The organism is Asaia bogorensis (assembly GCF_900465345.1).
Classification (GTDB): Bacteria; Pseudomonadota; Alphaproteobacteria; order Acetobacterales; family Acetobacteraceae; genus Asaia; species Asaia bogorensis_A.
In genome coordinates this window covers 1-52,383 of sequence record NZ_UEGO01000040.1, presented here as the reverse complement: position 1 = coordinate 52,383, position 52,383 = coordinate 1, and the positions used below count along the sequence as shown (strand labels likewise).

Genomic DNA, 52,383 nt, shown 5'->3' with positions numbered 1-52,383 from the left:
GTAACCGGCCGCTCGAGGCCGCCTTCTGAGGTGTGTCGCTTGGGAGTAAGTTGACGTCATTATTGGCGTCAATACTGACGTCGCTTGTGGATGGTGACGATGCGGGCTGAGATCCTGGTAGGTGTCGAGCGGCGGCGTCGCTGGACGGATGAGCAGAAGCTACGGATCCTGGCGGAGGTCGGGATCGACGGGGCCAGTGTGGCGGACGTGGCCCGGCGGCACGCTATCGCACGGCAGCATCTTTATCAGTGGCGGGCCTGGTTCCGGCGTCGCCAGCCGGCCGTCCCGGCCCCGTCGGAAGTCTGTTTCCTGCCGGTGGAGCCCATCATGGATGCGCCCCCCTCAGGCGAGCCGCCCCGCCTCGAGATCGTGCTGGCGAACGGACGCATCGTGCGGATTGCCGGTGATGCACCGGATGCAACGATCGCCCGGCTGATCCGGGTGGCGGAGACGGCATGATCGGGCTGGCGAGTGGCGCTCGGATCTATCTGGCCTGCGGTGTCACCGACATGCGCAAGGGCATCGGGGGGCTGGCCGCCCTGGTGCAGGACACATTGCGGCAGAACCCGAGTTCGGGTGCGATCTTTGCGTTTCGCGGCCGACGCGGTGACCGGATCAAGCTGCTGACCTGGGACGGCCAGGGCTTCTGCCTGTATTACAAGGTGCTCGAGCAAGGACGTTTTCCCTGGCCGACACCGGCCGACGGGGTCGCGCGACTGACCGCGGCACAGGTCGCCATGTTATGGGAAGGGATGGACTGGAGACGGCCAGCCTGGTCGGCGCCGCCGTCGCGAGTAGCGTGATTTTTCGATCGAAACCGGATTAAAACCGCCGAATTCCGCCAGTTCTCTGCTATTCTTTCGGCATGACAATCGGCGCTGACATCCTGCCCGACGATCTGACCGCGCTTAAGGCGATCATCCTGGCCCAGCAGGAGCAGATCGCCCGACTGACGGCATCGGAGCGGACCTACGATGCGCTGGTGCAATCGCTCAAGGTCACCATCGCAAAGCTGCGGAAGCAGAAATTCGGCGTCAGTTCGGAGAAGATCGAGCGCGAGGTCGCACAACTCGAACTGCTGCTCGAGGACGTCGAGATCGCCATGGCGGCGGCGGATCTTTCTGCTGATCCGGTGGTCTTGCCGAATACGGACACGACATCGGAGGCCAGGCCCGAGCGCGGCAAGCCGCGCGTGTCCGACAGCGTCCCCCGCGAGCAGGTCGTGCTCGATCCCGGCGAAACCTGCGCCGCATGTGGCGGCCCGCTGCGCCTGGTGGGCAAGGATGTCGCCGAGATCCTCGAACTGGTGGCTGCCCGACTGAAAATCATCGAAACGGCACGGCTGAAGAAATCCTGCCGGTGCTGCGAGACGATGGTCCAACCGGCAGCTCCTCCCCGGCCGGTGCCACGCGGCATGGCGGGTCCCGGCCTGCTCGCCCATATCCTGGTCTCGAAATTTGATGATCACCTGCCGCTGTATCGGCAGAGCGAGATCCTGGCGCGGCAGGGTGTCGAGATCCCGCGCTCGACGCTGATCGACTGGTGTGGTCAGGCGATCGGAGTTCTGCGCCCGCTGGCATCCCGGATCCGGGACGTTGTCACGGCGTCCGATCACCTCCACGCCGACGATACCCCGATCCGGGTGCTCGACCCGCGCCTGCGACAGATCGGCACAAAGCGCGGCGTCAAGGAAGGGCGCATCTGGACCTATGTGCGCGATCCGCGCCCCTGGGGCGGATCCGATCCACCGGCCGTTGCCTACTGGTTCTCGCCCGACCGACGCGGGATCAACCCGCAAACCCATCTGGCAAAATTCTCGGGCATTCTGCAGGCTGACGCCTATGGCGGGTTCCGTGCGCTTTACCAGCCCGATGCCAGCGGCGTTGCCCGCGTGCGCGAAGCCGCGTGCTGGGCTCATTGGCGGCGGGATTTCCACGATGTCTGGCAAGGCAGCGGCTCGGCGCTGGCGAAAGAGGCGCTCGACCGGATCGGGGCGCTGTATGACATCGAGCGCGCCATCAACGGGAAACCGCCCGAGCAGCGCCTGGCGGTCCGGAACGCCGAGAGCCGCCCGCGTGTCCTGGCGTTCCACGCCTGGTGCGAAACGCAGCTCGCGCGGATCCCGGCCAAGGGCGAACTGGCCAAGGCCATTCGCTACGCCCTCAATCGCTGGGCTGCTTTTACGCTGTTCCTGGAAGACGGCCGCGTTGCCATCGACAACAACGCCGCCGAACGCGCCGTGCGCCCCGTCTGCATCGGCCGGAAAAACTACCTGTTCGCCGGGTCGGACGCGGGCGGCGACAATATCGCCGACGCCATGACCCTGATCGAAAGCGCCAAGCTCGCTGGCCTCAACCCGCAGGACTATCTCGCCGACACGATCGCCCGCATCAACGAGCACAGGATCAACCGCCTCGACGAGCTCCTGCCCTGGAACTGGCGGCCTCTCGCCCCAGCACAGAAACACGCCGCCTGAACACCGCGGCCTTGAGCGGACGGTTACCTCTTTCTCGAGAGGCCGAACGCGAGCGCGTAGCCATTCCGGAGGAAACAGCGCCCAATCTGCCCAAAAGGCAAACCAAAAGCCACCTCGGGTGCCGTCAGTCAGTACGACAAAAGCCCAAAATCACCAGCCAGATGCTTCAACCAACGGTTCTTCGATCCCTCCATATGCAAGCGATTTTTTATGTGTCGTCAATTATTTTCGTGATGATGTTTTTTCATTCAGTTTTTTAATTGGGTTCAGGGAATTTCATGTCAAGTCGGGAATGGTAAACGCAGACACTGGGAGGATCGAGATTCGGGACTGCTCCCACTATTTCTCATTTGAAACAGGTGCTTTGCATCAAAAAGTTCATGTTAGCTCTTTTGGCTGTGTCAGTCCTATGTGTGACAATTACTCGTGCCATTGTCAGCGTATCGAGCACGTTTTCTACTGCCTGCTCTGATGTAGAATCAAGATTACTGGTCGCTTCATCCAGAAACAGAATACGGGGCGTACGATAAAGTGCTCGTGCCAAGATCACACGCTGACGCTGCCCTCCCGACAAGGTATGCCCCATCTCGCTAATCAGCGTCTCGAACCCCATCGGCATGCGCTGGATATCCGCCAGGATCTGAGCATCTCTCGCGCACTCTACAACCCGGGCTAGGTCCATTGCCTCATCAAAACCAGCAATATTTTCCGCAATACTGCCTGACAGAAGAATATCGTCCTGAAGCACTCCCGCGATTTGAGATCGATATGCTTCGCGGTTAGACGGCCCCAGCTCTACGCCGTTCCACAGAATCTGTCCTTCTTCCGGCTGAACCAGCCCCATCAGGATCGCCAACAATGTCGACTTTCCACAGCCCGACGGCCCCGTGATTGCGAGACTTTTTCCTGCTGGAACTTGCAAATTTACATTTCTAAAAACCCAGTTATCTTCCTTGCCATACCGGTAGCCTACGTTCCGACACTCGAGGACTGCTCCGTCAGTCTCAGTTTCAGAGGCAGGAAAAGCAGCAAGCTTAGAGCCCCTGTCACCCTCCGACACCTCGGCGTCGGCCAACGCAATATCCGACAGTCGGTCACACTGTACGCGCAGATTTCTAATCTTGAATCCAGCAGTTACCAGACTGCCGAAACGGCTGGAAAACTGGTCGCGATAACTCAGGAAAGCCACCAGCATTCCGACCGACATCTCCGCTGAAAGCACCATTCGCGCCCCTAGAACCAACATAAGCACTCGGTCGATACCGAACAGCGCCTCCTGAGCACGCGCGAAAATCAAATCGTATCTCTGGATCTTCAGACCTGCATTGATGCTATCGACCAGCTTGTTCCCCCAAGCAATTTTCCGGCGGTTCTCTAACGATAGCAGTTTGATCGTGCGCATCCCGCGAAGCGTCTCGAGAAAATGTCCTTGCTGGGCTGCTCCATGAACCAGTGCCTCTTCCGATATTTCTCGATAGGGTCCAAACAGAATAAGACGGATTATCAGATCCAGCACCGACGATACCACGACGATCGCCGCGAGCCATTTGCCGTAGATCACGATCATAACGAACATGCCGACTGCCATGATCCCGTCCATGATGCTCTGAACAAGATCGGTAGTGAATGTCTGCTGGATCGTCCCAAGACTTCCGAAGCGCGACAGGATGTCGCCGGCACCGCGCTTGGAGAAGAAATCCTGCGGTAGTCCCATCAGATGAGTAAATAGGCTGACATTCCACTGCACCGAAATTCGGGTGGATAGCAACATCACCATCCAGGAGCGAAAAGACGCGATGACAACCTGCCCAGTAATGAGGATCGCCAACCCCGCAGCAACCGTCCAGAGAAGCGAGCGATCACCCGTTGTCAGCACTTCATCAATAATCACCTGTGAGAGCATGGGATTAACGAGTGCAATCACCTCCAGTCCAAGCGATAGTCCGCCGAGCGCAAGAAGCGCTCCCTTAAGCCCGGAGATATTCTGGAACATATCTCCGATTTTCAGGAACCGGCGATCGTCGCGTTTTTCAAATTTTGCTGCGGGCGTCAGCTCCAAGGCAACACCCGTGAAATGTCGAGACACTTCTTCGATCGATAGCGTCCGTGCACCTCGTGCCGGATCGTTGATCAGGGCTTCATTGTCCCTCAATGACACCAGAACAACGAAATGGTTGAAGTCCCAATGCAGGACACAAGGTAAGGAGAGTTTTCCAAGCGCTGAAAGATCAAGCTTGACCGGGCGGGCATTCAGGCCAAAGCGATCCGAAATTTTAATCAAAGTACGTAGATTGAGGCCTGATCCCGAAACGGCGGCCTGACGACGGAGAGTTGCAAGATCAATCAAATGCCCCTGATAGCACAGGATCATGGCAAGACAGGCCAGGCCGCATTCTGCTGTCTCGGTCTGGAGAATAACCGGCACCTTGCGCCGGAAGCCCGTCTGGATCACCTTGAGCATCACAATGTCCCTTTTCGAGACATTAAATCAGAAGTCGACACCGACCGTAGTGTCGCAGATACTGACAAAACAGGATCTAGTAGCCACTGATATAGTCGCCTCTTATCAATGGCGATATCTGCCTCTACAGCCATACCGGGTGTCAGACGCTCCTGTTTCCCATATGCCACGATGTAATCCTGATCGGGGCGGACCCGGATCCGGTAGATATCACCCTGTGGCGATGCCGAAGTCGTAGAAGCTGCCGTTTCGGAAGTCCGTTCGTCTTTCGGTACGTTGCCAATCCGTTCCGGGAGTGGCGCTTTCGTAACCTCAACAACGGTGCCTTCATGCAATCCGAACCGTTGATAAGGATAAGCCGCGTATTTCAGCAAAACCCGCTGCCCCGGCCTCACGAAGCCGATAGCCCGGCTATTGACATACAGCTCGGCCAGAAGCTCTCCGTTGTCCGGAAGCAGACTGGCCAGAGGCTGCCCAACCGAAACCCTTTGACCCACCGACACACGGACACCGTCCACGGTGCCGCTAACACGCGCATCGATTACCGTTTCTGCCTGTCCATGCGCTTGCGCAATTTGGCGGCCCAGATCCGCCAACCGGACATCAATATCATTGAGGTCCTCACTCGTCTTGTAAGAATGCCGGTCGATTTTGTAGTGCAGATCTGTTATCTGACCGCCAGTCTCTACCAATGTCCGCAAGGTCTGCGAATGCGTGTTCATAAACTGAACATAAGTATAAAGCTGACTTTGGAACTGGCTTTCTGTCACCAGATGCGTTCCGATCGCCGTTCGCATCTCATTCATTGCCCGCTCGATCAGCGGCAAGGAAGCATTATCCCGGCTAATCTGATCGTTCAACATGGACTGCTGCTTTTGTAACGCTATCAGTTCTTCTTTGTAGGAAGCCAATTCGAGTGGGGAATCCTGTGTCAGAAGCATCCGCCGCCTTGTCAGCAGGGTCTGCTCGGACAACAGACTTTCGAGAGATTTCTGTCCTGTCGCCCCATCCTCCGACCAGCTGGATACGTCCAAGGAAAACAGTCGATCTGAGGCCTTTATGTGAGCGCCTTCCTTTACCGCAACTTGGGAGACAACCCCATTCTGATCAGCCTCCGCGATAACAAGACCTTCTGGCGGAAGCATCAGACCATTAGCGTGGATGCGGCGCGTATAGCTGCCAAAAACAACATAAACACCAAGGACAACGACCAAAAAAACGGTACAAAGAGACGCAATCCGCCCAGAAAGCGGCTCAATGATCTGAACAGAACCAATCCAGGCTTCCTGACGCCATTTGAGCGCTTCCGCCCGAAACAGTGGGCGAGATGCTTCCTCCGACACAATTCCCTCACAGGCTCAACCGAAAAATCAGAAAACAATCTATCGATACTAGATTGATAGATTAGGAGGTTTCAGACAACAATCAAGAAATAAGACATCGTGGGATGACAGACAATTTTCAGAAAAATCCATCATCAATGCTTGATTTTATTCATAACGCTGATACTCGTTACGAACCCGGCTTATGCTGACAGGCCGGGAACCATGACACTCACCGAAGCCCTCGCGCTCGCCTATCACTCCAATCCCCAAATTCTTAGAGAACGATCTGTTCTCGAGCAAACGGATGAGGCCGTCCCAAAAGCTCTTTCTGGCTGGCGTCCTACGATCTCGGGAAACGCGGCTGCCAATTACAGCCAATCCAACTATGTGACTTATCCCTATGGCGGCTCTTTCCGCTACGATCAGCGTTTTGCCGCGCCTGGATATGGTGCCGGCGTCACTATTACCCAGCCTTTATTCATGGGCGGGAAAACGATAGCTTCCACCCGACAGGCCATGAATACAGTCCTTCAGGAACGGGCAAACCTGATACAGACGGAACAACAGGTCTTTCAGAACGTCGTTTCGGCGTATGTATCTCTGGTTCAGGCCCGCAAGGTTCTTGTCCTAACTGTAAGGAACGAAAAGACACTTGAAGGTCAGGTTCAATTGACGACACACCAGCTCGCCCTGAACCAAGCTACGCAGACCGATGTTCTTCAAGCAAAGTCACAATATGAAGCGGCCAGGGCAGCGACACGCCTAGCCGAAAGCGATGTCAACGTGGCAGAAGCAGCTTTTGAGCGCATGATCGGCAGGCCTGCCCCCGACCGCCTGCTGGTTCCATCGCCCGTTACAGTTTTGCTTCAATCGACAAACGATGCACAACAAGCGGCTCTCGAAAATGCCCCCCAAATCAATACAGCAAAATTCGCACTTGCTGCGAGCCAGAACGCAGTCAAAGTTGCGATCGCGGGTCTGCTTCCGCAGATTTCTGCACAAGCCGCTTACGCACGGCAGGTGAACCAGAACGAAGCCAAGTTCACGCAAAATGCCGCATCCGTGACCGTTCAGGCCAGTATTCCTCTTTATCAGGGCGGGGGAGAATACGCCCAGATCCGAGCAGCTCGTCGTGCGGTCGATGCAGCACGACATGAGCTGGAAAACCAGCGTAGGATTGCCATCCAAACGGTCATTAGTGCGTGGCAAAGGCTTGGATCCGATCGTGATCAGCTCATCCGTAACAAACAAGCCGTTTCCCTGGGGGAAGATGCATTACGTTCAATCCAGCAACAGGAATTGCTAGGTGTCCGGACAACCTTTGAGGTTCTTCAGCAACAGCAGCTTCTTTTTCAGCAGCAAAAGACGCAGCTTCAAAACGTTGCCAACACTGTTATCGATTCCTACGCTCTCGCTGCTGCAATCGGACGCCTCACAGCCAAGGATCTTCAGCTTGATGTCACGCCTTACGATCCTACGGCTCACCTTAAACAGGTAAAAGGGAAATTATTTGGCACTAAATGAGTAATTGTTATACTTAATTGTTTTATTATAATATGCAAGCGTTTAACATATATGTAAATATTCATTTTAATCATAGATCCAGATAATTACTTATAAATAAGCAGAAATAATACTCAGTAGCTTTCGCTCTTTTTGTAGATGAAGCTGCAGTAATGCTCACTTTCCTTCTCTTGTGTTAAAACCCGTTTGCACAGATCGATTTCGTCCCTGTGCCGGTCAACGAAGTTGTACCGGTTCAGCATGTCCTGCCAGAAGGTTGGATCAGCCCGCTCCATGATCCCTGCCCCCACATAGGTTCCTGTGCCCGGCAACGAGTACATGGCCAGATCCTGACGCACCCAGACGGGCATGCAGGCAAGCAGCGCAACAGGGGCCACAACCCCGACCAGAAGCCCCACACCGAACAGGATCCCGAGCAGCCTCTTCTGCCGCATCGCATCACGCAGCTGAGGCAGGGCAGAACGCAGAGCCTCACTCTCCTTCGACAGAGACTTCTCAACCACACCAACCCCGGATAGGGCCCCCGTCAAACGCTCACTGACAACCCGCTCGATCCCGACCCGAAACTCGGCCGGGGACATCCGCAACACCGAACACCCCTCGATCTCGCCAAGACGCTGCTCGATGACGCCGATCGCGCGCTTGACCTGCCCCAGATCCAGGCTCGTATCCGGCGGCATGGCATCGCGCCAGTCCTCGGGCAGACGCTCCACCGATTTGCGCAGGACCGAAACCTCGGCCCGCAGATCATCGAATGCCTGTGCTGCATTACCGCTCATTCTAACGCCCTCTGCTCCAGCCTGTGTCACGCTTCGGTGCGGGCTCTGCCTCGGGCCTGCGCTCATGCCCCAGACGCGGCGCACGTTTCTTCGGCACATCGAGCGCCCGGATCGACAGATCCAGCACCGAGCCCGGCGTCACCCCGAATGACGCCCCCTTGCGCCGCAAAAGTGAGCGCATCTCTGCATCCTTCCCGAGCTGCACTAGCGCCTCATCGCGCGCCTGAGCGGTCTCAAGCCCCTCCCAGACCCTCATGAAACGCTGCGCCCTTAATCCGGGGGACCGCCGTATCCTGGCTTCCTGCAGGATCGCCCGCGTCAGGACCACACCACGCTCCACCCCCTCCAGGGTCAGGAGCGCCACACGCACATCGTCTTCATGCCGCAGGGCCATGAGCAGATCATCAATGGCACCCGGACGCACACGCTCCAGAGCCTTTGTCGCTCTATCCAGCGACTGCTCCTGATGCGTCAGAACAGGGAGCCGCGCCTCATGCATCCGCCCCACAGCCAGAAAGGCCTGCGCATACCGGGCAACAGCCCGCTCAAGCATGTCCTGAGGATCGGAAGCAGCAACAGGCACCCGACGATCGGGATTGAGACGCAGCGAAGCAAAGGCATCATCCTGCCCCCTCGCGGCAACACCCAGATCCAGCCCCGCAAACGGATCCTCACCCAATTCCGGCAGCACGATCCGGCTTTCCGGCACACCAAGCCCACGCCTGCGCGCATAGGCCCGCGCTGATCTCTCTGAACTCTGTCGACCACCACCAGGCCCCTGAGGATAATCCAGCGTGGTATCCTTGAGCCGCTCGCGCGACAGACGCCGCACCAGCCCATCCCGATCCCCGACATCGTCTTGCGCCCAGTGAACCGACACGGCCTCGCGATGACGCGACAGCGCCACATAGGCGCCATGCCGGTCCATGCTGCCCGTAGCCAGCACATGCGCCCGATCCACCGTCACACCCTGCGCCTTGTGAATGGTCGCCGCATAACCATGATCCAGCGCGTCATACGCGCGCAGCGACACGGACACGACATGCCCCACATCACCCACACGCGCCCCATCCAGCCGAACCGAGACCACAACCCCGACTTCATCATCGCCGGACAGATCACAGATCGTCCCCAGCGTCCCGTTCTTCACCCCGAACCCACGATCATTGCGCAGGAAATACACCCGATCCCCTGGCGCAAACACGCGCTCACCCTGCGCCGTCATCACGGACAGCGCCCGCTCGCGATCCAACTCACCGGCTTCCAGACACAGGGACCGCGCCGCCTCATTCAGGGCCCGCACATCCACCCGTCGATGCGCCAGCATGATCTGACGGCAACCTGAAGTTGCTCCGCCTCCCGCCCGCCAGGACGCCACAACGGCCGCACGCGCCGCCTCCAGCGTCTCATGCCCCCGCACCATCCCCGCCGCCTCATAGCGATCCAGCGCAGTACCCGTGCGTCCCGTCGCCAGCTCCTTCGTGGCCTCCTGCTGCCACCCCGCGCCCTGCCGGCGCACAGTCGTGATCTCGACTGATCCCACACGCTCGGCCACAGCCCGGAACGCCGCCCCGGCCTCGATCGCCTGCAGCTGCTCGGGATCCCCCACCAGAACCAGCTTGGCCCCAGCATCCTGTACGGCAGACAAAACGCGCGCCATCTGGCGCGATCCCACCATCCCGGCCTCATCGACCACCAGCACATCACCACGCGCAAGCAGATCCACACCCGCCACCCAGCCCCGCTCCAGCGAGGCCAGGGTCCGACTCTCGATCCCCGATCCTGCCTCCAGCCCTTCCGCCGCAATGCCCGAGAGCGCCGCCCCCCGCACACGATACCCGGCTGTCTCCCACACGGAACGGGCCACACCCAGCATCGTGCTCTTGCCCGTACCAGCGTAGCCCACCACCACAGACAGATCCCGCGACCGCGTCACCTCCCCAAGGGCCAGAGCCTGCTCTTCTCCAAGATCATTCCGCCCCATGGCCGCACGACGCAGACCCACCGGCACCGCATGAGCCTGTCTCTGCCCCAGAGCCAGACTGGCCGCTTCCAGCCTCTGCTCGACCGCCACCATCTCCCGTGACGAGAACCGCTCGCGCCCATACCCGTCACGACCCAGCACAACCAGCTCGGGACACGCCTCGACCTGCGCCATCACCGCACCGAACTGCGCCTCATCCACCGTATGGCGATGGACGAACCGCGCGAGATCCTGGCGGGTGAAACTGCTCTGCTGTCGTGTCAGCGCCTCCAGCGCCAGAACAGGCGCGGCCAGCAACCGCTCGCCGTTACGCCGCGCAATCTCCAGATGCTCGGCCGCCCGTTCCGCCTCTTCGCCCCGCTCTTCGCGACGCATCCCGGCAGGGCCGATCTTGTTCTGCGGCTCCAGAGCAATCCCCTGATCGGCAAGGGACCGATGATCGATGCGCACATCGATATCCAGGGCGGCCAGACGCTCATTGGCCAGAGCCGCCCAGCGCTCCCGCCAGACCCTGAGCAAGCCCCGGTCATTCCATTCCGTTACCTTGAGACCGAAACCCGCCTCACTGACCGAACGCATGGACAGCATCACATGGGCATGGGGCTTGCAGACAATCTGCCCGTTCTCATCCTCCACCCGATCCCAATGCACATTGAGATCGGCCACCATGCCACGGGAGACGAACTGCTCGCGCACGAAATCCCGCGCCAGGGCAATACCCTGCGCCTGGCTCATCTCACGCGGAATGGCGAACTCCACCTCACGCGCCAGCTGGGCATCCTTGCGCTTCTCGCCAGCCTCGACCTCGTTCCACAACACAGACCGATCACGCAGTCGCTCCGGCGCTCCCTCGGGCATCAGGATCTCGGAATGAACGACATCCTCTTTCCTGCTGAAATCATGGGCACGATCCAGTCGCTCATCCTGCAGACAGGCCGCCGCACGGTAGGCCGCAGCGGCTACCGCACTTCGGCCCGTGGCCCGGCTGATAACTTTCACATGCAGGTGGTAGATCGCCATGGGGGCACGCTATCACCTGCAACGCGTCATGTCATCCCATGACATATAAGCGCGCACTTCCACATCGAGGCCAAAACACATCCGCTCCAGTTCCACCCAGAGTGACGCGGTTCTTCTCCCTGTGATACGGTGCACCATACAAGGTTGATGACGACAGTAACCCCATCAGAACCTGACAGCAGACACAGCGGAAGCAGGAGCCAGAGTCAAAATGCGTAAGCCACGCGATATCGATGCAGAGCTTGTCGCCCTGCAGAAACGGGCCAAAGCCCTTAAGGCACAGAGAACCATGCAGCTGGGCGAACTGGTCGAGGCATTGGGCGCGGATGCCCTCCCCGTCGAAGCCCTGGCCGGGGTTCTTCTTTCGGCTCTGGAACAGGCAGAGGACAAACCCGAAGCGATCGCGAGGTGGAGCGAGCGCGGTCAGGCCTTCTTTCAGGCCAGGCCAAAGCGCAGGGCCAGCAGAGCCTCACAGCAGGCTGCTGACGGGGCTCCGGACGCTTGAGAGGCGACTGGCACGCCAGAATGCCCTCATGGGCCGTCACAGGCTGAGAAAGGCGCGCGAGGACATGCGGGACTGGGCCAGGTCACGACGCAAGCGTACACGCCATATGATCGAACTGGGCGGGCTAGTGCAGAAGGCCGGTCTGGTGGACCTCACACAGGATGACCGCGCGACCCTGCTGGGGGCCTTCCTCGACCTCGCAGCACAGCTTCAGGGCAGTGGTACGACCTCTCCTGCCGATCTCAGGACAAGATGGCGACGAACCGGATTGCGGGCCTTCGATGCCGACAAGGAAGAGACCTGACACGCGCCCACCCATCAGCCAGACCGTCGTCGGATGCCCGACGTCAGATAACGGGCAACTGACGATCCGTATCTGTCTGCCTCATGGCAGAGAATGCGCTGAACAAGATCACATCGATGAGAGCATGGGCCACGATCGGCCCGATCAATCCCCAGTGGGACGCAGCCAGTCCCAGAGGGATCATGCCGAGGAACAGGAACGCGGTACCGATCACGCCGAGCCAGTATTGCAGGGCACCCCGGAACAGCACTTCCTCTCCCGCCCCGGCAAACACTGAAACCGCGATGATCGCAGGCCATGCCCTGACCGCCGAGGTCAGAGCGACATAGCGCCTGGTGACGCCCATCATGAACGGTTGCCTCACCAGGAGCCACGCCAGCACGCCAAAAACGCCGCCATAAAGGAACCCGGCGAGGATCGGGACAATCTGACTGCCTCCCGGCGGAGACCCCATCAGAACAGCCAGAAAATTGCGCCTCTGAAGGAGCACGATTCCGATCCAGCCAAGCCCCCCACACACCTGCGTTGAAAGGATTGCGGTGCGCAGGGAAAAGGGCCGGATCTCGCTCGGTCTTTCAGCATCCTGCGCCATGTCACCCACCCCACCTGAAGCAGAGATAAGATACTCCCCACGCATAACCGGGAGACACCCGCAAGCCAGACACCCTCTCAGACCGCTTTCACTGGCCCTGGATAGGCTTGTACGAGAGGGTCGTGGGTCAGGAGCGTCAGACCCTCCACAAGGGCCTGTGCGACCAGAATACGGTCAAATGGGTCACGGTGGATTTCGGGCAGGCCTGACACGGCCACCGCATGGCGGCTCGTAATCGGTAGTTCTTCATAATCATTTTCGATCAGACCACGTCGAAGCAGATGGGGATCGACCTTGAAATCGGCCCGTCCCAGCCCGGCCTTGATGGTGATCTCCCACAGACTGGCAGCACTGAAAACCAGAATATGATCGGGATCAGACAGAAGGGACCGGGCTTCTGCGGAAAGTCTGTCCGGGGCACCTGCGGCCCAGAGCAGGAGATGGGTGTCGAGCAGAAGCTTCATGTCGGACCATCGAAGAGCGTGGTGATGCTGTCCTGACCCATCTTGTCAAAATCATCGGGCACCTGGATCTGGCCCACCATGAACCCCAGACGTTTCTTTGCAGCGCCTTCAGGAGCAGAAATCGGACTGACCCGCGCGATCGGTTTGCCGGATTTGGCAATGATGAAGCTTTCGCCCTTCTGGGCATCTTCAATCAGCTTCGACAGATGCGTCTTAGCTTCATGAATGTTAACCGTTCGCATAATTTACTCCCAACCTGGTCTACAGGACTTAGTCTTATAAGGTTCCTCACGTAAGCTCAACTACTGAACGTTGCTACGTGTGATTTTGATCGGAGCATCTTATTTCCAAACAGTCTTAGACAGATGCAGCCATAGAATGACCATAGGATTATTCCGCTCTTCAAAATTCTGAGGCGTTAGAAGGTTAATTATAATAGTTAATAAGTTAAGCCTCTGGATAACGTTCATAACCCATTGATAGCACAATCTTATTATTCAATGTCCGTTCCTGAAGTGTCGGCAAACTGTTCCTGAAGTGTCGATCCGGCTGTTCCTGAAGTGTCGGCAAACTGTTCCTGAAGTGTCGATCCGCTCTCGCCGTTGTTGATAATACTCAGAGGAATGAACCTAGATTTGTGATGTTGTCTTAGAAAAACTTCAGATCACGCAATTCTAGACTACGTCCACACTCGTAAGCCTACGCTCTCACTGAGCACCGACACTTCGGGAACGCTTTTTGGCAGGATTGGCGGAGACATGCATTTCCTAGCGTCCTAACAAATGTCGGTTCTGGACGTCATAACGACGTACAAAGCCGATGAAGGCTTGTTGGTAGTTGGCTGGAGTTCGCGCTGGATCGGCGTCGAGCCAGTGACGAAACTCTTGGTGTAGGACTTGGAAGTCCCATCCTGGAAATTCGGTGCGCAGGATTTTCAGGGTCGCTGCCGTCACGTCCCGCTCAGCCACCGGAACCGTGGGGTGAGCGTCACTCGGCGTCAAAAGCATTTCTGCCTCACGTGCGATGTGTGCAGGCCTCCTAGAGAGACGAGCGGTTAAGTTGGAAGTTGCAGGATCAGGTCCAATCTGAATCCGCTGCATACGAAGCAGGGGTTCATGTCTATCAGCTGGTTCTTCGAGTGTAAGGCGGTAGCCTGGAAGATCATTGCGTTCGACCAATTTAGCGATCTCGAACTTGAAGCGCCGATACACACCCTCGGCACCGGATTTTTCAAACAGGGTCGGCAAGGAAATTGCGAAGCCGCCTTCTCCCGCCCCACCTGCGTGCTTGCGTGCCACCTTATAAAGCCAGCGCTCGCGACCGCCGGAAATATCGAAATACGCCCGGTCGATCGACAGGACGCCGCCAGTCATTAATACGCCTTCATAAAGCCAGTTGGACAGTTCAAGTGTCATGCCACGACTGCGTTCGGTACGCTCGTCGACCAGCTGTGACCAGCCATCTAGCCAAGAAAATGTGGCCTCACGCCGGTTCTCAGCACGGATGTTGGTCTTGACGGTGGTTGCGACCAATCGGTCCAACGATTGGCCTAGCAATTCATAGGCACGGCCGGTGGTCGGGCGACCTATGGCACGCAGTAGGTCATAGGGCATTAGATGCAACGTGCGCGGTATATCATTGATGCCACGACGTGCCATGTCCGCGAGTACGCTAACACAATAGATTAGAATATCGGCGTCCCAGATTGTTGCCATGCCGTAATCCGGATTAGCCGAGACATGAACCCATTGCTTGCCGTCAGGGCTGCGGTAGTCGATCGGCTTGATACGCTTCGTCTTAGCCAAACTGAAGAACGGTCGTTCCATTATCTCGCGTTGGTCGCGAAATGCCAGATCAGCCAAGTATGGTAGGAAAGGATCCAGATATGTCGAGGCCCCGGGGCTCGGTTTGATCATCTTAAAACACTTCCTCGGGGAAAGAATGGATTGCAAAACTGTCGAACACCGACAGTCAGAAAAAAAGTTTCCCCGGGGAAACTGTCATTACCGCCACTCGAGAAGTGGACCTAGAAAAGTTTCCCCGGGGAAAGATCATTGCCTTACCCTACGACCGGAAGCATCCAAATCAGCCAGCGCCTGACGCAACGTGGCTACTAGTTCCTCATTATCGGCACCAGAAGCGGCGTGCAGCCGCACGGTAACCCCTTGCCGGTTGATAGACTGAATCGTCAATGCAGGGCGTCCCAATTGAGAGTTGTATGTCGCCACACTTGCGGATGGGACTTCATCGGGTGCGCTCCCTGCTGCAAGCAAGCGGCGCAACACTTCAGCCGCCGGAATTGGCAATTCATCCTGCCGCCGCGCGGCGGCTTGTTCATTAGCCAATGTGCGGGCAGCCTGTGTTATCCGCTCCGCCGCATGATGTTCATCGAGTGCCCGCGCCAACGTATAGGCCGGCTTCAGCAGCACAACATCCCATGACGGAAAGGCCGCGAGCACTTCGTCAGGGATACGTGCAACCTGCAGCATTTTTGACAACCAGCCTTCGGAAACCCGCAGGCGTTCGGCCATCCGCTTCTGCTTGCCACCATAGTGCTGTATTAGCGCAGCAGCATAATTGCGGGCACGGGCAACATCTGAAACGTCTCGCCGGGCTCGGTTTTCAAGATCGGCCAACCTGAAGGCAGCTTCATCGTCAAGCGTTACCACTTGGGCGACAAATTGCATGTCAGGATAGGAATGCGTCCGCAACCAACTGATCGACCAGTGCCGACGTGTGCCAGCAATTACCTCATAATCGTAGTGGGGATCATTGCTGATCCGACGCACCACCGCTGGCACCTTTTGCCCACCTTCGGCGATAAGCGAGTCAATCAGGTCGGCGCAACTAGCTTCCGAAAGCTGGTCATATAGACGAGCATTGCCGGGCCAGACACGAACGCGTGCCGGATCCAACAAGAGTTGTGTAACCTGGCGTACTTCACCGGACTGTACGCGTGCGAGAGCCGATTCCCGGTGCAACAAAGTCGAAGCGCGTGCGCGTTCGACAACTGGGGCAGGAGAAATTGCATCATTAGTTGGATCGTCCTTGAGCAGATCCGCGAGATAAGAGTTTTGCTTACGCGACATGATCGAGCTCCATCGATCGAGGTAGAGGAAGAACGGTCTTAGCCTGCGGCATCGAACACCTCTTCTTCTCGGGCCGGGGGGACGCGCCCCCAGCTCTGCCGCACCAATTGTTCAACTTGGCCCAACGCCTCATCGAGATTAGCGCGGCACCGCTTGTGTGTCTTCGCAGTGCCGATGGGCTTTTCCAGTTCATAGATCGTCATCATGCGAAGGGAGGCGTGACTAATCTCGGCAGAGTCCAAAATTGGTACCGCCAGCAGAGCCGGTCCAAAGGTTTGCTCCATAATTGAGCGGATCATGGCGTGCGAAGGATCATTGCCGTCAAATTTCGAGCAGATCAACCGTATGAAGTTGTAGTCTAATGAAATGCCAGCGCCGACTAGTTGCTGCAGTACCTGATCCATCATGGAAAGGAATTGCACAGTTGAGCAGAAATCTGGCGTTGTTGCCGCAAGCGGCACTAAAAGCGCATTGGCGGCCTGCATTACTGCTAATGAAATGGTGCCGAGGGCAGGAGGCGGATCCAGCAGCACAATATCGTAGGCTCGGGCGAGTTCAGCGAGACCCTGTTTCAGCTTGCGGAAGCGGGCAGCCAGTACCGACTGTCCATCGCTACCAGCCGCAGCGAGCTCATATTCAACGTCAAATAACTCGAGATTAGATGGAATTAAGTCAACATTGGGCCACGGTGTCCGTTTGACTGCATAAGAGAGATCTGCTTGCGTTGGATCAATTGAAAGATACGGGTAAAGCGTTTCTTCCCGACTGATATTGAAATGGGGATTAAAACCGAATAACGTGGTTGTTGTTGCCTGGCTATCGCAATCAACTACGAGTACTCGGTAACCTTGAATTGCAAAGTAGTGAGCGAGGTGGGTGGTTACGGTTGATTTACCGACACCACCTTTAAAATTCTGCACCGCAATGATGGCGGGAGCGTCAGAAGACGCACGCCGTGGCGAGGCACCTAACACATCGCGCATGTGTAGCAATTCGGCGATACTATAGCCGAGACGACGGCCGGTTTCCGAAGCTGGAGGTGGGGGAAGGCGCCCGTCGTCCTCCGCCATACGGATGCGGTTGGTGGAGCAGTCTAGCAACTGGGCAGCATCGGCAATGCCAATGCGCACATTGAGTCCTTTGCGGCTATCAGGGAGAAAAGCCTTACGGCGTAGTCGCTCGATCATGCGCTCGCCAGCCTCAGCGAGATCACCGATCTGACTGACGATTGAATTCATTACAGCCCCTTAAGAGTGATTTGAACGATACTAAGAGAAAATATCGTCCATATCATTCAAAAAGGCAACGCCTTTGATGTTTGTTGTAATTCAGATGCTTAATTTCGGGGCCTGCTGATATTCAGAGGCATCAAATTCTGCGCGCATGCTAATCGATAGAAAATGCTATGCTGGTCTCTCTGCGCCTTCATATCCGTTCATGACATACCTGTAATGTCACATCTCCATGTGTTTCGTTTTGACATCGGATCGATGCATCTGGTAAAAGATTTCTAGTTTAAAGCCGTGTCAATGGAGGCACTGGCCTCACAAGCATCATGATCGAATTCAGGGTCAAGGGCGGCCCTGATGCCTTGAGGGCTTGGTGGATTGCGCTATCGCGCATGCTGCCATTCGGGAACTGCCTTGGACAGGTCATTCTTTAAAGCCGGCCACCTGCCGACACTCATTGCTGCTTTCCTGTATTTCGACGTTTCTTTTATGGTCTGGGTGCTACTCGGTCCTCTAGGCATTGCTATCTCTCATGACCTGCATCTTAACGCAGGTCAGAAGGGATTTCTGGTGGCGATGCCGGTGCTGGCAGGCGCCGTTTTTCGTGTCGTGCTTGGCGCCTGCGTGGATCTCTTTGGTGCGCGCCGAAGCGCGATTGCAGCACAGGTCACTGTAATTTTGGGATTGATCGTGACATGGTTTGCGTCGCCCTCCTCATATGTGGCGATGTTCCCACTTGCCCTTCTGCTAGGGATAGCAGGTGGGTCTTTTGCTGTGGCACTGCCATTGGTTTCGGGCTGGTATCCCCCCCAGTATCAGGGGACAGCTCTGGGCATAGCAGGCGCCGGGAATTCCGGCACCGCCTTTGCAGCGCTGGTTGCGCCTGTTCTTGCAGTCAGATTCGGCTGGGTGAACGTCCTTGGGCTCGCGGTCATACCACTCACGGTCGTGCTGATCGTGTTTCTAGCAATATCCCGAGAGCCACCCCAGCGTCGCTCGAGCGGGAGGCTGTGCGCTTGGGGGCCTTTGCTGCGTCGGTGTGATGCCTGGATCCTGATGGGATTTTATGCCGTAACCTTTGGCGGGTTCGTCGGTCTGGCCTCGTTCCTGACCATCTACTTCAACGACCAGTACGGCCTCAGGCCTGCGACAGCGGGGTTCTGTACCGCCACAATTGTGTTCGCAGGGTCTTTCGTGCGACCGCTGGGGGGAGCGCTGGCCGACCGGATCGGGGGAACCCGTGCCCTGTCTATCCTCTTTGCCGCCGCCTGCATCATCTATCTGTCGATCGGTATCGGGCTGCCGTCCCTTCTGCTTGCACTGGGCGCCTTTTTTGTCGGCATGATGGTTCTGGGTCTTGCAAATGGTGCCGTATTCCAGCTCGTGCCGACCCGTTTTCCGCAATCCGTGGGGATCCTGACTGGACTTGTCGGCATGAGCGGCGGGATTGGCGGGTTTTGTCTGCCGGTTCTTCTGGGGACCATCCGTCATGCGACAGGGGGATACGGGGCGGCTTTTCTGGTGTTTGCCGCTTTCTCGTTATTCGGTCTGCTCTCTGTATGGCTGGCTCATACGCGCTGGGCGCCAACCCGGAGCCTCGCTTCCGGCGGGCGGATATGAAGGGGTGGCTTTGTGCGCTGTCGGCTCTTCCGGTCTTTCTCGCACTGCCTGCAGCACAGGCCGCTGCCGGGCCGTATGGTGTCTTCAGTACGGGCGATGGCGCGGCGGCGGGTTTCGGGACGGTTGGCGGGGTCGGACAGGTCTCCTGGGCACAGGACTGGTCCACGATCACGACGATACCTGGTCAGAAGCGCCCGCGCGACTGGTTCTCCCGTCTCAAGCATGTCTCCCTGACAGACAAGGGCGATATCTGGATCAGTTTTTTCGGTGAGGAGCGGCTACGGTATATTTTCGAGAACCAGCCTCTGATGGGGACGGCAGGCAAGACAGATGCCTCCCGTCTGCTCCTGCGCAGCCAGTATGGTGCGGATCTGCATATCGGAAAGCATGTCCGGGTCTATGCCGAACTGCTTCAGGCGTTGGCTGGTGGCTCGAATTATTACGGGTATCAGACCGGTATCCAGCGCGAACGGCTGGACCTGCAACAGGGTATTCTGGAGATACATGGCACCGTTCTGGGCGCGAAGGCAGGTGTCATCGGAGGTCGGCAGGTGTTTCTCGATGCCCCGGTCTCGATGCAGTCCGCGCGTGATCTGACCAATGCGCAGCAGACATGGGACGGGGTGCGCGGCTATGCGATCTGGAAGCGGACACGGCTCGATCTGTTCGATTTCGCACAGACCAACAAGCTGCCTGTCGGGATTTTCTCAGACGGGACGAACTATGCTGCGCGGATGTTCGGTGGGTACAGCTCGACGGCTCTTCCGGGCTTCAGACTGTGGGGCAAGCCGGGACAGCTCTTCGCTGATCTGTTCTATATCGGTTATCTCTTTTCCGGTTCCCTGGCTGCCCAGCCCCTGCTGGCCCAGGGCCGTACGCAGGCCGGATCGACACGGCGTGACAATATGGGTGCGCGGCTGTGGGGCAAGGCAGGGCCGATCGCGATCAATCTGACAGGCGTGTTCCAGGGCGGGCAGTACCGTCCGGTAGACCGGACCCTGCCGAACCGGGCCGTCCGGGCTTATGCGGTGAATGCGGCTGTTCTTTACGCCGCGTCTGCCAGAGCCTGGAAACCCAGTCTCGGTGTGCAGGCCGATCTGTTTTCGGGCGGCTCCTACCGCTCGCAGGGCGAGGCGGTCGGTACCTTTGCCACGCCCTATTTTCCGCTGCCCTATTACAATGACGTAACCTTGTCGCTTACATCGCAAAATCTTGTCGGTGTTGGACCATTGCTTGATCTTGCGCCGTCATCGACCTTTCATATCAAGTTGCATCTTCCGTTTTTCTGGCGGGAGAGTACTAATGATGCCGTCTATGCTGTTGGAAAGACCTATTCCTGGCGTGACAGACTGTCAGGGGGCTATATTGGTACCATACCCCAGGCACAGGCCGCCTGGAATTTCGCGCCGCACTGGACGTGGACCCAGGATTTCGCGGGCTTTTCCGCCTCGCACGCCATGCTACGGGCCGGTGCCCGTAGCGGCGTCTTCATCATGCAGACCATGATGCTCAAGTTCTGAAAAAGGACATTCCGGACATGACTGACACGACCAATATCATCATCATCGGCAACGGCATGGTTGGCCATTACTGCGCCGAACAGCTCGTCAGTCATGGATTGCACGAGACGCACCGGATCCACGTGTTCGGAGCCGAGCGGCACGCCGCTTATGACCGGGTGCATCTGACCGAATACATGACCGGACAGGATGCTCTTTCCCTGCGTCTGCATGAGGAAGGTTTTCATGATGCGCACGGGATCACGCTTCATCTTGGTGTGGCTGTGACGGCCATCGACCGCGAGGCCCGGATGATCCGCACCGGACAGGGAGATTTTCCCTATGGGACCCTTGTGATTGCGACCGGTTCCTATCCGTTTGTGCCGTTTGTGCCGGGCAATTCTGGAACGGCCGGCCTCGTCTATCGTACGCTCGACGATCTCGATGCGATCCGCGTGGCGGCACAGGGTGCGCGGCATGGCGTGGTAATCGGCGGCGGTCTGCTGGGCCTGGAAGCGGCCAATGCGGTCAAGTCCCTCGGGCTGGATGTGGCCGTGGTCGAATTTGCACCGCGCCTGATGCCGGTCCAGCTCGACGAGGAGGGCGGGCGGGCGTTGCGTCACCGGATCGAAACCATGGGGATCGATGTGCGTACCGCGCATGCAACGCAGGCGATCGAGCCGGGGGAAACCCTGCGGCACAGACTGGTCTTTGCGGACGGATCCATGCTGGAAACCGATCTTGTCGTATTTTCGGCCGGGATCCGGCCCAATGATGCGCTTGCGCGTGGTTGCGGACTGGAGACGGGCGCACGCGGTGGGATTGCGGTGGATGACCAGTGCCGCACCAGTGACCCGCATGTCTTTGCGATTGGCGAGTGTGCGTCGTGGCAGGAGCGTGTTTTCGGTCTTGTTGCACCGGGCTACACCATGGCGCGTACAGCGGCGGCCGTCATTGCGGGGGAAGATGCGGCCTTTACCGGGGCAGACATGTCCACAAAGCTGAAACTGCTCGGGGTGGACGTCGGTTCGATCGGCGATGCACAGGGGGCCGAACCCGGATCGACCAGTTATCGCTTTATCGGGGAGGCGGACGGTTCCTATCGCCGTCTTGTGCTTTCAGCCGATGGAAAGCGCATAACCGGTGCCGTGCTGGTGGGCGATAATTCCTACTACGATACGATCCTGCAATTCGTACAAAATGCCATCAGCCCGCCAGCCGATCCGGCTGCCCTAATCCTGCCCCGCGGTGAGGGTGCGGTGCTTCTGGGTGCGGATTCACTGCCCGATACGGCGATGATCTGCTCGTGCCATAATGTCACCAAAGGGGCGATCAGCGCGGCCATTGAAGGAGGATGCACGGAGTTCGGTGCGCTGAAGACGCAGACCAAGGCTTCGACAGGCTGCGGCGGATGTGCGGGTCTGCTCAAATCCGTGTTCGAAACGGAATTGTCCGCACGCGGGATCGAGGTCGATCATTCCCTGTGCGAACATTTTTCCCATACGCGACAGGAGCTTTATGCGCTTGTCCGGGTTCACAATATACGGACTTTTGGCGAGCTGCTGGAGAAGCATGGCAATGGCGGACTGGGCTGCGATATCTGCAAGCCCACAGTCGGGTCGATCCTTGCCTCTGCCTGGAACAGGCCGATCACCGATCCGGCCTATATTCCGCTGCAGGACACGAATGACACCTTCATGGCCAATATGCAGAAAAACGGCACTTATTCCGTCATGCCGCGTATTGCGGGCGGCGAGATCACGCCGGACAAGCTGATTGTTCTGGGGCAGGTCGGAAAGAAATACGGGCTCTATACCAAGATTACGGGCGGACAGCGCATTGACCTGTTTGGCGCGCAGATCCATCAGCTTCCCGATATCTGGGCTGAACTGATCGAGGCGGGTTTCGAGACCGGTCACGCATATGGCAAGTCGACCCGTACCGTGAAATCCTGTGTGGGGAGTACCTGGTGTCGTTACGGCGTGCAGGACAGTGTTGGTCAGGCGCTCGACCTTGAAAACCGCTACAAAGGACTGCGCAGCCCGCACAAGCTGAAATTCGCGGTGTCCGGCTGTACGCGCGAATGCGCGGAGGCGCAGGGCAAGGATGTCGGGGTGATTGCCACTGAAAACGGCTGGAACCTGTATATCTGCGGCAACGGGGGCATGCGTCCGCGGCATGCTGAACTGTTCGCGACCGATCTCGATTCGGAGACTCTCGTCCGATATATTGATCGTTTCCTGATGTTCTATATCCGCACGGCCGACAAGCTTCAGCGGACCTCCGTCTGGCGGGAGACTCTCGAAGGCGGTCTCGATTACCTCAGGGATGTCATCATTAGGGACAGCCTGGGCATTGCTGACGAGCTCGAGCGCCAGATGCAGAGCGTTGTGGACAGCTATCACTGCGAATGGCGCGATGCACTTTCGGATCGGGACAAGCTCAAGCGGTTCCGGACCTTTGTCAATGACAGCCGACCCGACCCGAACGTGCAGACCGTGCCCGAGCGTGATCAGGTCAGACCTGCGGAAAATGGTTCCGGCAGTCCGGCGGGTGTCGGTCCCCGTGACTGGCAGACACTGTGCGAGGAGGGAGATCTCGTTCCCAATTCAGGTGTGGTCGCCTGGTGGGAAGGCGCACAGGTGGCCCTGTTTTATCTGCCTGCAACGACGGGGGGGCCGGCGCGCATTTTTGCCATCGACAATCATGATCCCTTTTCGAAGGCCAATGTCATCGGACGCGGAATTATAGGCGATCTGAAAGGAGAAATTGTGGTGGCCTCTCCGCTCTACAAGCAGCATTTCCGTCTGCGTGACGGGGAATGCCTAGAGGATGCAAGCGTTGCCCTGCGCGTATGGGATGCGCGGATTCATGAGGGACGGGTGGAGATCCGGACGCCGGAACCGGCCCTCGTTCCGGTCTGAGCCGATATGGCCCTGCCTGATGCCATCCGGTCGGCCTGTCCCTATTGCGGAGTAGGTTGCGGCATTGTTTTCGAGGTTGAGGCTGGCCGGATCGTGAAGCTGCGCGGCGATCCGGACCATCCGGCCAATCGCGGGCGGCTCTGCACCAAGGGCAGTTCCTGTGACAAGCCGATTACAGCACCCGGTCGGTTGACCCATGCGGCGATCCGGCCTGCGCGGGATGCGGAGCCGCAGCGTCTGGACATGGAAGATGCGATCGGGCGGACGGCGCAGCGGTTGCGTGCCATTCTCGATGCGCACGGGCCGGATGCTCTGGCGCTCTACGTATCCGGTCAGATGACGATGGAGGCGCAGTATCTCGCCAACAAGCTGGCCAAGGGGTACTGGCGCACGCAGCATATCGAATCCAATTCGCGCCTCTGTATGGCGTCTGCAGGGGCAGGATACAAAACCTCGCTGGGCGCGGATGCTCCGCCCGGCTCCTATGAGGATTTCGATCACGCCGATCTGTTTTTCGTTATCGGTGCGAACATGGCGGACTGCCATCCGATCCTGTTCCTGCGGCTGCTGGATCGCAAGCGGCAGGGCGCACGGCTGATTGTGGTCGATCCGCGCAGGACCGCGACAGCCGACAAGGCCGATCTGTTTCTTCAGATCCGGCCGGGAACCGATCTTGCCCTGCTGAACGGTATCCTGCATCTGCTTCTGGCCTGGGATGCAATCGACCGGGAGTTCATAGCCCTTCATACCCGAGGATGGGAGGCAATGGTCCCGTTTCTGGCGCAGTACGGGCCTGAGCAGGTGGCCGAAACGACGGGTATTGCCATCGACGATCTCAAGCAGGCTGCCTACTGGATTGCGGAATCGGGGGCCTGGATGAGCCTTTGGACCATGGGGCTGAACCAGAGTGTGACCGGAACCTGGAATACCAACGCGCTGTGCAACCTGCATCTGGCGACCGGGGCAATTTGCAAACCCGGCAGCGGTCCGTTTTCCCTGACAGGTCAACCCAATGCGATGGGTGGCCGGGAAATGGGCTATATGGGGCCGGGTCTGCCGGGTCAGCGCAGTGCAATGGTGGCAGAGGATCGTCTTTTTGCCGAGAAAGTCTGGGGGCTACCGCCCGATACGATCCGCGAGGCAGAGGGTTTCGGAACGATCGGCCTGTTCGAGGCGATGGCCCGGGGCGAGATCAGGGCGGTCTGGATTATCTGTACCAATCCGGTGGCAAGCGTTGCGCGACGCGATGGCGTGATTGCCGGATTGCAGAAGGCGGAATGCGTGATTGTGCAGGACGCTTTCAGGAGTGCGGAAACGACGGCCTATGCCGACATCCTTCTGCCTGGTGCCCTTTGGGCTGAAGGGGATGGCGTTCAGGTCAATTCCGAGCGGACCATGACCCTGACACGTGCCGCTGTGCCGCCGCCAGGCGAGGCTTTGCCGGACTGGGACATTATAGCCCGTGTCGCGCGCGCCATGGGATATGAAGGATTCGATTTTACCAGTGCCGCCGAGGTATTTGCCGAGGCGGCCGGGTTTGCCAACCCCCGGACGGGCTACGATATTTCAGGAATCAGTCATGCGCGGCTGATGCAGGGTCCGGTTCAGTGGCCGAGCCCCCCCGGCGATTCGAAGGCACGTCACCCGATCCGTTACCGGCCCGATCCACGGTCGGGTCCGCGGTTTGCAACCGATGACGGTCGGGCCGTGTTTCTTGCGCGGCCTTTTCTGGAAAAGGGCGAACGGACGGATGCAACGTATCCGTTTGTGCTGGATACGGGTCGTCTGCAGCATCATTGGCACACGCTGACCAAGACAGGCACGGTCGACTCCTTGTGCAAGCTGCATCCGGAGCCGTTTCTGGAGGTGCATCCAGATACTGCGCACGATCTGGCGCTCGATCCTGCCGATCGTGTGCTGATCCGGTCGCGTCGCGGGTCGGCGACCTTGCCTGTCCGGATCAGCGACCGTGTGCCGCCGGGTGTGTGTTTTGCCCCGTTTCACTGGAACGATGCGTTCGGAGCGGATCTGGCGGTTAATGTCCTGACGCCTGACGCGGTCGATCCGATCTCGCTCCAGCCCGGATTCAAGCTGTGTGCGGTCAACCTAACGCGAGTAGCAGCGCCTATAATTATGCCAGAGTTAGACATTGTTTCTCGCCTTGCAGCTCAGTTGAAGGTCGGGGAGATAGCATCGGCTCCCTTGTCAGAGATGGCACAGCACTGGCTTGCAGGCTTTCTCGAAGGCTTACGCCTATCGCCCCCTTCGGATGATTTACCGGTCGTGCCGCATCGCGCGCCGCTCTCCGAGACGGAACGCTTGCGGATCGATGGGTTGCTGGCAGGCCTGTATGCACGCAAACCGCATGACGCGCCGATGAACAACTTAGAAACGTACTCCCCGCATCCGACGGTATTCTGGGCCTCTCAGACCGGACGAGCGGAAGACGCAGCTAAAGGGCTAGCTGCTGCACTGGGTGGCCGATGCATCTGCCTTGATGTAGCCAGCGTTGATGATTTGCCCCAAGGGAATATAATCTTTGTCGTGTCGACATTCGGGGATGGGGATCCCCCCGATTGCGCTGCCTCATTCTGGGGTGCGCTTCAGGCCCGTTCCACACCGATCATCGACATGCGCCATGCCGTGCTAGCATTCGGGGACTCGAGTTACGCGAATTTCTGCGGTTTCGGTCGCGCTTTGGATGCTCGACTGGCGGAACTTGGGAGCAAGACGCTGCAGGGACGCTACGATTGCGAGCCTGATGACGACGTCGGCCGCGCCGAATGGCAAGCACGGTTATGCGCGATCCTAGGAGAAAGCAGCGCGTCGATCCCTCCTGCAACCATTACGCTCACTCCACGCAATACGCCCGTAATAGCGAAACTGTGCCAAAATGTTCTGCTGACGCCCGAAGGCGCCAGCCGGCAAACACGGTTGATCGGATTCGACATTGCGCAAACAAATCTTGCCTATGAGCCAGGCGATGCTTTGGGTGTCTGGCCGCACAATCGGGTCGAGGTCGTCGACCAAGTATTATGTGCCCTTGGATACGAAGGTGAAACACCAATCGATCTGCCATTGTCTGGTACTGTGACATTACGCGAGGCGTTGACGACTCATTTTGACCTGTCGCGAGCCAATACCGCCATGCAAGAGCATCTTGAGGTAGAATCGGGGTATTTGCCTCAGATGCTTCAGTCCGCTGGGCGCGCGATCACGCTGGACAAGATTCCGACCCTGTTCCGCAGGCTGCAGCCAAGATTGTATTCCATTGCGTCCTCACCTCTTGCCCATCCGGGCGAAGTCCATCTCACGGTGGGGGTCGTGCGCGAGCCCTATCCCGGAACATGTTCGCCTTGGCTCGCGGGACTGCAGATCGGTGCAGATGTGGCGTTGTTCGTGCAGAAATCCGGACACTTCCGTCTGCCAGACGATACCGCGACCCCAATCATCATGATCGGACCGGGCACCGGTATCGCCCCATTCCGTGGCTTCCTGCAGCATCGCGCAGCCATGAGGGCACCTGGCGAAGCATGGCTATTTTTTGGTGAACGCAATGCAGCCTCTGGTTTTTACTATCGCGACGAACTCGCGGCGTTGCAGGCACACGGGATCCTCACCCGGATCGATCTGGCCTTCTCGCGTGATCAAGAGGCTCGCATCTACGTTCAGGATCGCATGAAGGCCGCTGGCCCTGCCTTATGGGACTGGATCGCGCGTGGCGCACATGTCTTTGTCTGCGGCGATGCGAGCCACATGGCTCGCGATGTCGATCTGTGCCTGCGCGAAATCATTGAGCAGCATGGGAATATGGAACCCGCGCAAGCGGCGGGATATGTGGATGAAATGACGAGGTCCGGACGATATGCAAGGGATGTCTATTAAGGCATGCGTGTCTTGATCGCCGATTCCAGTCCTCGTCGTGCCGTCGCCCTTTCAGACATACTGAGTGTCGATGCAGCATTGACGGTCATGCGGCCCGAACCGGGCATGACCCTGCTTGATGCGGTGCGGATGGTGCAACCCGATATTGTGCTGGTCGATCTGGACCGTGCGGATCGCGATGCGCTTGACAGTGTACGCGTGCTGGCTGGGGCAGGCACGGATCGCCCAATCGCATTGTTCGTTGATCGGGATGACGAGGCGCTGATGCGCGAAGCCTTTGATGCAGGTGTGTGCTCCTATAACGTGATTGAGACCCTCCCACACGACGTCAAGCCGCTACTGAGAGCGGCAATAGCACTTTTCGGTCGCTTTCAGGCCCAGGCGCGCGCCCTGAGCGATGCACAGCGCCATCTGTCTGATCGCGCAGCAATCGATCAAGCCAAGAGACTATTCATGAAATCTGAAAATACCAGTGAGGCCGCCGCCCATCGATGGTTCCAAAAGCGCGCGATGCAGGATGGACGCCGCATGGTCGATATCTGTCATCAGTATCTCGACCGTAAGGCTCCGGGGCCGAAGTCATGAGCGTTCCGTTTCGTATCGGCCTCCTGCGGTTAGCTGACAGTCTGCCGATTCTCATGGCTCATGAGAAAAACCTGTTCGCGCAGGCCGATATTGAAGCTGACATCGTGGTGGAACCGTCATGGGCCAATATCGCGGACGGGTTGAGCTGGGGACGGCTGGACGCGGCCGTGGTCTTCCCGCCGCTTGCGATCATGACCTATCTGGGTAAGCGTGGCCGACCGACACCGTTACGGGTTGTTGCCGATCTGTCCTTCGGTGGCAACACGATCGTTCTGCGCGACCAGACTTATCTTGAGAGGTCTGCACCATGCATGGCAGTTGTTCACCCTTATTCGACGCATTTCCTGCTGTTGAGGCGGTATCTGCTCGCACAGTGCCCGCGCGCGCTCGAACATCTGATCATCATGCCGCCCGATATGATGCTGGAAGCACTGGCAAACAGGACAATTGATGGTTTCTGCGCTGGACCGCCATGGGGCACTGCCGCGGAACAGGCTGGACTTGGGCGAATCGTTAGCGGATCGGCAGCTATCAAGCCAGGTCATCTGGAAAAGCAGTGCGTCGTGACCGAGACTTGGGCGGAACGTCACCCCGTGCATGCCATGCAACTGACGCGCGTCCTAAAGACATCGATCGCCCATTGCCTCGACCCAGCGGAGCATGAAACGTCGCTCGGCATGCTGAGCCGTCCCGTCGACGCGGGTGGGCTGGCCCTCCCGACGAAAGCTGTACAGGCGATTATGCCTAGCCGCATTGCTCCACATGCGATCGAGCTTGGGCGATCACATGATCAGTCCATCGACTGGATCGCTGCCGAGATGCAGGCGCTAAGCTGGATAAATGCCGATGACGACCTCCTTCCATGGAGCAAATAATACCGTTGCAAGACCATTCGGCGATTTCTGGGATCAGATCGAGAGAGAAGAACGTGAGGGAGGTCTGGCAAGACGTAAAGCAATGGGAAGGTAGCGAGGTTCGAGTTTCATGCGCATTCGAAACAAGATTAATTCGCACAGAAGAGGGTCTAATATAGAGGGTGGTACATAAAATGGGCGCGGATATACGTTTAGCATGTTGGAAAACCTGAAGTGGTCAGTTTCCGATGCAAGGGGCATTCCAACAGCGTCTTACGAATATCAGAAGATCCGTTTCCCGAGCCATTTTCCAAGCGATCGGTCCAATGTCGAAAAATACATGTTTCCCGTCAAAGCGTTTTTTATCTCTCAACCACCTCGTCAAATCTTTTCGGAAAACATCGTAAGATCAGATTCAATATTCAGGACAAATATCGAGAGATAACGACCTTACGGATCGCGCTAAAAGGCATGCCTGGCCAAATGTCACCATTACACAATACACAGAACGTTGTTCGCGATTTCGTATATGTCTGCAAAACGCATGCAAATCCATTTATCATACCATAGTGCAGGATGCCGGCGTTGCGTTCACTCGGACCAGATACAAGCAGTCCGCACCCGTATTCCATGTCTCCATAATGCGCGTCATTGGCAGAAAACCGGTTTGCGCTGCTGAGACGGCCATCTCGCAAGCGACCAGGCGAGAGCATCAGGTCGAGATGGTAAGGATCGAGAAGGGGTCATTTGCGGTAGAGGGCGAAATCTTACGCTAAGGCTGATCAGTTCACCCATTTGGTAATTCGGCGATCAAGCGATCGAACGCGGCAAGGTCGTATCGGTCCCGACGCCTCGTCTCCATCGGCATTTCTGACGGAAATCCGAACTGCACTCGTCCCGGGACTGCTCTATCGAGGGCAGAATACCATTGCATCAAAGGTTTCTGGAGGCGCACGTGTAATTCAAACTGGCGCCGTTGGCGTGTCTTATCCATTTGGGGGCCCGGTGAGATTCTGTTCGAAAACGTACGCTAAGGATTTTGGAGGGCGGATTACAGCCGAAGCGGCCTGAAATCGTCTCGGGGCTGCCCGATCTCGCTCCAAAGGTAATCACCTGTCAGGCCGATATGCTCCCAGCCCAGGGGGGCCACGTGGGCGAGCACATCGTCGGGCACCGCGATGCCCGTTTGACGAAGATGCCGCACGGCCCGATCCAGATAGACCGTGTTCCATAATGTCACCGCTGCTGTCACCAGCGTCAGACCGGACGCTCGGTGCCGTTGGTTTTCGAACGTGCGATCTCGCAGTTCGCCCAGACGATTGAAAAACACGGCGCGGGCGAGCGCATTACGCGCCTCACCCTTGTTGAGAACGCTGCCGGTTCGCCGTCGCTGCTCGGGATCATCGAACCAGTCGAGCATGAACAGAGTGCGCTCGACACGGCCAATTTCGCGCAAGGCGCGTGCCACAGGATTTTGGCGGGGATAACCTGCCAGCTTGCGCAACATGACCGAAGCCGTGACTGTTCCCGCACGGATCGATGCGGCCAGGCGCAGGGTCTCATTCCAGTCCTCCTCGATAGCCCGGACATTGATCGGACCCGCGACCAGCGGTCGCAGGGTGGGCCACGGCACCGGCGACGCAAGGCTGTAGAGACGACGTTCGTTCAGATCCCGGATACGCGGGGCGAACCGAAAGCCCAACAGATGACACAGTCCGAAGACATGATCGATGGCACCGGCCGTATCGGTCGCGTGCTCGCGAATGGTCAGTTCGCTTTCGTGGTTGAGTAAACCGTCCAGGACATGGGCGGCCTCTCCCGCATTCGCCGCGATGACCTTGGTGTGGAACGGCGTATAGCGATCGGTAACATGCGTGTAAAACAGGACGCCGGGATCCGTGCCATAGCGGCCGTTGTAGTCAGCGCGTGCTTCACCGCGGCCGCCAGCGCGAAAGAACTGGCCGTCGGACGACGACACGTCGCCATCGCCCCAGATACGCGCCATCGGGTGAGCTGTATGACAATTCACGATTGCCGCCAGCGCAGCGAGATACGTCTCATCGCGGACATGCCATTCGGTAGTCCATCGCAATCGAGACAGGGTCAGCCCCCGCGAGCTTTCGGCCATCCGACCTAGTCCCAGATTGGTAGCATCGGCAAGGATGGACCCCATCAGGGCAGGCTGGTCGGATGTCGGCTCGCCGCTTCGGGCATGGACAAAATGATCCGTGAAGCCCGACCATGCGGCGACCTCAACGAGCAGATCGGTGATCCGGACGCGTGGCACCAGGCCATATAAGCGTGCCTTGAGAATGTCAGCCTGATCAGCGGGCGAGCGGCGGAGCGGTGAGATCGTCAGCTGGCCGCGTTCGATCGTGACATCGACCAACGTGCCAGCCGACGCTGCTTGTTCGACAGCCGCCATACGGCCCGACATGATGGCCTGTCGGGCCGCAAGCCATGCCGAGAATGACGATGGTACCGCCAGTCCTAACCGGTCCTCTGCACGCATGATTGAAAACTCAGCCTTGGGCAACTGATAGTCGTCGAGCGTGCGGTAAGCCCGACTGCCATCCACCCAAATACTGCCCGATCCCAGCCGCTCCCGCAGATGAACCAGGACAGCAATCTCATAGGCTCGCCGGTCGATCAGGCCGTCACCGACACAAACGATCTTCGCCCATTGTGGCTTGAGGAAGGATAGTGGCACCCGTTTCGGCAGCACCGAACGCCCGTCACGATACATCTTCTTCAGCGCATCGATCCCGCCCAGCAGTGGATCGTTGCTGCGTGCGGCGTGGAAGGTAAAGGCAGCAAGAAAAGCGGGGAGTAATTTCCGCACAGACGGATAGCGTTCGACAACGTCGCGCAGATCGTCCTCGCTGGAACGGGTCAGGTCTTCGGCAATTTGTGCACTATGGGTTAGCCGATCCCATCCCAGGTGAGCCTGAATCGCCTCGACCGGATCGACACTCTCCTCTTTCGCCTTGAGCAGGACGCGAACCAGTTTGACGTGAATCCTCGCCAAATCCTTGAGCAAACGGGCTTGGCCGAGCAACCGATCTGACCGTGTTCGATCCGCGCGCCGAAAGAGGGAGCCGATCATCTTCTCAACCATGATGACTGCGGCGTCCGTGAGCGTCGCTTCCATCTCGATCACAAAAGCGATTAGCGTCGCGAGTTGTCGGCGGTGATCCAGCCGCCGGACGTGCTGCGTGGTGACAATTCCCGCAGTCCGCGCGATGACCGTATAGCGTGCAGCATGGATCCGGCGTAGCCGATCGGATTCGATCCCAACGGCACGCACTTTATCCAGACGGTCGATAATGCCTTTCAGATTGCTGGCAGAAGGCGACTCAGACCAATCGCGCATCCAGCCCATCTGTGTCCGCTCCGTCTCACCGGGGGCAACAAGATCCTGAAGGGGTCGGTTCCGGCTGGGGGCGAGATGACACCCTAAGCATTTGCGTCCTTGGGCCAGAGGTATTCGCCGGTCAGAAGAATGTGCGCCCACCCGAGCGGTGAGACATGGGCAAGGAGGTGATCGGGCGTGTCGAGACCCTCCCGGCGCCGTGCTTCGACAGCATGACCAAGGTGCAGCGTGTTCCAGTAGATGATGATGGCCGTGATCAGATTGAGGCCTGCGATCCGGTAATGCTGTCCTTCGGTCGTGCGATCGCGGATTTCGCCTTGGCGCCCGATCCGCAATGCATTCTTGAGCGCGTGGTGTGCCTCCCCCTTATTGAGGCCGACCTGAGCACGGCGTTGCATGCCGGCATCAAGAAGCCATTCGATAATGAACAGGGTGCGCTCGATCCGGCCGACCTCCCGCAACGCCGCCGCCAGATCGTTCTGACGCGGATAGGCTGCGAGCTTGCGTAAAATCCGGCTCGGCGCGACCTGTCCTGCGCTCATGGTCGCAGCACACCGGAAGAGATCGGGCCAATTGGCAACAATCAGCGCCTCACGCACCTTGCCACCGACCAAAGGTCTCAGGTCCCGAGGTGTGGCGGCGGAATCGAACACATACAGTTTTTTGGACGGTAGATCGCGGATACGCAGCACCAGACGGTAACCCAGCATCGCGCTGATCCCGAACAGATGGTCGGTGAAACCGCCTGTGTCGGCATACTGCTCCTCGATCCGCCGCCCGGCCTCGTTCATCGTCAGCCCGTCGAGGAGGTAGGGGGCCTCGTTGACCGTGACGGGGATCGTGCGCGAGGCAAATGGCGCGAAACGATCGTTTACATGGGTGTAGGCCTTGATGCCCGGATCATTGCCATACCGGGCGTTGATCGTGTTCATCGCTTCGCCCTGCCGCGCGGCTAGAAAGAACTGCCCATCGGCAGATGCGGTTGTGCCCATGCCCCAGACCTGTGCCATGGGAAGCTCCCCTTGGGCAGCGACCACGGCCGCGAGCGCCTGGTTCATCGCTTCACTTTCCACATGCCAGCGTGCCAGCCGGGAAAGCTCCCAATAATCGTGCGTGTTCGACGCTTCGGCCATCTTGCGCAGCCCGAGGTTCAGCCCTTCGGCGAGCAGGACATTGAGCAGGCCGATCCGATCGTCACAGGGTACGCCGGTGCGCAGATGCGTGAAGTGTTCAGTGAAACCGAGTGCCGTATCGACCTCCAACAGGAGATCGGTGATGCGGACGGGTGGCATTCGCCGATACAGGTCGAGCATCAGGGCCTCGACGCCATCCGGAACATCCGCAGTCAGGCGGTCGATCCGGAGCACACCGTCCTCGATGACGCCTTGCGGGATCGTCCCTTTACGGGCAGCGCGGCCCAGGCGGACGAGCCCATCAGCGAGACGCGCCTTGCGCTCGGCCAGCCAGACATGCGGGTCGGGTGAGACCGCCAGCGTTGTTGCCAGCGCGACCGGCATCGGCACCAGGACCTCCCGGAGATCGCCATATCGGTGCGACCGTTCGATCCAGATATCGCCGGCACGCAAAGCATCTCGCAGGTGAAACATCACCGCCACTTCCCGTAGGCGCGCGTCATCGTCGCTTTTCACCCGCAAATGACGGCGCCACTTCGAATGAGGGCGGAGGAAGGCATCACCTGCCGAAATGGCCCCCTTGATCGCGATGGCTATAGCCGCGTCCAGCAGCGGGCGGCCAACCGGCGCGGCTTCGAGCGTCAGGCACCGCAGCATGCGCGGTGCGTAGCGGCGGAAGCGATGATAACCCTGATCGACATGGGCCAGCGGATCGTCACCCAGCGTGTCTGTCAGTTGCATGCCAGTGGCGACGAGGCGGGTCAGCTGCTCCCATCCGGCTGAATCCGCGACCGCCTCTTCCAGAGAGGCACCGTCTCCGTAGGCGGCGAGGAGCGACCTACCCAGAGTGGTGAAACTGCCCAGCGTTTCGGCCACGGACGTTCTTGCGTCTGCGATCCGCGCATCATGTAACTGTTTCGCCTCCCGCCAGGTGCGGCTGACGATCCGGTCATGAGTTTCGATAATAGCGTCGGCGGTCGCGGTGCCCCACTCAATGATGCATACAGCGAGAATGGCACGGCGCCGCTCGGCGTTGATGTCACGTAATCCATCGGCAAAATAGCGCTCCCCCTGACGGCGCAGACGAGCGACGCGATGCGGCGCAACGCCTGCCAGCAATCGCGTATCCAGATTCACTGCACGCAGAAATTCCAGGCGATCCAGCAACCGGTTTGCCGCGGCCGAATTGTTGCCCGGCTCGATCCGCCGCAACCAGATGAACCGGGTGATTCCGCCCGGCAGTATTTCGGTCGTGAGGTCGTCCAGCCGAGAACAGGCGGCGGGATCAAGCTGCTGGGCGATTTTCTTCTCCATCCGCCGCTCGGCGGCGACGAGCGCATCCGCGCACAGACGCTCAATGGTCGAGATCGCAGGCAAAATGGTCATGGTTGCGCGGCAGCGGGCGATGAAACGTCGAGCGAGATCCTCGTTCGATCGCGCCTGTTCGGCTTCGACGGACAGCCAGTCTCGGAAAGCCTGGGCGCGAGCACCCTGGCTGGGAAATGTGCCGTATCCGTAGATACGGCGTAAGGCTTCCATGTGCTGCTGACGTGTCTGACGTCGCACGGCATACCGGACAAGCGTATCTCCGGCGATACCGAGCTGGGCACCGAGAAAGGTGGAAATGACCTGCGGGATCAGTTCTCCCGGCGCCAGGCTCCGTCCAGGGTAACGCAACGCGCACAGTTGCAGGGCGAAACCAATCCGGTTCTCCGGACGGCGTCGCTGATTGACATGGATCAGATCGTCGTTTGCCAGGATGTAATGCTGGAGCAGCGCTACCTCATCGACCGGCAGATCGAGCAGGGCCGCTCGTTGCCGGTCGATGAGGATATGACGTCTAGGCATACACGATTGTCCCAGTTGAACAGATGTCTGTTTTGGACAACACTGACCCCACGTCAATCAAGGGTTTGTGGGGCATAAATCCGGAGGGGTTCAATTGGGACAACGCGCGGTCATCTACGCCCGTGTTTCGACGGCGGACCAATCCTGCGAGCGGCAGTTGCGCGATCTGACGGGTTTTGCCGAGCGCGGCGGTTACGAGGTGGTCGGAACCTTCCGCGAAACCGCATCCGGCATGAAGGCAAACCGGGCCGCGCGAACCGAAGTGATGAAACTGGCGCAAGCACGTCGGATCGATGCGATCCTCGTGACTGAGCTGAGTCGTTGGGGTCGCTCGACGCAGGACCTGCTCGATACGCTGAACCGTCTGTCGGGCTGGCGCGTGTCGGTCGTCGCAATGAGCGGCATGACTTTCGAGGTTGATACCCCGCACGGTCGGATGATGGCGACGCTACTCGCCGGTATCGCTCAGTTTGAACGCGACATGCTGAGCGAGCGAGTCCGCTCGGGCCTCGCCGCCGCCCGGGCACGTGGTCGCAAGCTGGGACGCCAACTTGGCGATCGGCCAAAGTCTGATCGGCTCGCGCCCAAGGTACTCGCCCTGGTCGAGGAGGGACGCAGTTATCGGTGGATCGCCCGCGACCTCGGGCTCAGCAAAAACACAGTAGCTGCGATCATTGGGCGATCGCGCCTGGAGTCGGTTTCTGATATCGGAATTACGGGGTGAGCGGGGCTAGACCCATGACCTTGCCAAGATGGCAATATTCACTCTTCTCTCGAGCGTCAGCGTCTAAATTTAGCAAACCAAAAAGCAAACGCACCTTACAAGGATCACTTGCCCGAAGTGACCGATGGAGGCTGATATGGCGATAACACGGAGGTTCCCATGTCAGAGCTTCTTCTAACCACTTGCGACAGCGGTCGCGGCCATCTGCTCGCGGCCGGTATCGGCGATCGCGTCATAACGTTTGTCCGCCGATTGGCCGAAGGGCCGATCCCGGCATCGGGCCCGCCAGAACGCTTCTTCACCGATCGCCGTGCCCTATATGAAGCTGAAGGATTACCCTTTGAAGACTGGTGGTTCGACGTCGAACCCAAGGGCGTACCCTCACGCGAAATCCGCGTTTGGTCCGGCCTGCCGGATCTGGCCCGTCAGTTCGACCAGGTGACGTTCTGGATCGATCCTGATCCCAACGCACAGCTGACCTTGATCCAGCTGCTCGACTGGATCGGCCACATCCCGGAGATCCTGCCCAAACTGCGCCTTAAGCAATCAGAGGAGCGTTTGGGCGCTCGCAACCCGGGAAACTGGTTCATGCCGCCCGTTCCCATCACGATCAAAGACGTAGGGCTGGCGTCCCGCGCCTGGGCGGCATTCCGCACCTCCACTCCGCAAGCCTGGGCTGCACTGCTGAACGAGGATCTTGGTCGCTTGCCAGGCCTGCGCAACGCCGTCCTCGGCATGCTCGACGAGTTGCCGGACGCATCAGGCCTCGGCGCCGGCGCGCGACGCATATTGCGCCTGACCGAGCGATACGAATGGTGGGACAAGATCGAAGCGCGCGGAGAAGCGGTCGATTACCCGTTCAAGGACAAGGATCGCCCGGCAACGGCGCTGCTTCAGAGGGTAGGACAGGTCAGCACCCGCATGGCACCCGGTTTCTGGGAGTTCGGCCAGACGATGTGCGCGCTCGGCACAGCGCACATGCCCGCGTTGGCGGGCATCACTGAGACGTCGTTTGACCTTGCCATGCATGATGACGAGACCCGACGGCGGACATTCATGGAATCGCCGGTCACTCTGACAGAATTTGGGCGCCGGGTGCGGGACGGTGCGGCAAACTGGTCGCAGCACAACCCGGTTCACCGTTGGTGGGGAGGCACGCGGCTTACCGGCAGCTCCCTATGGCGCTGGAACGGCGCCACGCAACGCTTGCTGGAACCTTGAGATTTTAAGCACAGCAGAACGCAAAATCAGACGTGCTGGCTTCCTGCCGTGCAATCGCCATTCTGCTTAGGGTGTCATTTCGCCCTCAGCCTGAACCAACCCCACATACAACGGGCACAGATATACGCTCACGAACAGACCAATGAACTTAAATGAAAATTCTTCCGGCTTCGGCAAACAGGTGTTTTCCGATAAGCCAAGCGTATATCTGTGCCCGTTGTATGTGTCACCCTCAGGCAGCCGCGGTATTTCGAAGATACGAAACCAAGAACTGTATAAAATCAAAATTTTATCTCAAGAGGAAGACGGATTATGAAAAGCGCGAGAACCTCTCTTTTCCTCGTCGGATTTATGCTTATTCCGAAGTCAGTCATTGGCAGTGATATACAGCGATGTATTCATGATACTATCATACTGCCTATGTCTAACAAAGGAGGATCTCCCCTTATTCCCGCAACATTGAACGGTATCTCATCACACCTTTTCTTTTCACCATATTCTACTAAAACAACCATATTTCAGCACAGAGGACTTTGGTTACAATCATTGTTCAACACAGAATACTATAATTTTACCGGTTTTGGTGTGGCATCTGAAGCGGATCTAAATTCTCTCAAATTGGGTCCTCTTGATATCACCAATGTGAGGGTTTTAACTTTCGATAAACGGCAGATTTCCGAAGCTAGATCCGCTGAGGCTCTCGGCATTGTGGGGTATGACATCTTATCTTTGTTTTCTGAATATATAGATAGTTCGAATCAGAACTTCTATATATTCAAGTATGGAGGAGAAAACTGTCCAAGTATAGGAAATATGTTACCCAATAGTACGTTAGTAAAACTAGTAAACACAGGAAATGTTAAACCGCAATATAACCAAGTTACCATAGTTATAGATGGTCATCCCATTGCTGCCAAAATATCATTCACGTCCAACCATAGTGCTGTCGCAATGAATACCGCTAAATCTATGGGTATTCCATTTTCTTCTTTTGCGAATGATCCCCATATGCGAGCCGCCTCTGGAAATATTTTATTGGGAGTTTATCATAAGTTTCGCGAACTTAAGATAGGTGACTTTACTGTTACTAATCCGAGATTAGCAGTTATGCGAGACGCCGAAGAAAATATCTTGGGTGAGGACATACTATATCGATTTAACATGATTCTAGATATACCGAACCAAGAGATATTTCTCTCGCCCGCCAATGTACCCTACCCTCCACCGAAAGCCACTGTTTCCTCCCCTACGGAAATGCGTGTCGCATCTACAGCGGTGGAGGAGGAACCGTAAGCGCAATGTAATATTAAGAGGTAAAGCTGCTGATTCGTCAATGAAATGGGCACCTCCATTTATCGATGATCTTGTCTGATCGTGGCTATAAGGGGGGGGACGGACAGTCTGTCCAAGGGTATTCCAAGGCTACTAACGAATGATTGAATCGTTTTGCTCAATATGTCTGGTCGTTCAGAGGGCAAGCTGTGTTCCACATCCGGGACCACTTCACGCCGCTCGCTGCAACGAAACCATCCGACCGACTATTTCTACGTCTCTCACAAATGATTGCACGTGAACATACTCACTTGCCTACAGGACTTTCTCCCATCTTGCGGAGCCAGTCGTTGAACGCCTCGGCCATCGCGTCCTGCAAACTCATGCCATGCTTGCGGGCAGTCATGTGCATGGCGAACGACATTTCCGGGCTGAAATAGCCCGTCATCGCCTTCTTGCCCTGGCGGCTCGGCGCAACCGGGCTACTACCCATCGCCGTGCCGCTGCTAGGCGCGATCAGTGTGTCCGCCTTGGTCTTCGCCGGCGACGGCGCGGAATCGCGATCCCGCAATGCAAGCAATGATCCTTTCCGGCTGCTCATACGCTAGCTCTCCACTTCTTTAATGATTGCATGTTTACATGATTGCATACCCACTTGTAAATCTGCCTCACCTCATCGGCCGCCTTACCGTTCGGCTCGATCTCCATCGCGGTCTTTCCCTCGGCCGCTGCGTGACGGAAGGCTGCGCGATCGGCCATATGGTGCGGGCAAGCCTTCAGCCCATAATCCTGCACAAGTTGCGCGGCCTCGTCATACATGCGCGGCGCAGTCGGGCTTCCCGCCGTGAAGATCACGAACGCGGGCTTGCCGCGCATCTTCACAAGACTGGCAGTCGTCTTGATCGCGGCTAAGTCGAACGCGCTCGGCCGACACGGGATCAGTACCAGGTCGGCCGCCTCGACGGCAGCGCTGGCTGCGCTGTCGGCATGAGGAGGGGTATCAATCACGATGAACGCCGCGCCCTGACCCGTCGCCTGCTTTATCTTGGGGGCGAGGCGAGGGGGGGCGCTGTCGATCACGACCGGGGGCGCATCTTGACGCCATGCCGCCCATTGGCTCGCCGTCGCCTGGGGATCGAGGTCAATCACCAGCGCGGTATGCCCGGCATCTTCGGCGGCGGTGGCCAGATGCAAGGCGAGGGTGGTCTTGCCGGCGCCGCCTTTCTGACTAATGATTGCAATTGTTGGCATGTGCATATCCTTACATGACCGCATGTTTGCATGTGGTCATAAGCGATAATCAGTCTTGCCGGCAAGAGGGGAAGCCCAAGGCAAGATTCATCACCTGCGCCTCTCAAAGAAAAATCTTGTTTCTAATCGCACGGCAATTCAGCGGCACGGACTTCGCCCCACTGGTTGGCTATGGATCAGCACCAAGCGCATCTATCCCCACATTCTCCGGGCAATAACCTGCTCCTCGACGCCTGAGGCATTGGCGTAGATGGCGGTGGTGGAGAGCTGGGCGTGACCGAGCCATTTCTGAACAAGATTGAGGGGAATGGCATTGGAGACGGCCGCCACCCCAAAAGCATGCCGTAGCCCCTTGGGCGACGCCGCCACGCCGGATAGCCCGGCTTCCTCCATGACCGCATGCACAGCCCGCCAGCCGGTCATGCGCGACCAGGGCCAGAGACGGGTCTCTTGATGACGTGCGCCCTTGCGCTGAAGCGCGCGCAACCCATGGACCAGATCGAGAGCGTCGAGCCGGGCAGGGGGGACGGGCACGGCGCGATAGATCCCCGCCTGGCGTTTTTTCAGGGTCTCGAACACCAGGACGCCAGAGGCGAGATCGACCCGATCGGCTGTCAGCGCCAGAGCCTCGGACAACCGACATCCCGACCAGGCCAGGGTCATGCACAAGGTCCGCGCCTCACGCGGTGCCAGCTCGGCCGCTTTCAGGAAACGATCGCGCTCGGCAATGGTCAGATATTTTCGCGCGCCCTTCGGATCAAAGAGCTGCATCCCTCCCACAGGCGCCGAGTTACCTGATCGAGGTGCAGGAGGCCGCGCCTCCTGCAGTCCCATTCCATCGCGTTGCCGCGATGGGACCCTGGGGGCGTGTGAGGGCAGAGCCCTCATCCCTTTCTGTTTCACATACTGTCCTTCCGTGCCCGATAGCCCCGCTTCATTTTCTGCCCCAGCAGGTCCTCAAGAGCACCCTGGGCCGCGCCTCGATCGCGATAGAGGGCCGCACGTAATTGGCCGCCTGTGCCGATCCGTCCCCAGTGACGGATGAGGGCGGTGCCGCCGAAGAGATCTTCCTGCAAGGAGAGGCGGTAAAAGCGCCAGCAATTGGCGGTGGCGTCGATGCGCGCGAGATCGGCCTCTTCAGGGAAGAGGCTAAGCTGGGTGAGGGGGCGGGACGAGGCCTTTTGAGACGCTTTGGGCATTTATCCGCGAGAACTGTATCACAATCGGCAGAGGGAAGACAGCGAGATCGACCGGAAGATCAGCGTTTTCGGGGATATGTCAGAACGGGAAGACAGACGGCGGCGGCGCGCTGTGATACACTATTTCTAATAGTGTATCAGGGTATACCTTAGTGTATCAGGGAGCCTGTAGCTTGTGAAAACTTGTCTCCTCCAGTCCCAGAGCGGATCAGCCGGACCTGGTCGACTTTCAGACCGCCATATTCCTTGCCCCATCGATATAATGTCTGCTCGGCAATGCCTACTTGTCGGCACGCTTCCTCCGCCGTGGCACCTCGACCAACCTGAACCTAGATCTTATGCAGCCTCGCGACAATCTGCTCCGCCATAGATCTCTGTCGATCCATCGTCTTATCCATCAGGACTCTTTTCCGAAATGGATCAATTTTTCTAGGGCAGACCACAACCTTCCTGAATGATTTGTGCAGTCATCCATAAAAGATGACGTTGACTAAATTAGCCTATCAGCAATATGATATTTCCATGCTTTCACCAGATCAGTGCCGCGCGGCGCGAGGCTGGCTTGGCTGGTCGCAAGAGGAGTTAGCGCGACGAGCAAAGATTGGCCACAGCACCTTGAAAGATTTCGAGAGCGGCAGACGTACGCCCATGCGAAATAACCTAGAGGCTCTTCGAGCCGTACTAGAAAACGCGGGGGTTGGGTTGCTTATAGACGAGCAGAATCGCCCTTACGGTATCACGGCAAATTCGAAGGGAACGTGAAGGATGGATAGTTAGTGATAAAACTCCCGCATCCCATTCCTTACCAAGGCAGCAAACGCCTCTTGGCACCCCTTATTGGACGTTATATTCCTGATCGGATCGACACTTGGTACGAGCCCTTCGCAGGCTCGGCAGCAATGTCCCTTTGGGCTGCGGCAAAACGAAATCCACGGCGGATCGTGCTCGGCGACTCGCTGGCTCCGATGATGCATCTTTGGCAAGCCATCCTCGCTCACCCGGGTCAGACCGCTTCTCGTTATACTGAGATATGGATGGGGCAAACGGCGGGAGACCCCGATTACTTTAACCGCGTGCGCGAGCGTTTCAACGAAAACAGTGATCCGGTTGACCTGCTCTATTTGCTTTGTCGCTGCGTTAAGAATGCCGTCCGGTTCAATGCCAAGGGTGCGTTTACGCAGTCGGTCGATAAGCGGCGGCTCGGGATGCGCCCTGATAAAATGCGGGCTGCTATCGAGGGAGCGTCTCGCCTACTGAGCGGAAAAACGGAAATCCGCGCTAGCGATTGGGTGGATACGTTGGTCGATGCAAAGCCGGGGGACTTCATCTATATGGACCCGCCTTATCTGGGCACCTCCATAGGCCGGGACCGGCGCTACGCCGAGTGGATGACGCAAGAGCGGTTGGTAGCGGGCCTGCGCCCCCTCATCGCGCGCCGTATCGAGTTCGCGCTGTCCTACGATGGGATGTGCGGCGAGAAGGTCTACGCCCCGCCGCTGCCGGATGATTTGCGGCTGGTCCGCCTCAGCCTCCACGCCGGGCGCTCCAGCCAAGCGACGTTGAACGGCGGCACAGACGAGACGGTGGAGAGCCTCTACCTGTCCGAAGGCTTGGCGGAGCCGGTGATGGAAGTGCTGCGCCTAGACCGCTCACTCGCTCGCCAAGCGGTCCTCGCCTACTGAGGAGGCGCGCGCCGGCTAGACTCATGGCGGCGCGGTCCCGTATCCTAGGTACATGCCTGACGAGTCCGAGCCAAACATCGACCCCGCCGTCCGCGAGATGGCCGAACGATTCCTCAACAAAGGAAGCAAGCGGGGCAAAGTCTTGCTCAACGCAATACTCCGCAACGGCTCCGTGACGACGGAGGAACTCGAAGCAGCAGGATATAGGGATGCCGCCAGCGCGGCACGCGACGTACGGGATGCGGGCATTCCGTTAATCACGGGCGAAGCCAGGAGCAGCACCGGAGGCCGGACCGGGCGATACACCCTTGGACGTGCCGGGGATATTGTTGAGGGCCGTTTCAACGGCCGGACCATTATCCCGAAGACAGTAAAGGCAAAGGTACTGGCTCACTACGGGCATGTCGATTGGCTTACTGGGGCGACCATGCCGGCCACCGCCCTGACTGTTGACCATCGCGTCCCTTTCCGGGTGCTGGGCGATCCCGAAATCCCTAATTGGCGCCTGGAAGAGCTTATGCCGCTGGACAAGTCCAGCCAGCGTTCCAAGTCCTGGGCGTGCGAAGCGTGCCTCAATTACAAGCTCCGCGAGCCGGAGACCTGCCGCAAGTGCTTCTGGGCGTTCCCCGAGAGTTACGAGCACATAGCGATGGAGCCAATACGTCGAACGGACGTGGTTTGGCGGGGTTCAGACGTGGTCCTACACGACGACATGAGTACCCGTGCAAAAACCGAGGGCGTCACCATGTCCGAACTGATGCTACGCTTGGCGCGGAAGGGCGAGGTATAAGTGAACCGTACCGGAAGTGACAGAGGTCAGTTCGCTTGAGTCTAATGCCTCATCTTCGTCAGTAACCGTGAGCTTGCCCCCTCGGAGTGGAGGGTTTTCTTATGACTACGCGGCGACGCGGGACGTATCCAGTGTTGCGGTGGTCATGATGATCCGGGCTTCGGCTGCTGCATGACAACAACCGGCTATAGCTTATCAGGCCCACAAAACTGTCCGAACGGAGGGGGCCACCTCTGGGTCCACTTCTCTTAGAAAACGGCAGAGCGTGCTGTTTTTGTCCTGCAACGGGCCAAATCGACCGACAATCACGGGAAGGGATCGAAAAAACATGGCGCTGATGCGGCTCTGTTGCAAAGGCGGTTCGGGATCTACACCTTCTGAAAAGCCCAAAAATCAGGTCCACATAAACCGCTCCAGCCTTTGCAACAGAGCCGCATCAGCGCCCTCAGCCGGAACCCACCCCATTTCAGAACCAGACAGATAATTTTTTCTTGTCACGGATACGACAAATCGGGTTCTATGTATTTTGGTTGCACTATAGGCAACCAAAATACAGCAAGGGATAATCCAAAATGGGAAATACTATTGCTATGGGTGTACGTCTCGCAACGTCGGACGTCAAGCCACTAACGGAAAAAGAATTGTCAGATGTCTTCGGGGGAATCACACCCGTAAAAAACAAGCCGACGGTAATAGTGGTCAGTGATGACCATGGAAATTCGAAAAAATATAACGATTAAGTGCATCCTCACATGAATCATATCTAACCATGACTCATGTGAGGATAACAATATTAAGGCCACAATGATGAATGATGGCGTTCTAATTTTTTGCGACAAATCAAACTCACACGGACAAACAATAGCAACAGCGTTACGGAATATCGGCGCGCAATCAACCCTCGTGGATAGAGATTTTGACTTAGATTTTTCTTTTTCTCCCCAAAATAGTGGAGATTTCTTCAAACTTGCTGATAGCAATCGAGTTATTCTTTGGATGTTCAAAGACAATTGGCCAGATGATATAGACTCCAATGTAACCCTCGAGAGAGATTTTTGTCGGACTGAATGGATGCATGCTCTTTTGGGCCTTCAGCAACTTGATAGAGATACTTTGTGGATTGATAAAAAAACAAACAAAGATAAAGCCTCATACAAAGTATATGCGCTAAAAAAAGCATTGGAATCTGGTCTTTTAATTCCCCCTAGTATCGTCTCAAACTCATATGACGAGATTGAAAATTTTACTATTGCGCATGATGAGGTTGTTTACAAAACCCTATCAAGTCCCTTTATTGGAAATAAAATAGTTTATACGTCATTAATGACTAGGCATGATATAGATTCATTCAGGAACTCTTGCAAAATAGCTCCTAATTTAATACAGAAGTATATCAAGAAAAAATATGAATTAAGATTGATCTGGTGTCTTGGGTCCATATCCGCGATAGGCATTGATAGTCAGAATTACGATCACGCCGTGATTGATTGGAGGAAAGAATCATTACGTCGCGAAATGTTTTTCGAGACCACTATACCAAAAGATTTAGTCCATAAGCTTAATTTGTTCATGAGACTTATTGGACTAAACTATGGCGTGATTGATATGATAAAAACCGATGAGGATGATTATATTTTTTTGGATATAAATCCAACAGGGCAATGGGACTGGATTGATGCACTTATCGGCTCGAATACTGCCCACAACGTCGCAAATGCAATCGTGGAATATTTGCGACAATAGCGGGAGAATACCTCATGCTAAAATTTAAAGCTACCGCAACAATACTGTTACTGATATTTGTTTTCAATGTCAGCGCCCATAGCGCTTTTTCCGCTGAAGCAATAAGCCATGACAGCAGTGAATTGAAAAAACTTTTCCACGAAGATCAGTCTGACCGCGCCACTCCAAACATTAACTGGAAAAAACTCTCAGAGGCTGATAATTATAGAATATCTATTGTAGAAAAAATGCTTAAAAACAATGGAATAAAGACAGGTCTTGACTATTATGAGGCCGCCTTCATAGAACAGCATGGAAGTAATCCAAAAAACTACTTGCTAGCACATATATTTTCTATTGTATCTCTATCAAAGGGATATAAAAGGGCCTCTTGGATCTCAGCAGCCACTCTTGATCGTTATCTTATAACGATAGGAAAGCCTCAAATATTTGGCACACAGACGCATTATGACCTAGATAAGAACGGTGATCCTATTGGAGAGGCATCAAGAGAACCGTTTGATTCCGAATTAGTTTCGGATAATGTGCGTAATGCTATGAATATTACGAATCTGAAAGATTTAGCAGAAAGATTAAGAAAAGAAGACTTTTCTTCAAATATTGAAAAGCAATGACATGACCGGCAGTAATATTAAAGTATTTAAGGATCGCTAAATATTATCTTACCACAAATATACTTTTGAAGCGCGCCGGTGGCCCGCGTTAGACCGCCCTGCACAAACAAGTTAGGAAAATAATTAATATTGCATCGCGAATACATAACCACTTCTCTGAAGAGTTTCACCTCGGTGCGTAACAATAATCCTCGTAGTTTCTATGCTAACAAGATTATTTTCAATGGACTGCTCTGCCTTGACATCAAGATTGCTAGTTGCTTTATCTAAAAAGAGGATTTTAGGCTTACGATAGAGGGCACGGGCTAAAATAATACGCTGCCGTTGGCCTCCTGAAAGAGTGTGCCCCATTTCACTGACAAGCGTATCAAAATTCATTGGCATTCTCTGAATATCGGCTAAAATTTGTGCGTCTCTTGCACATTCCGCCACTCGGATAAGATCGATATTCTCGTCAAATCCCGCAATATTCTCCGCAATACTACCCGACAATAGAATATCGTCCTGAAGCACTCCCGCGATCTGAGACCGATATGCTTCGCGGTTAGATGGTCCGATTACAACACCGTTCCACAGAACCTCCCCTTCTTCCGGCTGAACCAACCCCATCAGGATCGCCAACAATGTCGATTTTCCGCAGCCCGACGGCCCCGTGATTGCAAGGCTTTTCCCAGCTGGAACTTGCAAATTTACATTTCTAAAAACCCCAGTTATCTTCCTTGCCATACCGGTAGCCTACGTTCCGACACTCGAGGACTGCTCCGTCAGTCTCAGTTTCAGAGGCAGGAAAAGCAGCAAGCTTAGAGCCCCTGTCACCCTCCGACACCTCGGCGTCGGCCAACGCAATATCCGACAGTCGGTCACACTTTACGCGCAGATTTCTAATCTTGAATCCAGCAGTTACCAGACTGCCGAAACGGCTGGAAAACTGGTCGCGATAACCCAGGAAAGCCACCAGCATTCCGACCGACATCTCCGCTGAAAGCACCATTCGCGCCCCTAGGCTCAGGACTCATAGCCAGAACATGACGGTGGCGGCGAGGCAGATGGCGGAATGGAACACGACAGGGCATCTATCGTAGCGCGTGGCGACGCGGCGCCAGTCCTTCAGGCGCCCGAACATGATCTCGATACGATTGCGGCGGCGGTATTTGCGCTTGTCATATTTGACGGGTTTCCCGCGGGATTTTCGTCCTGGAATGCAGGGTTTGATCCCTTTTTCCTCCAAGGCATCCCGAAACCAGTCGGCATCGTAGCCGCGATCGGCCAGGAGCCACTTTGCGGCAGGCAGATCATCCAGAAGGGCAGCAGCACCAGTATAGTCGCTGATCTGCCCTGCCGTCATGAAGAACCTTATCGGGCGACCGTTCTTGTCCGTTACCGCGTGCAGCTTGGTATTCATGCCCCCTTTGGGGCGACCGATCAGGCGGCCTGCACCCTCTTTTTTACCCGCAGGCTCGAGGCCGTGCGGTGCGCCTTCAGATAGGTCGCGTCGATCATGATCGTCTGGTGATCTGACCTGCCCGCCGCCAGACCATCCATCATCCGGACAAAGATCCCCGCTGCACCCCAGCGTTTCCAGCGATTATAGAGCGTCTTGGGCGGGCCATACTCCCACGGTGCGTCCCGCCAGCGCAGTCCGTTGCGGTTCACAAAAATGATGCCGCTCAGCACACGCCGGTCATCTACCCGCGGCCTACCGTGGCTTTTCGGAAAAAACGGCTCCAGACGGGCCATCTGCTCGTCCGTCAGCCAATACAGGTCGCTCATACCCAGTCTCCTCGCAGGAGCCTGAATCATATTCGACCGCCCAGATCAATGGGTCCTGAGCCTAACGACATATCCTCTCCCGTTGTACGCCAAGCGTGCAACGGGAGAGGATCAGAAATGCCCGCCTTCCCATTTCACCATCCCTTTCGGGAAAGCCCGATCCGAACTGTTCCGCCAGTGGGGGATCCCTTAGCGTATATCCGTGCCCGTTCTATGTGACGCCCCCATAACAGGATCATGGGGTTCAGGGTTTTTCCATGACGTTGGTTATGTAATTGGCGTCGCTGCGAAGGGCTTTGCATATGGTGTTGCAACCTCTTATGGTGGAATCTCCTAAATAACTTTAGGGTTGTTGCTATGCTTGATTTATCTTCTAATGACCTGCCGTTGATTGACTTAGATATAGAAGACTTGGACTTCATATCTGGCGCTATCCCATGGAAGAAGATTGGGGAAATGGTTTTACAGGGTGGCGAAGCTGCATATAATTTTGCTGGTGGAGTTTACGAAGGATTCAATTCTTTTTGAAAAACGCAACAGCAAAACTACTAGCGGAGCATAGTATTCCGCTAGTAGTTATTACAAATGCAATATCTACAACCTTGAATATACCTGAAGATAGTGGCAACAACATAAGTCATGGTATGATTTTTGTCCTTTTGTCCGGATTGTTGATTGCGCCTTTTATTGAAACTTTTGTATTTCAACATATAATATACAAGGCTTTTTACAAGAAACCATCAATTTATTTCATTTCATCTATATTGCTATTTTATACTATCCATATCGATGGAAGGGGATTTTTTGTTGCTCTGCTGCCAGGATTATTGGGTGGAGCAAACTTTTCGCTATGCTATTTTCGTGCAAACCGTATGAGATTAAATGCGTTCATGACAACATCACTGTCACATTTATTGTGTAATTCTCTCATAATAATTTTTGCTTGTCTGTTTTGGCGTTGATTGTGTTGAAAAGGTCCCGCTCGAGCTTCTGGTTGGTATTTCGGTTCGATATGATAACGTATAGGGAGCTGTAATATCAAAGAGCGTGGTCACTGACTCGTCCGTAATGTGACATTGCTGTTTATAGTGTGTCCTCCTAAACCCTCCCTACGGAAGGCTTCGGTACCGTACACGAAGATATTACAACAAACTCTATTGCAAAATTGGCATTCACGCATGCAGCCGGTTCTTGTGCAGGGCGATTGGCCTGATTGACTTCAAGGGACGGCATTTCCGGGGCTAGCGCCCGTGGCGACGATGGTTATGACCTGTGAGACGTCGATGCGGCGCTCACGGCGCATTGATGCTCTGGCCGTCAATCATCTCGGTTGCCGAACTGACTTAACGCCGTGCCAGTGTCCGAAATTAATTGGCAGCATTCGCTATCCACACCCAGATCGGACCGGATAGTGCCCTGGACTGATTACTTCGCAAAATGCGACATCCCATAGTCGACATATGCGCCCCGAATCCGGCATCAAGGGCGTGATCCGCTCTCATTCTTCATCCGTCATGTCAGACGGATAACGCTTCGTCTATCGGACAATTTCGACCACTCTGGCTCTCCGCTCTGGCGCCTACATCCAGAGCTTGAATCACACTTCTCATAGTTTCCAAATAGGATCTAAGCGTAACTATAAAACTTCTAGAAAAATGTCGAAACATTTCCAAAAATTTACTATTAAATACTGAAAATTACAGAATATATTTTTTGTGTAACCAACTGACGAAAGGTATTCAAAATGAACGATATCCAGACCCTCAGTGACGACGATTTTGATCATATCTCTGGCGGAGTGAACTGGGGATATGCCGGTGAGGCTGCATTATATGGTATCGTTGGTGCTGCCGCTGTCGCAGCAGCACCGTTCATTGCCGGTTCAGCGATTGGTGCAGGTGCGGCGGCTGGATTTGCGGTAGGTGGTGCATCTCTCGTGGCTGGAGCCACATGGCTAAGACAGATGGCCGAATAGTAATAATTATAAATAACACTTGCGTATAGATAAGCTATACGCAAGTGTTATTTCGCACATGGAATGAATAACATGATTCGTCTAGAAATTCAGGCAATTTGCAGTGGCGTGTTGATATATTTTTTGGGCTCATTATGTAGCGTTTTGAGTCATGCGTATAATATAACGAAGACGACTCCCCAATCGTCATCATACACTATTGTTTCTTTGGTGGCGATCTTGGCTTCTTGGATAATTATTTCGTCTTACATGAATAATAGAAAAATTCGTGAAAAAAGCCAAAGGTCTGTTAGCGATTTTCTTATGGTATCTTCAGTTCTTCTGTTGACAGTGGTTTTTTCTATTTAAAAATTTTCCGGAATTGACTACGCGTTAGGCTCAGGACGTATAGCTAAAACATGGCAGTTGCAGCGGAGAGGAATGCTTTCTATGTTGAAAGCTAGGGTCTATTAGATCTTACATTACCGCCAGCAGTCCGATTCTCATAATCGCTCGGGTCATGCCGACAGTTCGGATGAACAGTCCCGTCTGAGAATTCTGATCAGCGAAGACGTGCTCGACCCGAGATCGGATGACCGATTTTCCTGCGTTGACCCTCTGGATATGCTGAGGCATCGGTTTGAGATGCGGCTTTTTTCTGTGAACCTTCGAGACAAAGCTCTGCGTTTCCATGACGTCTTCATTGGCCTTTGAGCGGTAGGCCATGTCGGCCCATACTGCGGGGACCGTATTGGTTTTATCCAGCAGACCTTTGCGCAGTCTGGCGCCGGCATGCGCCGTCCGCCATTTACGGATCGGCTCTTTTGCAAAGTCGGTCTCCCTGTTTGAAACCGGCCACGGTTTTGGCGTGGGACATGGTGTATGAGTGACTTCAAGGGACGACATTTCCGGGGTGAGGTGATCCTGTGGGCTGTGCGGTGGTATTGTCGCTACAGGATCAGCTATCGGGATCTTGAAACCATGCTGGCCGAACGCGGCGTCAACGTTGATCATTCAACGATCTACCACTGGGTCCAGCGTTACGCGCCTGAGATCGAAAAGCGCCTGCGCTGATACTGGAAACGCCCGGGCTTCACCCGCAGCTGGCGGATGGACGAGAGTTATATCAAGGTCAGGGGAGTATGGGCGTATCCGTATCGGGCTGTCGACAGAAACGGCAATACGATCGATTTCTATCTCTTGCCGACCAGGAATGCCAAGGCTGCGCAGCACTTTCTGGGCAAAGCGGTGAACGGTCTGAAGGACTGGGAGAAGCCCGAGACGATCAACACGGACAAGGCCCCGACCGACGGCATCGCGATCAGCGAACTCAAAAAAGACGGAAAACTGCCGGATATGGTGGAACACCGTCAGGTGAAATATCTGAACAACGTAATCGAGGCCGATCATGGCAAGCTGAAACAGCTGATCAGGCCGGCTCGTGGTTTCAAAAACCTGAAAACCGCTTGCGCCACGATCAAGGGTTTCGAAGTCATGCGCGCCCTGAAAAAGGGGCGAGCCAAACCCTGGCAGCAGGAAAAGGGTATCATGGGAGAAATGCGCCTGATCGAGAGGCAGTTCGGGGTCTACACATTCTGAAAAGCCCTGAGCCTCGAGTTTGCGCTAACAATCCAAGATTTTGCAACAGAGCCCCTGGGACTGTCGGATCGGGGGTGCCCGATGCCAAAACAATCTGGCTGTTTCGCGAGCGTCTGACCCAGGCGGGGGCCATCCAAACACTGTTTGACCGGTTTGATGCTACCCTGCGCAACGCCGGGTATTTGCCGATGTCCGGCCAGATTCTGGATGCCACACTGGTGGCCGCTCCAAGGCAGCGCAACACGAATGCCGAGAAAGCGGATCTTCGGGCAGGCCAGATCCCCGAAGGCTGGCAGGACAAGGCGTCAAAGCTGTCCCACAAGGACAGGCATGCGCGCTGGACGCTGAAGTTCACGAAAGCAAAACGGCAGGAAGATGGAACCATGCCGACCATGGACCTCGCCATTCCGTTCTTTGGCTATAAATCGCACATCTCCATCGACCGGAAGTTCCGGTTCATCCGAAAATGGAAAGCGACGGATGCCGCCGCCAGTGATGGTGCGCGATTAAGAGCGATTAAGAGAGGGGCTGTTAGATAAAGCCAATACGGCCTCAGGCGTCTGAGCAGACACGGCGTATCGCTCGAAAGTCAATGAGGCCTTCATGGAAAAGGAGGGTTTCGTCTCGAAGGTCCACAGGAAAAAGCCGCATCTCAAGCCCATGTCCCGCCACACCCAGCAGCCCAACGCAGAAAAATCGGTGATCCAGTCGCGTGTCGAGCACGTCTTCGCTGATCAGAAATCGCAGACGGGTCTGTTCGTCCAGACCGTGGGTATCACCCGGGCCACCATGAAGATCGATCTGGCCAATATCGTCTATAACATGCGACGCTTCCTCTTTCTGTAACCGGCCGCTCGAGGCCGCCTTCTGAGGTGTGTCGCTTGGGAGTAAGTTGACGTCATTATTGGCGTCAATACTGACGTCGCTTGTGGATGGTGACGATGCGGGCTGAGATCCTGGTAGGTGTCGAGCGGCGGCGTCGCTGGACGGATGAGCAGAAGCTACGGATCCTGGCGGAGGTCGGGATCGACGGGGCCAGTGTGGCGGACGTGGCCCGGCGGCACGCTATCGCACGGCAGCATCTTTATCAG

The 52,383-nt window shown here is 56.5% G+C and carries 42 protein-coding genes and 5 pseudogenes; 26 read left to right on the top strand and 21 right to left on the bottom strand.

Annotated elements, in window-relative coordinates:
* Positions 1–99 precede the first annotated feature (99 nt).
* The 3 genes from tnpA to tnpC all read left to right on the top strand — a co-directional run bounded on the left by tnpA (position 100) and on the right by tnpC (position 2,476).
* Positions 100–459 (top strand): IS66-like element accessory protein TnpA, encoded by a 360-nt coding sequence (gene tnpA, locus ED655_RS15230; RefSeq protein WP_122050964.1) that lies wholly within the window; start codon positions 100–102, stop codon positions 457–459.
* The gene (tnpB, locus tag ED655_RS15225) at positions 456–803 is read left to right on the top strand and encodes an IS66 family insertion sequence element accessory protein TnpB (RefSeq protein ID WP_122050961.1); all 348 of its coding nucleotides are present in this window, start codon (positions 456–458) and stop codon (positions 801–803) included. The genes tnpA and tnpB overlap by 4 nt, the downstream gene beginning before the upstream one ends.
* A 62-nt stretch (positions 804–865) precedes the next feature.
* Complete coding sequence (gene tnpC / locus ED655_RS15220; RefSeq protein ID WP_122050960.1) at positions 866–2,476, top strand: IS66 family transposase; 1,611 nt, start codon at positions 866–868, stop codon at positions 2,474–2,476.
* A gap of 346 nt (positions 2,477–2,822) precedes the next feature.
* Here tnpC and ED655_RS15215 read toward each other — a convergent pair whose 3' ends face one another.
* Positions 2,823–4,937: a peptidase domain-containing ABC transporter gene (locus ED655_RS15215; RefSeq protein WP_122050958.1), complete on the bottom strand. Its 2,115-nt coding sequence runs from the start codon at positions 4,935–4,937 to the stop codon at positions 2,823–2,825.
* On the bottom strand, positions 4,937–6,280 hold the full coding sequence (locus tag ED655_RS15210; protein ID WP_162993566.1) for a putative HlyD family type I secretion protein: 1,344 nt from the start codon (positions 6,278–6,280) through the stop codon (positions 4,937–4,939). The genes ED655_RS15215 and ED655_RS15210 overlap by 1 nt, the downstream gene beginning before the upstream one ends.
* Before the next feature lie 204 nt (positions 6,281–6,484).
* On the opposite strand from ED655_RS15210, the gene ED655_RS15205 reads away from it, so the two are divergent.
* Positions 6,485–7,786: a TolC family outer membrane protein gene (locus ED655_RS15205; protein ID WP_122050955.1), complete on the top strand. Its 1,302-nt coding sequence runs from the start codon at positions 6,485–6,487 to the stop codon at positions 7,784–7,786.
* A 113-nt stretch (positions 7,787–7,899) separates the two neighbouring features.
* On the opposite strand, the gene ED655_RS15200 is transcribed toward ED655_RS15205, so the two are convergent.
* Positions 7,900–8,565, bottom strand: coding sequence for a DUF6118 family protein (locus ED655_RS15200; protein ID WP_122050953.1), 666 nt, complete (start codon positions 8,563–8,565; stop codon positions 7,900–7,902).
* Between the two features lies 1 nt (position 8,566).
* Positions 8,567–11,569 (bottom strand): Ti-type conjugative transfer relaxase TraA, encoded by a 3,003-nt coding sequence (gene traA, locus ED655_RS15195; protein WP_122050952.1) that lies wholly within the window; start codon positions 11,567–11,569, stop codon positions 8,567–8,569.
* Positions 11,570–11,780: 211 nt separating this feature from the next.
* Between traA and ED655_RS15190 the strand changes: the two genes are divergently transcribed.
* Both ED655_RS15190 and ED655_RS15185 read left to right on the top strand, forming a co-directional pair.
* Positions 11,781–12,074, top strand: coding sequence for a conjugal transfer protein TraD (locus ED655_RS15190; RefSeq protein WP_122050950.1), 294 nt, complete (start codon positions 11,781–11,783; stop codon positions 12,072–12,074).
* A gap of 64 nt (positions 12,075–12,138) precedes the next feature.
* Positions 12,139–12,378 (top strand): conjugal transfer protein TraD, encoded by a 240-nt coding sequence (locus ED655_RS15185; RefSeq protein ID WP_122050963.1) that lies wholly within the window; start codon positions 12,139–12,141, stop codon positions 12,376–12,378.
* 43 nt (positions 12,379–12,421) lie between these two features.
* Here ED655_RS15185 and ED655_RS15180 read toward each other — a convergent pair whose 3' ends face one another.
* The 6 genes from ED655_RS15180 to ED655_RS15155 form a co-directional block, all read right to left on the bottom strand.
* Positions 12,422–13,015 carry a hypothetical protein gene (locus tag ED655_RS15180; protein WP_122050949.1) on the bottom strand — a complete coding sequence of 198 codons (594 nt, stop codon included), beginning with the start codon at positions 13,013–13,015 and terminating at the stop codon, positions 12,422–12,424.
* 32 nt (positions 13,016–13,047) lie between these two features.
* Positions 13,048–13,434, bottom strand: coding sequence for a type II toxin-antitoxin system VapC family toxin (locus ED655_RS15175; protein ID WP_122050947.1), 387 nt, complete (start codon positions 13,432–13,434; stop codon positions 13,048–13,050).
* Positions 13,431–13,676: a type II toxin-antitoxin system Phd/YefM family antitoxin gene (locus tag ED655_RS15170; RefSeq protein ID WP_122050946.1), complete on the bottom strand. Its 246-nt coding sequence runs from the start codon at positions 13,674–13,676 to the stop codon at positions 13,431–13,433. The genes ED655_RS15175 and ED655_RS15170 overlap by 4 nt, the downstream gene beginning before the upstream one ends.
* Positions 13,677–14,201: 525 nt before the next feature.
* Positions 14,202–15,350 (bottom strand): replication initiator protein A, encoded by a 1,149-nt coding sequence (locus ED655_RS15165; RefSeq protein WP_122050944.1) that lies wholly within the window; start codon positions 15,348–15,350, stop codon positions 14,202–14,204.
* Positions 15,351–15,485: 135 nt separating this feature from the next.
* Positions 15,486–16,523: a ParB/RepB/Spo0J family partition protein gene (locus ED655_RS15160; RefSeq protein WP_122050943.1), complete on the bottom strand. Its 1,038-nt coding sequence runs from the start codon at positions 16,521–16,523 to the stop codon at positions 15,486–15,488.
* Positions 16,524–16,561: 38 nt separating this feature from the next.
* Positions 16,562–17,761 (bottom strand): AAA family ATPase, encoded by a 1,200-nt coding sequence (locus tag ED655_RS15155; RefSeq protein ID WP_122050941.1) that lies wholly within the window; start codon positions 17,759–17,761, stop codon positions 16,562–16,564.
* Between the two features lie 405 nt (positions 17,762–18,166).
* On the opposite strand from ED655_RS15155, the gene ED655_RS15150 reads away from it, so the two are divergent.
* From ED655_RS15150 to ED655_RS15125, 6 genes are read left to right on the top strand one after another with little or no spacing between them, the layout of a single operon-like run.
* Positions 18,167–19,372, top strand: a complete 1,206-nt coding sequence (locus tag ED655_RS15150) for a nitrate/nitrite transporter (protein ID WP_122050940.1) — start codon at positions 18,167–18,169, stop codon at positions 19,370–19,372.
* The gene (locus ED655_RS15145) at positions 19,369–20,892 is read left to right on the top strand and encodes an alginate export family protein (RefSeq protein WP_240993706.1); all 1,524 of its coding nucleotides are present in this window, start codon (positions 19,369–19,371) and stop codon (positions 20,890–20,892) included. Before ED655_RS15150 ends, ED655_RS15145 begins: the two co-directional genes overlap by 4 nt.
* Positions 20,893–20,909: 17 nt before the next feature.
* The gene (gene nirB, locus ED655_RS15140; protein ID WP_122050937.1) at positions 20,910–23,795 is read left to right on the top strand and encodes a nitrite reductase large subunit NirB; all 2,886 of its coding nucleotides are present in this window, start codon (positions 20,910–20,912) and stop codon (positions 23,793–23,795) included.
* 6 nt (positions 23,796–23,801) lie between these two features.
* Entirely contained in the window at positions 23,802–27,680 is a 3,879-nt protein-coding gene (locus ED655_RS15135) for a bifunctional nitrate reductase/sulfite reductase flavoprotein subunit alpha (protein ID WP_122050936.1), read from the top strand.
* A gap of 3 nt (positions 27,681–27,683) precedes the next feature.
* Positions 27,684–28,265 (top strand): ANTAR domain-containing response regulator, encoded by a 582-nt coding sequence (locus tag ED655_RS15130; RefSeq protein ID WP_023977967.1) that lies wholly within the window; start codon positions 27,684–27,686, stop codon positions 28,263–28,265.
* On the top strand, positions 28,262–29,140 hold the full coding sequence (locus ED655_RS15125; RefSeq protein WP_023977968.1) for an ABC transporter substrate-binding protein: 879 nt from the start codon (positions 28,262–28,264) through the stop codon (positions 29,138–29,140). Before ED655_RS15130 ends, ED655_RS15125 begins: the two co-directional genes overlap by 4 nt.
* A 1,030-nt stretch (positions 29,141–30,170) precedes the next feature.
* On the opposite strand, the gene ED655_RS15115 is transcribed toward ED655_RS15125, so the two are convergent.
* On the bottom strand, positions 30,171–32,633 hold the full coding sequence (locus tag ED655_RS15115; RefSeq protein ID WP_240993705.1) for a Tn3 family transposase: 2,463 nt from the start codon (positions 32,631–32,633) through the stop codon (positions 30,171–30,173).
* On the bottom strand, positions 32,576–35,473 hold the full coding sequence (locus tag ED655_RS15110) for a Tn3 family transposase (RefSeq protein WP_122050933.1): 2,898 nt from the start codon (positions 35,471–35,473) through the stop codon (positions 32,576–32,578). The genes ED655_RS15115 and ED655_RS15110 overlap by 58 nt, the downstream gene beginning before the upstream one ends.
* 94 nt (positions 35,474–35,567) lie before the next feature.
* Between ED655_RS15110 and ED655_RS15105 the strand changes: the two genes are divergently transcribed.
* From ED655_RS15105 to ED655_RS15660, 3 genes are all read left to right on the top strand, one after another.
* Positions 35,568–36,197: a recombinase family protein gene (locus ED655_RS15105; RefSeq protein WP_122050932.1), complete on the top strand. Its 630-nt coding sequence runs from the start codon at positions 35,568–35,570 to the stop codon at positions 36,195–36,197.
* Positions 36,198–36,356: 159 nt separating this feature from the next.
* Complete coding sequence (locus ED655_RS15100) at positions 36,357–37,418, top strand: hypothetical protein (RefSeq protein ID WP_122050931.1); 1,062 nt, start codon at positions 36,357–36,359, stop codon at positions 37,416–37,418.
* A gap of 312 nt (positions 37,419–37,730) precedes the next feature.
* Positions 37,731–38,711: a retropepsin-like aspartic protease gene (locus ED655_RS15660; RefSeq protein ID WP_162993565.1), complete on the top strand. Its 981-nt coding sequence runs from the start codon at positions 37,731–37,733 to the stop codon at positions 38,709–38,711.
* A gap of 286 nt (positions 38,712–38,997) precedes the next feature.
* Here ED655_RS15660 and ED655_RS15095 read toward each other — a convergent pair whose 3' ends face one another.
* The 5 genes and pseudogenes from ED655_RS15095 to ED655_RS16165 all read right to left on the bottom strand — a co-directional run.
* On the bottom strand, positions 38,998–39,291 hold the full coding sequence (locus ED655_RS15095; protein WP_122050929.1) for a ribbon-helix-helix domain-containing protein: 294 nt from the start codon (positions 39,289–39,291) through the stop codon (positions 38,998–39,000).
* Entirely contained in the window at positions 39,288–39,941 is a 654-nt protein-coding gene (gene parA, locus ED655_RS15090) for a ParA family partition ATPase (RefSeq protein ID WP_122050928.1), read from the bottom strand. The genes ED655_RS15095 and parA overlap by 4 nt, the downstream gene beginning before the upstream one ends.
* 192 nt (positions 39,942–40,133) lie before the next feature.
* Complete coding sequence (locus tag ED655_RS15085; RefSeq protein WP_205836064.1) at positions 40,134–40,712, bottom strand: tyrosine-type recombinase/integrase; 579 nt, start codon at positions 40,710–40,712, stop codon at positions 40,134–40,136.
* A gap of 128 nt (positions 40,713–40,840) precedes the next feature.
* The gene (locus tag ED655_RS15080; RefSeq protein ID WP_122050925.1) at positions 40,841–41,140 is read right to left on the bottom strand and encodes a WGR domain-containing protein; all 300 of its coding nucleotides are present in this window, start codon (positions 41,138–41,140) and stop codon (positions 40,841–40,843) included.
* 149 nt (positions 41,141–41,289) lie between these two features.
* A pseudogene (locus tag ED655_RS16165) lies at positions 41,290–41,445 on the bottom strand (transposase); the annotation flags it as partial.
* 175 nt (positions 41,446–41,620) lie between these two features.
* On the opposite strand from ED655_RS16165, the gene ED655_RS16160 reads away from it, so the two are divergent.
* The 5 genes from ED655_RS16160 (at position 41,621) to ED655_RS15655 (ending at position 45,969) form a co-directional block, all read left to right on the top strand.
* Positions 41,621–41,902, top strand: a complete 282-nt coding sequence (locus ED655_RS16160) for a helix-turn-helix domain-containing protein (RefSeq protein WP_122050924.1) — start codon at positions 41,621–41,623, stop codon at positions 41,900–41,902.
* A gap of 14 nt (positions 41,903–41,916) precedes the next feature.
* A complete protein-coding gene (locus tag ED655_RS15065) occupies positions 41,917–42,822 on the top strand; it encodes a DNA adenine methylase (RefSeq protein WP_122050922.1) in 906 nt (301 codons plus the stop codon).
* A 52-nt stretch (positions 42,823–42,874) separates the two neighbouring features.
* Complete coding sequence (locus ED655_RS15060) at positions 42,875–43,612, top strand: HNH endonuclease (RefSeq protein ID WP_122050921.1); 738 nt, start codon at positions 42,875–42,877, stop codon at positions 43,610–43,612.
* An 807-nt stretch (positions 43,613–44,419) separates the two neighbouring features.
* Entirely contained in the window at positions 44,420–45,355 is a 936-nt protein-coding gene (locus tag ED655_RS15055; RefSeq protein ID WP_205836062.1) for an ATP-grasp domain-containing protein, read from the top strand.
* Positions 45,356–45,369: 14 nt separating this feature from the next.
* Complete coding sequence (locus tag ED655_RS15655; protein ID WP_162993564.1) at positions 45,370–45,969, top strand: hypothetical protein; 600 nt, start codon at positions 45,370–45,372, stop codon at positions 45,967–45,969.
* Between the two features lie 123 nt (positions 45,970–46,092).
* On the opposite strand, the gene ED655_RS15050 is transcribed toward ED655_RS15655, so the two are convergent.
* On the bottom strand, positions 46,093–46,695 hold the full coding sequence (locus ED655_RS15050; RefSeq protein ID WP_122050918.1) for an ATP-binding cassette domain-containing protein: 603 nt from the start codon (positions 46,693–46,695) through the stop codon (positions 46,093–46,095).
* A gap of 286 nt (positions 46,696–46,981) precedes the next feature.
* Positions 46,982–47,739, bottom strand: a protein-coding gene (locus tag ED655_RS15040; RefSeq protein WP_122050962.1) for an IS5 family transposase whose coding sequence is annotated in 2 segments (ribosomal slippage) — positions 46,982–47,409 and positions 47,409–47,739 — 759 coding nt in all. Because the reading frame shifts where the segments join, the coding sequence is not laid out codon by codon here.
* A 357-nt stretch (positions 47,740–48,096) separates the two neighbouring features.
* On the opposite strand from ED655_RS15040, the gene ED655_RS15650 reads away from it, so the two are divergent.
* Positions 48,097–48,267 carry a hypothetical protein gene (locus ED655_RS15650; protein WP_162993563.1) on the top strand — a complete coding sequence of 57 codons (171 nt, stop codon included), beginning with the start codon at positions 48,097–48,099 and terminating at the stop codon, positions 48,265–48,267.
* A complete protein-coding gene (locus tag ED655_RS15035) occupies positions 48,264–48,701 on the top strand; it encodes a CPBP family glutamic-type intramembrane protease (RefSeq protein WP_162993562.1) in 438 nt (145 codons plus the stop codon). The genes ED655_RS15650 and ED655_RS15035 overlap by 4 nt, the downstream gene beginning before the upstream one ends.
* A gap of 425 nt (positions 48,702–49,126) precedes the next feature.
* Here the strand turns inward: ED655_RS15035 and ED655_RS15940 are convergent.
* Positions 49,127–49,297 (bottom strand): annotated as a pseudogene (locus ED655_RS15940) (transposase); the annotation flags it as partial.
* 186 nt (positions 49,298–49,483) lie between these two features.
* Here ED655_RS15940 and ED655_RS15030 point away from each other — a divergent pair.
* A complete protein-coding gene (locus ED655_RS15030; protein WP_122050914.1) occupies positions 49,484–49,714 on the top strand; it encodes a hypothetical protein in 231 nt (76 codons plus the stop codon).
* A gap of 456 nt (positions 49,715–50,170) precedes the next feature.
* On the opposite strand, the pseudogene ED655_RS15025 reads toward ED655_RS15030, so the two are convergent.
* Positions 50,171–50,509: pseudogene (locus ED655_RS15025) on the bottom strand (IS5/IS1182 family transposase); the annotation flags it as partial.
* Between the two features lie 66 nt (positions 50,510–50,575).
* Between ED655_RS15025 and ED655_RS15020 the strand changes: the two are divergent.
* The 3 genes and pseudogenes from ED655_RS15020 to ED655_RS16155 form a co-directional block, all read left to right on the top strand.
* Positions 50,576–51,292 (top strand): annotated as a pseudogene (locus ED655_RS15020) (IS6 family transposase).
* Positions 51,293–51,346: 54 nt separating this feature from the next.
* Positions 51,347–52,138 (top strand): annotated as a pseudogene (locus ED655_RS15015) (transposase); the annotation flags it as partial.
* An 86-nt stretch (positions 52,139–52,224) separates the two neighbouring features.
* Positions 52,225–52,383, top strand: a 159-nt coding sequence (locus ED655_RS16155) for a transposase (protein WP_205836065.1), incomplete at its 3' end; no start/stop codon positions are given.

Coding starts and splice junctions, on each gene's coding strand:
- ED655_RS15205 (WP_122050955.1), top strand. CDS start 6,485: ATGACACTCACCGAAGCCCTCGCGCTCGCCTATCACTCCAATCCCCAA.
- ED655_RS15080 (WP_122050925.1), bottom strand. CDS start 41,140: ATGCCCAAAGCGTCTCAAAAGGCCTCGTCCCGCCCCCTCACCCAGCTT.
- ED655_RS15155 (WP_122050941.1), bottom strand. CDS start 17,761: ATGAATTCAATCGTCAGTCAGATCGGTGATCTCGCTGAGGCTGGCGAG.
- tnpB (WP_122050961.1), top strand. CDS start 456: ATGATCGGGCTGGCGAGTGGCGCTCGGATCTATCTGGCCTGCGGTGTC.
- ED655_RS15165 (WP_122050944.1), bottom strand. CDS start 15,350: ATGATCAAACCGAGCCCCGGGGCCTCGACATATCTGGATCCTTTCCTA.
- ED655_RS15215 (WP_122050958.1), bottom strand. CDS start 4,937: ATGCTCAAGGTGATCCAGACGGGCTTCCGGCGCAAGGTGCCGGTTATT.
- ED655_RS15655 (WP_162993564.1), top strand. CDS start 45,370: ATGCTAAAATTTAAAGCTACCGCAACAATACTGTTACTGATATTTGTT.
- ED655_RS15095 (WP_122050929.1), bottom strand. CDS start 39,291: ATGAGCAGCCGGAAAGGATCATTGCTTGCATTGCGGGATCGCGATTCC.
- ED655_RS15180 (WP_122050949.1), bottom strand. CDS start 13,015: ATGCGTGGGGAGTATCTTATCTCTGCTTCAGGTGGGGTGGGTGACATG.
- ED655_RS15170 (WP_122050946.1), bottom strand. CDS start 13,676: ATGCGAACGGTTAACATTCATGAAGCTAAGACGCATCTGTCGAAGCTG.
- ED655_RS15110 (WP_122050933.1), bottom strand. CDS start 35,473: ATGCCTAGACGTCATATCCTCATCGACCGGCAACGAGCGGCCCTGCTC.
- ED655_RS15060 (WP_122050921.1), top strand. CDS start 42,875: ATGCCTGACGAGTCCGAGCCAAACATCGACCCCGCCGTCCGCGAGATG.
- ED655_RS15145 (WP_240993706.1), top strand. CDS start 19,369: ATGAAGGGGTGGCTTTGTGCGCTGTCGGCTCTTCCGGTCTTTCTCGCA.
- parA (WP_122050928.1), bottom strand. CDS start 39,941: ATGCCAACAATTGCAATCATTAGTCAGAAAGGCGGCGCCGGCAAGACC.
- ED655_RS15085 (WP_205836064.1), bottom strand. CDS start 40,712: ATGCAGCTCTTTGATCCGAAGGGCGCGCGAAAATATCTGACCATTGCC.
- ED655_RS15160 (WP_122050943.1), bottom strand. CDS start 16,523: ATGTCGCGTAAGCAAAACTCTTATCTCGCGGATCTGCTCAAGGACGAT.
- nirB (WP_122050937.1), top strand. CDS start 20,910: ATGACTGACACGACCAATATCATCATCATCGGCAACGGCATGGTTGGC.
- ED655_RS15100 (WP_122050931.1), top strand. CDS start 36,357: ATGTCAGAGCTTCTTCTAACCACTTGCGACAGCGGTCGCGGCCATCTG.
- ED655_RS15055 (WP_205836062.1), top strand. CDS start 44,420: ATGAATGATGGCGTTCTAATTTTTTGCGACAAATCAAACTCACACGGA.
- ED655_RS15135 (WP_122050936.1), top strand. CDS start 23,802: ATGGCCCTGCCTGATGCCATCCGGTCGGCCTGTCCCTATTGCGGAGTA.
- ED655_RS15190 (WP_122050950.1), top strand. CDS start 11,781: ATGCGTAAGCCACGCGATATCGATGCAGAGCTTGTCGCCCTGCAGAAA.
- ED655_RS15125 (WP_023977968.1), top strand. CDS start 28,262: ATGAGCGTTCCGTTTCGTATCGGCCTCCTGCGGTTAGCTGACAGTCTG.
- ED655_RS15130 (WP_023977967.1), top strand. CDS start 27,684: ATGCGTGTCTTGATCGCCGATTCCAGTCCTCGTCGTGCCGTCGCCCTT.
- traA (WP_122050952.1), bottom strand. CDS start 11,569: ATGGCGATCTACCACCTGCATGTGAAAGTTATCAGCCGGGCCACGGGC.
- ED655_RS15050 (WP_122050918.1), bottom strand. CDS start 46,695: ATGGCAAGGAAGATAACTGGGGTTTTTAGAAATGTAAATTTGCAAGTT.
- tnpA (WP_122050964.1), top strand. CDS start 100: ATGCGGGCTGAGATCCTGGTAGGTGTCGAGCGGCGGCGTCGCTGGACG.
- ED655_RS15175 (WP_122050947.1), bottom strand. CDS start 13,434: ATGAAGCTTCTGCTCGACACCCATCTCCTGCTCTGGGCCGCAGGTGCC.
- ED655_RS16160 (WP_122050924.1), top strand. CDS start 41,621: ATGACGTTGACTAAATTAGCCTATCAGCAATATGATATTTCCATGCTT.
- ED655_RS15650 (WP_162993563.1), top strand. CDS start 48,097: ATGCTTGATTTATCTTCTAATGACCTGCCGTTGATTGACTTAGATATA.
- ED655_RS15185 (WP_122050963.1), top strand. CDS start 12,139: ATGCGGGACTGGGCCAGGTCACGACGCAAGCGTACACGCCATATGATC.
- ED655_RS15200 (WP_122050953.1), bottom strand. CDS start 8,565: ATGAGCGGTAATGCAGCACAGGCATTCGATGATCTGCGGGCCGAGGTT.
- tnpC (WP_122050960.1), top strand. CDS start 866: ATGACAATCGGCGCTGACATCCTGCCCGACGATCTGACCGCGCTTAAG.
- ED655_RS15030 (WP_122050914.1), top strand. CDS start 49,484: ATGAACGATATCCAGACCCTCAGTGACGACGATTTTGATCATATCTCT.
- ED655_RS15660 (WP_162993565.1), top strand. CDS start 37,731: ATGAAAAGCGCGAGAACCTCTCTTTTCCTCGTCGGATTTATGCTTATT.